Below are 48,149 nucleotides of genomic sequence, written 5' to 3'. Positions count from 1 at the left end.
CGGACACGGCGCGCCGCTGCCGACGCTCGTGCACGGTGGGCCCGGCCGGGCCGGCGGCGGGGAGGAGCTCGGCGGCATCCGCGGCGTGCTCCGCCACCTGCAGCGCACCGCCCTGGAGGGCTCCCCCGATCTGCTCACCGCCGTCACCGGCACCTGGGCCCCGGGGGCGCGGCGGCACGAGGACGGGGTGCACCCGTTCCGCAAGAGTCTCGCCGAGCTGCGGATCGGCGACACCATCCGCTCCGCCGCGCGGAGGGTGACCCGGGCCGACATCGACCACTTCGCGGAGTTCACCGGGGACACCTTCTACGCCCACACCGACGAGGAGGCCGCGGCGGCCAACCCGCTCTTCGGTAGGATCGTGGCGCACGGCTACCTGGTGGTCTCGCTGGCCGCCGGTCTCTTCGTCGACCCCGACCCGGGGCCGGTGCTCGCCAACTTCGGGGTGGACAACCTGCGATTCCTGACTCCGGTCAAGGCCGAGGACGAGATCGCCGTGACCCTGACGGTCAAGCAGATCACCCCCCGCGCCAGCGCGGACTACGGCGAGGTGCGCTGGGACGCGGTGGTGACCAACGCCGCCGGCGACCCGGTGGCCACCTACGACGTACTCACCCTGGTGGCCAAGGAGTAACGAGCCACCCCGACCCAGGGCCCCGCGCGAAGCGCGCGTACGACGCCGAGTCGGCGCAAACTGCTCGCCCTACGACGTCGAGTCGGCGCTTGATGGTCCAACAAGCGCCGACTCGACGCTCTCCGGCGTACAACAAGCGCCGACTCGGCGGTCGCTCAGTTGCCGCGGAAGACCGGCTTCTGCTTGGCCAGGAAGGAGTTCACCGCGCCGGCGTGGTCGGCGGTGGTGGCCAGCCGGGTCTGCGCGTCGGCCTCGGCATGCACCATCTCGAGCACGCCGAGACCACCGGCCGCGGCAGCGAGCAGGGTCTTGGTCTCGGCGTACGCCCGGGTCGGGCCGGCCGCCAGCCGCCTGCCGAGCTCGAGGGCGGTGGCCCCTACCTGCTCCCCCGGTACGACGCGCCCGCTCATCCCCCACTCGACGGCCTGTTGCGGGGAGAACATCTCCCCGAGCAGGATCAGCTCGCTGGCCCGAGCCTGCCCGACGGCGGCCACCAGGGTCGCGGCGAGGCCGGAGTCGGTGGTCAGACCGATGCCGGTGAACGCCGTGCCCAGCCGCGCCTCGGCGGCGTAGACCCGCAGATCGCATGCCATCGCGAAGCCGAGACCCGCCCCGACGCAGGTGCCGTTGACGGCGGCGATCACCGGCTTGGGCATGGTCACGATCGCGGAGACGATCGGCGCGTAGTGCTCCTCGACGGTGTTCAGCGCGGTCGCCGCCTCGGCCGCCAGCGCGGCGGCGTGCTCGCCCAGGTCCTGGCCGACGCAGAAGGAGCGACCGGCACCGGTCAGCACCACCGCCCGCACCTCCTCATCGGCCGCGACCGCGGCCAGCACCTCGCCCAGCCGCACCTTGAGCGCGACGTCGAGCGCGTTGTGCGCCTCCGGCCGGTTGAGCGTGACCACCGCGAGCGCATCGCGGATGTCGAGCAGGACAGGTCCCGAGGTGAGGCTCGTCGTGGTGGTCATGCGGTCCTTCCTATCAGTCGCTGGTGTCGCTCAGCGTGTGGGCCGGCGGTCCACGATGCGCCGCATCTTGCCCACCGACCGCTCGATCCCGCCCGGCTCCCGCACCTCGACCCCGACGGTGACGCCGATCCTGCTCTTCACCAGCCGGCGCAGCTCGACCGCGGCGGCCTCGGCCGCGGCCGTGGCCGCGCTCTCCCGCCGTTCGACCGCGACGACCATCTCGTCGAGGGTGCCGACGCGCTCCAACACGCATTGGAAGTGCGGCGAGAGGGCCGGGGTGGACAGGATCAGCTCCTCGATCTGGGTCGGGAACAGGTTGACCCCGCGCAGGATGATCATGTCGTCGGTGCGACCGGTGATCTTCTCCATCCGGCGCATGGTGCGCGCCGTGCCGGGCAGCAGCCGGGTCAGGTCGCGGGTGCGATATCTGATGATCGGCATCGCCTGCTTGGTCAGCGAGGTGAACACCAGCTCGCCCTCCTCGCCGTCGGGCAGCACCTCGCCGGTGATCGGGTCGATGACCTCGGGATAGAAGTGGTCCTCCCAGATGTGCAGTCCGTCCTTGGTCTCCACGCACTCGTTGGCGACCCCGGGACCCATCACCTCGGAGAGGCCGTAGATGTCGACCGCGTGCATGTCGAGCCGCTCCTCCATCTCGCGGCGCATGTCGTTGGTCCACGGTTCGGCGCCGAAGATGCCGACCTTGAGCGAGGTCGAGCGTGGGTCGATGCCCTGGCGCTCCATCTCGTCGACGATGGCGAGCATGTAGGAGGGCGTCACCATGATCAGATCGGGCTCGAAGTCGGCGATCAGCTGCACCTGACGCTCGGTCATCCCGCCCGAGACCGGCACCACCGTGCAGCCCAGCCTCTCGGCGCCGTAGTGCGCCCCGAGCCCGCCGGTGAACAGTCCGTAGCCGTAGGCGTTGTGCAGGATGTCGCCGGCCCGCCCGCCGGCCGCACGGATGCTGCGCGCCATCACCGTCGCCCAGACCTCGATGTCGTCGCGGGTGTAGCCGACCACCGTCGGCTTGCCGGTGGTGCCGGAGGAGGCGTGCACCCGCACCACCTGCTGGCGCGGCACCGCGAACATGCCGAACGGATAGTTCTCCCGCAGGTCGGCCTTCGTGGTGAAGGGCAGCCTGGCGAGGTCGGCGAGCCCGGTGATGTCATCGGGATGCACCCCGGCGGCATCGAAGCTGGCGCGATAGTGGGCGACGTGGTCGTAGGCGTGTCGCACCGACCAGCGCAGGCGCTCGGCCTGGAGAGCACGCAGCTCGTCGACGGAGGCGGTCTCGATCGGTTCGAGATCGCCGGGCCGGGGGCTCAGATCCTGCATCGGGCTGCTCCGTATCGCCTGGATCGACCGACTCGACCGACCGCGTTCCTGACCGTTCGGTCAGTAACCTAGTCCTGTGGTCGCGGTCACTCAACTTCCACTACCGGGGAGTCACCCTTAACGTGGCCGCATCGCCCTGCCCCTCACCTCGACGGGCCGTCCGGACCAACGGACAGGTCCACCCCAGGAGCCATCTCTCTCATGCGCATCGAGCAGTCCGGTCCGGCCGGCTCCCGGGTCCTCGCCTTCGGCGGCTACCAGCCCGCGACGGTGCTCACCAACGACGAGCTGTCGACCCGGGTGGAGACCACCGACGAGTGGATCCGCTCCCGGGTGGGGATCGCCGAGCGCCGTATCGCCGAGCCGGAGGAGACCATCGTCGACATGGCCGTCGAGGCCGGCGGCAAGGCGCTGGCCCGCAGCGGGCTGCTTCCGGCCGACATCGACCTGGTGATCGTGGCCACCTGTTCGGCGGAGTCCCCGATGCCTGCCCATGCACCGAGCGTGGCGAGCCGGCTCGGCATCCACGCTCCCGGTGCCTTCGACCTCAACGCCGCCTGCGCCGGCTTCGCCTACGGACTCGGTACGGCGGACGGGCTGGTGCGCAGCGGCAGCGCCCGCAACGTGCTCGTCATCGGCGCCGAGAAGATGTCGCAGTGGGTCGACTGGACCGACCGCAGCACCTGTGTCATCTTCGCCGACGGCGCCGGCGCAGCGGTGGTGACCGGTGCCGACCGACCCGGCATCGGCCCGACGGTCTGGGGCAGCGCCGGCGAGCTCGCCGACAAGCTGGTCATCGACGATCGAAGCTCCTTCATCCGCCAGGACGGCCAGGCGATCTTCCGCTGGGCGACCGGCTCGATCGCCCCGGTCGCGCTGGAGGCCTGCCGACGCGCGGGCGTGGCGCCGAACGAACTGGTCGCGATCGCGCCGCACCAGGCCAACCTGCGCATCATCCGGGCCATCGCCCGCGCGATCGGTGCGCCGGGCGCGCTGGTCGCCGAGGACATCGTCTACGCCGGGAACACCTCGGCGGCCTCGATCCCGCTGGCGCTCTCCCGGCTGCTCGATGAGCAGCGGCTCCCCTCCGGGGCGCCGGCCCTGCTGGTCGGGTTCGGTGCCGGCCTGGCCTACGCGGCGCAGGTCGTCGAGCTCCCGTAGGGAGACACCGAGGTGGACCAGTTGTCCCCGGCGACCCGTCCCGGGACGGCGTGTCCCACGGTCACAGGAAGTCGAGCAGCAGGCCCGCACCGAAGGCCAGGCCGAGCGTGACGAGTCCGCCGCCGACGGTGCGCAGCACCGGCCGGCGTGGGTCGGTGCGTGAGAGCCGCGCGCTGATCCAGCCGGCGCCCGCCAGCGCGGTCGCCACCACCGCGGCGGTGGCATAGAACCGCAGCGGCGCCGACAGCAGGATCGTCAGGGCCGGGATCAGGGCGCCGACGGCGAAGGCGAGGAACGAGGCCAGCGCGGCGGCAACCGGGTTCGACGTCTCCTCCGCTCCGTCGCCGAGCGCCTGCTCGGCGTCGCGCTGCGTGCTCACCGAGACGTACTCCCCGGTCGCCATCGACGCCGAGCCGGCCACCAGCCCGGCGACCCCGGCGACGAGCAGATGGCTGCGGCTCTCGGTCACCACGGCCACCCCCATCACCAGGCCCGCGATCGAGGTGAGACCGTCACTGGCGCCCAGGACTCCGGCACGCAGCCAGTTGAGGCGGGTCCGCAGTCGTGCACCCGGGTCGTCGAGGTCGAAGGCGGAGTCGTCCGAGGAGATCAGGGAGAGGGCCACCGAGTCATCGTGTCGACGTACGACGAGCGGGGCGGCACCAGCACGGGTCGCGTCCGTAGCCGGCGGTCGAACGTTGGGTGAAGAGCGGCCCCGGTACCGGCCGGCCGACAGCGGTCGATAGCCGCGGGACAGACCGCCCACAGCGCCCAACAGGCTGGCGCTCCTAGTCTTCCCACCGGCCGACGCAGCCGGCCATCTCGACCCGAGCCGTCCCGACGGCATGCAACGGCGTGAAGGAGACAGATCTCGATGTCACGGACCACGATGTTGAACCGCCGGAGGTTCGTCGAACTCAGCGGAGCCGCGGCGGCCAGCCTCACGTTGGCGGCCTGCGGCTCAAGCGAGGGCGACGGCGGCTCGTCATCGACCTCCAGCGCGGCGAGCACCTCGCTGCCGAGCCATGTCAAGAGCGTGACCGCGATCGACCGGGTCTACGGGGACGGACTCAAGCTGGTCGCGATCGCAGTGGAGTACGACGCGACGATCTTGACCTCCGGCCTGGGCAGCTCCGCCTTCACCGTAGCCGACCGCACCATCACGAACGTCTACGCGAACACCGCAGCCGCCCTAGCCGATTCCGGGACCGACGGGACCTACGTGATCATCGAGATGTCGACCGACGACTCGGCCGCCGCACTGTGGCAGACCGACACTGTCTCCAGCGACGACCTCAGCTCGCGATCCTCAGATGGACCATCGGGCGATCGCCCCTCCGGGGCGCCGTCCGGGATGGCGTCCGGGATGGCGTCCGGGATGGCGTCGGACGCAGCGTCCGGAATGCCGTCCTCGGACGCATCGGATGGCGCCGGCGGCGGGATGGAGATCGAGCGGCTCTCCGACGCCTCCGCCTCGATCACGCAGAAGAGCGCACTGCGGACCGCCTCCGGTTCGAGCATCGCCGCCAGTGACTCGGCGTTCGGGGTGACTGCGGAGATCCGGCTGATCGTCGATGACTTCGTCCAGAAGACCTACCAGGACTCCCAGACCGGCGAATCCCTGCCCTACAACCTCTATGTGCCCACGGGCTACGACGAGACGAAGTCCTATCCACTGGTGCTCTTCATGCACGACGCCACCGTGACCGGATCGAACCCGCTGAACACCCTGTGCCAGGGGTTGGGCGCGATCTCGTGGGCGAGCCCGGAGGCGCAGGCGAAGCAGGCCGCGTTCGTGCTCGCACCGCAGTACGACAGCGCAGTGGCCGGCGACGACTTCACCACCTCCGACATGCTTCCGACGACCGTGCACCTGGTGCGGGCCCTAACCAAGAAGTACAGCATCGACACCGATCGCCTCTACTCCACCGGCCAGTCCGGTGGCGGCATGCAGGCGATCGCGATGGACATCGACTATCCGAACCTGTTCGCCTCCACCTGGATCGTCGCCGCCCAGTGGGACCCGGCCAAGGTCGCACCGCTGGCCGACAAGCCGCTGTGGATCACCGTGGCGCGTGGGGACGCGAAGGCGTACCCGTACGAGAACAAGATCACCAAGGCGCTGGAGAAGGACGGCGCGACCGTCTCGCGGGCCACCTGGAACGGTAAGTGGCCGGTCGCGCATCTCGACGCGGCAGCCAAGAAACAGGCCGGCGAGGGCGCCTCGGTGAACTACTCGATCTTCAAGAAGGGCAGTGTCATCCCCAGCGGGGTGGAGGACAACGCCACCAACGAACATCTGTGCACCTGGCAGGTCGCCTACACCATCGACTACATCCGGGACTGGATCTACCAGCAGCACAAATAGCCGCGGCTCACCCGGCCGGGAGTACGACGACCCCGTCCTCGTCGGCCACCACGAGGTCTCCCGGCCGGATCGAGATGCCACCGAGCACCACCGGCACCTCGGTGACACCGGTGCCGCGCTTGTCGCTGCGTCGCGGGCAAGATCCGAGCGCCACGATCCCCACCCCGATCCCGGCCAGCGCCGCCACGTCGCGGACCGCGGCGTCGAGCACCAGGCCGGCCCAGCCGTTGTCCGCCGCGAGCGTGGCCATCTGGTCGCCGAGCAGCGCGGTCCGCCGCGATCCACCGCCGGCGACCACCACGACCCGGCCCTCCCCCGGCGTGGCGAGGAGCTGCCGGAGCAGGACGTTGTCCTCCACACAGGACACGGTGGCCGCGCGGCCGGCGAAGTGCGACCGTCCGCCGTAGCTCGCCAGCGCGAGGTCGATCACCCGGGCGTCCGGATGCTCGTCCAGCAGATCCGCGGTCGCCGGGAGCGGTGCATCGATCATCGTCGTCTCTCCTTGTCGAGCTCGGTCGTCGCTCACAGCTGATGCCATCGCATGCCCCCATCGATCGGGATGACGGCGCCGCTGACGAAGTCGCTGTCGGGCGAGCACAGGAAGGCCGCCATCCGTGCGACGTCGACCGGGTCGCCGTACCGGCCGATCGGGATCTCCCTGATCTGGGCCGCCCGCGCGTCCTGGTCGTAGTGCCGGCGCATCGGTGGCGTCAGGACGCGTCCGGGAGCCAGCGAGTTGACGGTGATGCCGAACCGCCCGAGCTCCCGGGACAGCCCCTTGGCGAAGGCGTGCATCGCGGACTTGGCGGCGAAGGTGCCGCTCGCCACCTGGGGTTCGGACTTGCCGGTGACGAACACGATCCGACCGAACCCGGCCGCCCGCATGATCGGCACCACTCTCTGGACCAGCCGGCGTTGCGCATCGAAGTTGACGGCTCGAGCCGCCTCCCACAGCTCCTCGCCCGCGTCGAGTCCGGCGTCGACCCGGCCGCCGGCGCTGCTGGCCAGGATGTCGATCCCGCCGTGATCGGTCACCACCCGCCGGACCGTCCGGTCGAGCTCCGCCGTCGAGGTCAGGTCGGTGGGATACACCGACGGCGTCGCGAACCCCTCGGCGGCGATCTCGGCGGCCGTCTGGGTCAACCGCTGCTCGTTGCGCGCCACCAGCGCCAGGCGCGCGCCCTCACCTGCCAGGCACCGGGCGATGGCTCGACCGATCCCCGAGCTGGCCCCGGTCACCACGGCGACTCGGCCGGCGAGATCCAGGTCCATTCAGCTCTCCTCGAGGTCGCCGGCACCAGAGGGCCGCGGCTGCCAGGCCGGAAGGTCCGCTCGTCGATCGACGAGCACACCCACCCGCCCACCCCGGGTCAGGCCGCGGGGCCGCTGCCCGAGGTTGACCACGAACCGGAGCCCGCCGACGCGACAGGTGACCTCGGTGTGGTTGCCGAGGAACTCGACCAGCTCGACCTCGGCCTCGAGACCGCCCTCCTCCGCAGCAGCGATGGTCAACGACTCCGGACGCACCAGCAGGTCGATCGGATCTCCCACTCGAGCCCGACTCGCGCCGTTGCTTTCCCGGATCGGGAACGACGGCGCGCCCGCGGCCCCCTGGATCGTCGCCGCCGCGCCGGCGCCCTCGGCCACCACCACCGCCGGCAGGACGTTGATCGGGCCGAGCGCCTCGGCGACGAACCGGTTCGCCGGCGCGGAGTAGAGCTCATCGGGCGTGCCCGTCTGCTGGGCGATCCCGTCGCGCATCACCACCACTCGGTCCGAGAGCGCCAGCGCCTCGCTCCGGTCGTGGGTCACGTACAGCATCGACAGTCCGAGCTCTCGTTGGACGGTGTGGATCTCGGTGCGCATCCGCACCCGGAGCTCGGTGTCCAGATTGCTCAGCGGCTCGTCGAGCAGCAGCAGGTTCGGCCGGGTCACCAGGCCACGTGCGAGCACGACCCGCTGCTGCTGCCCACCGCTGAGGTTGGTCGCCGATCGCGGTCCGTACCCGCCGAGCCCGACGAGGTCCAGCATCTCCTCGGTCCGGCGCTGGATCTCGGCTCGCGGCAGACGCTGCGCCCGCAGCCCGTACGCCACGTTCTGGAAGACCGTCATGTGCGGCCACAACGCGTAGGACTGGAAGACCATGTTGACCGACCGACGCTCCGGCCGCACATGCGTCGTCCGGTCCCCGACGAGCTCGCCGCCGAGGCGGATCGAGCCGGCGCTGGCCCGGTGCAGGCCGCCGACGCACCGCAGGGTGGTCGTCTTGCCACAGCCGCTCGGCCCGAGGAGCGTGACGAGCTCACCGCGTCGGATCTGCAGATCGAGCCCGTCGACCACCTTGGTGGTGCCGTACGTCGCCTCGAGTGCCGTCACCTCGAGCACCAGCTCGGATCCGGTGCCGCCGCCGGTGCTCGCCGGCACCTCCGGCCGGCGGTGTCGCAGCATGCTGGTCATGACTCTCCTCGCTTGAGTCGGAAGACGGCGCGCAGGATCGGGACCGAGACCAGCATGATCACCAGCTGCAGCAGTCCGACCGCACACGCCCGGTTGAGCGCGCTCGTCGAGTAGTTCCAGGCGACCACGGAGAGCACCTGGGTGTTGGGGGAATAGAGCACCACCGCGACGGTGAGCTCGCGCAGGGTCAGCACGAAGATCAGCACGAAGGCGCTGAACAGCGACGGCCTGATCAGGGGCATCACGATCTTGCGGACCGTGGCCAGGCCCGAGACGCCGCACATCCGGGAGGCCTCCTCCAGGGACGGGTCGATCTGCTTGAGTCCGTTGGACACGAGCCGGATCGCATGGGTCACGCAGATCGCCACCATGCCGACCCCGATGATCGCCAGCGTGCCGTAGAACGGCGTACGGATGAGGAACAGCAGCAGGCCGGTGCCCATCACCAGGCCGGGGACCGCCAACGGGGCCGTCGCCAGATAGGAGAGCGCGGCGGCTCCCCTGATCTTCACCCGATCGGAGAGATAGACCACGACCAGGGCGATCGCGATGCAGACGATCGGGACGACGACCGCGAGCTCGAGAGTGTTCAGGGTCGCTTGGCGCACCCCCGGCGTGTTCAGCGCGTCCCACAGGTAGGAGAAGGACAGGCTGATGTCGGACAGCGACGGCGGCAGGTAGGCCGAGAGAGCCATCAGGACCATCGCCGCGAGTGGCACCAGGAAGGCGACCATGCCGTAGACCACCGTCACCGCCCACACCAGCGACGCGGTACGGCGCGTCGGGCGGCTGACGCTGTGCTGGAGCCCGCGGCCGGTCACCGACACGAAGCGCTCGCCGTTCCGCACCGTGCGGGAGTAGAGGTACAACCCGATCAGGCTGACCAGCATCAACTCGACCGCGACGGCTGCCGCGTAGGCGTAGTCCTGGAACTCGCCGTACAGGGCGCGATAGATGGTCACCGACAGCGGCCGGAACGCACCCTGCTGGCCCAGGATCTGCGGGACCGAGAACTCCCCGATCGACAGGATCGCGATGAAGAGCATCGAGGACAGGATCGAGGCCCGCAGCAGCGGCATCGAGACCCGCAGGGTGGTGTAGAGACTCCCGCGCCCGCACATCAAGGATGCCTCCTCCATGCGCGAGTCGATCCGTCGCATCGAGGCGGAGATGAACAGATACGCGTACGGCACGTGGTGGGTCACCAGGATGAAGATCATCCCCCAGATGCTCAACACGTTGACGTGCAGCCACCCCGGTACGCCGAGGGAGCCGAGGGTCTTGTTGATCAGACCGGTCTCGGGCGTGCCCAGCCAGACCCAGGCCACCGCGGTGACGAAGGAGGGCACGAAGAGCGCGCCGAGAATGAGCACCTCGCGGATCCGGGTGCCGCGCATCGAGAGCCGCACCGTCGTCCAGGCGAAGCCGGCGGCCACCACGGTGGAGAGCACCCCGATGACCAACGAGAAGGCCATCGACTTGGCCAGCAGCCACCACTGGCTGGCGCGCCCGAAGGCCTCCTGGAGCGCCCGCGCGGTGAACCCGGCGGCCGGCTCGATCGGGTCGACGGAGATCGACGCCACCACGACGTAGACCAGCGGAGCCCCGATCAGGCCGAGCATGACGAGCCAGCACAGCACGAGGAGTGCGCGATCCTGGGCGGATCTGGCCGGCGCCGCAGACGCCCGGTCGGGCGCGGCGGCCACCGGCAGCGCGGCCGAGGGGGTCGGCGGGGTGGCCAGGGTCATCGGCTCTGGCCGAACGTGTCGTCCCACTTCTGCACGAAGGTGTCCAGGGCGTCACCGGTGAAGTCGGGATCGGTCTGCCAACCGGTCCACACCGTCGTGGGCGGGGTGTACCAGCTCAGCTTCTTGATGAAGTCCCGGTCGTCCTTCCAGCCGTTCATCACCGAGATGCCGCCGGTCGCGGAGCTCACCGCGTCCTGTGCCTTCATGGTCATCATGTATTCCTGATACAGCCGCGCGGCCGCCGGGTGCGGCGCGTCGGTGACCACCGACTGGTAGAACTGCGACCCGGAGCTGGTCGGCAGGCCCGCGAACTTGAGCGGCGCGCCGCTGGCGGCGAGCTCACCCCATTGCGACTCGGTGGCGAAGATGGTGGCGCTGTAGGTTCCGGCGGTGATCTGTTGGGACATCGCCATGATGCTGGTCTGCACCGAGGGATCCTGGGCGGCCAGCTTCTTCAGGTAGTCCCACCCGTACGTGTCACCGTAGTTCTCGATCAAGTTGGCGTAGATCGCCATGCCCGAGCCACCGGCGGCCGGGTCGATCACGATGACCTTGCCCTTCAGCGTGGGGTCGAGCAGGCCCTCGTAGGGATCGGCCTCGAGCTCCTTCTGGACGTCCGCGGGGACGGTCTCGGTGTTCCAGCCGACCACCGCGGTGGCCTGATAGAGCGGGTAGGCGTAGCCCGCGACCACGTCGTCGCTGGGGAACTTGCCGGCCGTGGCGGGCGTGTACTTGGCGAGCGCACCGTCGTCGACGAAGGACTGGACGTCGTCGAGGTTGCCGGTCGAGAACACGTCGGCCTGCACCTTGTGGGTGGTCACCTGGGTCTTGAACGTCGTCCCGATCTCCGAGCTCGACTGCCGGAAGACCTTGACCTTGATCCCGTACTTGTCGGTGAAGCCCTTCGACCAGTCCGCCACCTCCTCCTGGTCGGTGGAGGTGAAGACGGTGAGGGTGCCTTCCTTCTTGGCCTCGGCCACCAGGTCACTCATCGAGTTCGCGGCCGAGTCGACCTTCGCCCACTTGCTGTCCGAGGCGCTACCCGACCCGGACCCGCAACCCGCGACAGCGGTCAGGAGGAGTGCGGCCAGACACGCTGCCGGTAGGTGGAGCTTACTCATGTTGGATCACCTTTCTGGGGCTGAGCGTCAGCGAGGTCGGTGCGGCCGACCAGCTGCACGACCTCGCACCGGGGAGCGGCCGAACTCAACGGGGCACGATCGGATGCCGCGGAGCCCGTGATCGGCTACCCGGACCTCGGGCGACGCGACCTCGATCAAACGGGTGGTGGCATGCGCGGTCATGGCTGCTCACCTCTCGTTGGACAACCGCGCGCGCCGAAGATGGGCCTCGGCTCACCGACGATGGCGCGCCCCTCGGTGCTCGACGGGCTCGTGTTCAGACCATGTCACCGTTGTGTTACGTATTGCGTCAATAAATTTCTTATGACGTAATACACTCCGACACCCCATCGACCCAGGAGCGTCCGATGAAGAAGCGAAGCCAGCAAGACACCGCCGTCGCCGGCCGCCAGGAGGGACGACACGAGTACTTCATCCAGTCCCTGGCGCGCGGACTCGCCGTGCTCGATGCCTTCTCCGCACATCGGCCGGAGCTGGCGATCAAGGACATCGCCGACGTCGCCGGAGTCAGTCACCCCAGCGCGTTGCGCATCGGCTACACCCTGGTGGAGATGGGATACCTGGTGCGCAATCCAATCTCGAAGGGCTACCGGCTCGGCCCGAAGATCGTCTCCGTGGGTATGGCCACACTGAACTCGCTGACCCTCCCCGAGTTGGCCGAGCCCTATCTGATCGACCTGCGCAATCGCACCCAGGAGACCGTCAAGCTCGCCATTCATGCAGGCCCGACGGTCGTGTTCGTCTCACGGCTCCCGTCGCTGCTGCACCCGCCGTCCGGGCACTACCTCGGCTCGTCCCTTCCGATCCACGCCTCGTCCCTGGGGCGCGCCATCTTGGCGTGGCTTCCCGTGGAGACGGCGGACGAACTCATCGCGCAGGCGGCTGACGTCCGGCTGACGCCCCATACGCCGACCAAGGACGAGGTGCGGAAGCGGCTCACCAGGATTCGACGCCGCGGTTACGAGACCAACGACCGTGGCACCACCCTGGAGAATCGTGCCGTCAGCGCGCCGCTGCTCGATGCCACTCACACGGCCGTCGGTGCCATCAACATCTCCATCTCGGCGCAGCGGATCACGGTAGCCGAGCTGACCAAGCGTATCGCGCCGGAGGTGGTCGCCACCGCACGAGCGATCAGCTCGAGCCTGCCACTCAATCTCCAGGGATCCGGATGGACCTCACATCTGGTCTCCTAGACCGACACGAGTCCTAGATCGAATCCCCCTGCTAGCAGCGCCGGGGAGCAGTCGGTTGTGGACAGCAGATGCGGAGCGGAGGGCCGTGGGAATGTCCTCACCACAGGTCGCGCGAGCGATAGAAGCGCTCGAAGAAGGAGACCTTCGCGCGATCCGCGGCCGCCATGGCGCCGAAGCCGTCACCGAGCTTCATCACCCGCGCGGAGCCAGAGGTGGTGCGCCTCCAGCGAGGCAGTCCGCGACCGTTCGGATCGCCATGCGCGGCGAAGTTGACGACGTAGGAGGAGAGCGTGTCGGCGATCTCGCGATCCGTGTCGGTCCAGTCCACGTCGCTGGCGTAGAGATTGTCGAAGACGTACGGAATCTCCGATCCGTGCCCAGCCCCGGTCGAACCGGGCTGGGCGTGGTTCCAGAAGTAGTTGAACACAGGGCTCTTCGCGTGCGCTGCCCATTCACTCGTCCACAGCCAGGTCGAGACACGGGCACTGTCTCGGGCGGACTCGATGAACGCTGTCGTCGCCTCGTCATCGGTGGTCGCCGGATACCGTGCCAGGAACTCCCCAGCCATCGCGCCGTACTGGGTCTCGACGGCCGCCCGGTAGTCCGCGAGCGTCGTGGTGGTCCCCACGGCCGCGCCGTTCTCGTCCTTGTTGTTGCCGGTCAGGACCGGTACGTCGTTGAGGTGACCCTTCGCCAGTGTCTGGGCGATCGTGCGCGGCACGACCCACCCATCGAGCACGGGCCGCCACAGCGGAGCGCCCCAGAAGTCATACATCGGAACGGTGATGTTGGGATCTGAAGCACTGTTGTAGGTAAGGAGGTCGGCGACGCTGAGCGCACGCATCTCGGCCAGTGTGGACGCGCCGAGCTTCGCGGCGTAGTCCGTGCCGACACTCTCCGCGTAGGCAGCGGTCCGATAGGAGGTCGGCAGGCAAGCGATCTCAGGGTCGCCGGGATTGCGTACGCCGCTCTCCGCGATCGCGCGCTGGAAGAGCCCCTCGGCCAAGGGCGAATACAGCAGGAACGCGACCGAGCCGGCCCCGGCAGACTGTCCGGCCACCGTCACCCGGCGCGGATCGCCTCCGAAGGCCGCGATGTTGCGTTGAACCCACCTCAGCGCCGCGATCTGGTCGAGCAGGCCATAGTTGCCTGAGGCATCGTGCCCCGACTCCGCACTCAGCGCAGGCGAGGCCATGAACCCGAACATCCCGGTCCGATAGTTGAAGGTGACAACGACCAGACCCTTCTTGGCCAGTCCCGCCCCGTCGAACTGTGCGGCCGACCCTGCTCCCCCAGTGAATCCGCCTCCATAGATCCAGACCAGGACCGGGCGGCGCTCGCGTGAGCTCTCCGCGGCGGTCCAGATGTTGAGGTTCAGGCAATCCTCGCTCATCGTCGAGGTGTCACCGCTGCGCAGCGACTGTGGGCAGACATCGCCGAAGGTGTCGGCAACGCGGACACCCGACCAGGAGGGCGCCGGCTGCGGCACTCGCCACCGGTTCGGCCCGGCGGTGCTGGCCGCGAACGGAATCCCCTTGTACACCGTGACCCCCGTCAACGCCGCGTCGACGCCGCGTATCAGTCCGCTCTCGGTGCGTACGCCGGCCGATGTGGAGTCTCGGGCCGAAGAGCGGCGGGGGATGGCCTCGGCCGGATCCAGCCCGAGGGCGGTGCCGACGCCGACGCCGGCTGCCCCCACGACCAGCGCTCGCCTCCCGAGTCGGTTTCGGCCCCGCGAGTCTGTGCCATATCTGTGATCGCTAATCACGTCCGTACCTCCGGTCGCATTGACTTCGGCCATCCATATCGAGCCGGATTTTGACGCTAGGAGCGCAACGAATATCTCGTCAAGAAGTTTCTCAGACCGAAATTCTGTGAGTCGATCAGAATTGACCCGCTCCACTTTTTACCCGAGACAGTCCGAATAACGACACAAGGTCGGCGGAGTCAGGAGCGACCGGCACCCTGCACCTGCGGCGGCAGGATGGCGCTGATCGCGGCCGCGGTCTCCAACAGGAGAGGAGCCATGGTGCGTTTCAACTCACCGAGGGTGATGCGTTGGGCCGACATCGATAGGTTGATCGCTCCCGCCGGTCTCCCCTCGGCGTCGAGCAACGGCGCCGCCACGGCACGGTTCTCGACTGTGATGCCCTGGTCGTTCGTGGCGTAGCCACGCTGTCGAATACCCGCCAGCCCCTTGACGACGGTGTCCTTGCTGGGAGTGCGCGGGGTCAACTGACGGTCCTCGGAGGCCTCGATGAGCGCCCGTGCCTCCTCCTCCGGGAGATGCGCAAGGATTGCACGACCCATCGCCGACAGGTGGATCGGCAGGGACGAACCCACATAAGTGTTCCCAGGGGGATGGCGAAGCGACGGGATCCTGGAGATGAAGACCACCCGCGGGCCGTCATGGATGGCGAGTTTGATCGTCTCTTGAGTGCGATTGCGTAGATCCACCAGATAAGGATCCGCGAGTTCCGGTAACGTGAGTGAGTTGAGCGTCGCCATCCCGACGGAGATCGCCTTCGGCCCCAACCGATATCCTTTGGTTATTGGATTTCGGACCATGAATCCCGCCTGGGTGAGCGTGTAGCCGATCCGCAGCGCGCTCGGCTGGGTGACCCCTGCGATCTCGGCGATGCTGCGCAGACTCAGTTCGGGACGCTCCGGCGAGAACGCGTCCAGAACGGCGAGCGCCCGGCCGATGGCAGCGATGAAGTAGCTCGATCGCTCACCCATCGGCGCCGCGCCACCTTGCACGGTCGACTCAGACATCAGATCTCGTTTCCTGTCGCGAATACAAGGTACCGATAGCGTAACTCCTACCATCGCGTTCAGCTTAGGTTTCGTACGTCGTAATCTACTGCCGCGCTGCGTACTATGCCACGGCGACCGCCGCATGCTGAGGAGTACGGATGAGAAGCCCTATGTCAAGCCGCCCCGGTCTGGCTGGCGAGGAAGCGTTGCAGGGCGCGGTGTCGGGCGGGGTCGTAGGCGAGGTCGTCTTGCCAGCAGTGCCAGATGATGTGGAGCCAGGCGCGGGCCAGGATGCGCACGGCGTGGGCGTGGTCGTGCCCGCGCGTTCTGGCTCGGTCGTAGTAGTCGGCGGCCCAGGGGTTGGCCAGCCTGGTGTCGGCGGCGAAGTCGATGACGGCGTCGCGCAGTTGTTTGTCGCAGGCCCAGCGGAAGCCGACGGCGCGGAGTTTGCCGGATTGGCGGGTCGAGGGGGCGGCGCCGGCCAGGCAGGTCAGCGATTCGGGGGTGGGGAACCGGGCTCGGCAGTCGCCGATCTCGGCCAGGAGTCGGGCGGCTCGGACGCGTCCGGATCGGGGCAGGCTGGTGAAGATGTGGGCGTCGGCGTGGGCGTCGAGTTGCCGGTCGATCTGCTTCTCGAGGGTCCTGGTCTGTTGGACCAGGGTGTGCAGCAGCGCGACGTAGCTGGCGGTGATGACGGCCTGAACGGTGCCGTGGACGCCGGTGGCCCCGCGGGGCGCGGACAGGATCCGCTGGTGCAGCACGGCTGGGTCGACCTTGCCGGAGTAGCCCTGCTTGCTCAGCCACTCGCCGAGTCGTTTCGGGCTGAGCCAGTCGACCTTGTCCTGGGTGTCGAACCGGGCCAGGAAGGCCAGGCTGATCGCGGAGTCGAGGTCCTTGAACAGCCCCACGGCTGCGGGGAGCACGTTGCGCAGGTGTGCACGGAGCTGGTTCGCTGCGGCGACGCGGTGTTTGACGAGATCTTTGCGGGCGCGGCAGGCCCGTCGCAACGCGACCGTGTCGTCGCGGTCGGGGACCAGTGGACGCAGCCGGGCACGGTCGGTGCGCAGGGTGTCGGCCAAGACGTAGGCGTCGAACCGGTCGTCCTTGTTGCCCGCCGAGCCGTAGCGGCCACGCAGGTTCTTGACCTGGTTCGGCGAGACCACCACGACGACCAGGCCGGCGGCCAGCAGGGTGTCGATGACGGGACCGTCGGGTCGTTCGATGGCGACCTCGCTGACTCCGTGCCGGCCCAGGAAGGTGAGCAGTTCGCGCAGGCCGGCACTAGTGTGCTCGACCGTCGTGGTGGCGATCTTGCGGCCACGGCCGTCGACGATGCATGCGGCGTGGTCGTCACGAGCCCAGTCGATGCCCGCGGTCAGATCATTGGGCGGGAACTCGGGCAGTGCGTTATTCGTGGTGTTGCTGGCAGACTTCACGTCAGCCTCCTCGCTGCTAAGCCCAGTGGGGAGGCACCCTCATCTTCAGTTGATGGTTCGGGTGGCCATGGTGCCGGGACGTGTCTGCCGGTTCGCTCACTGATCGGCGCTCGCAACCATGTCTGGTATTGGCGCACAGCCCTATCGACGGTCCACACGTCCCGGACGACCACCAGGTCCTGCAGATCTCATCCTGGACATCGCTCCAGGTCTGGAACGGGTCAAGCGAGCAGGGCAGTGACCTGGTGGCACCCGGGGTGCATCGGCGCTCTGTCTGAGAACGCCGACAAGAGGATGGTGGACCAGTGAGCTCGGTGATGATCGACGTACGCTCACTGGGCGTCTCGTTCGGATCGACGCGCGTGCTGCACGACCTCTCCCTGCGGCTCGAGGCCGGCCGCACCGTCGGGGTCGTCGGCGAGTCGGGGTCGGGCAAGTCCACGCTCGCCAAGGTGCTCGTCGGCGTCGTCGAGCCGAACACGGGCGAGGTCGTCGTCGCCGACACGGACGTACGCCGACTCGGCCGCCGTAGCCGGCGCGAGATCCAGGCCTATCGCCGGCGGGTACAGATGATCCCGCAGGACCCGTTCTCCTCGCTCTCCCCGCGACGCACGATCGGGCAGACCCTCGCCGAGGCCCTCGACCCGGTGCGGGCCAACGTGCGCCGTGTCGAGGATCGCATCGTCGAATGGCTGGAGCGTGTCGGCCTCCCCGCGGATGCCATGGGTCGCTATCCGCACGAGTTCTCCGGCGGACAGAGACAACGCGTCGCGATCGCGCGCAGCCTCATCGTGGAGCCCTCGGTGGTGATCGCGGACGAGATCACCTCGGCCCTCGACGTCTCGGTGCAGGCCCAGATCCTCGATCTGATCGCCGAGATCAAGCAGGGACTCGGCCTGACGATGGTGTTCATCTCGCACAATCTGGCGGTGGTGCAGCGGGTCAGTGACATGGTCGCCGTCATGTACCACGGGGAGATCGTCGAGGTGGGCGCGGTGGAGCAGATCTACGCCGATCCCCGGCACTGGTACACGAAGCGACTCCTCGACGCGGACCCGGGCGCACCCGGATTCGACCTCGCATGGTGACCGAGCTCGACGCGGTGGGCGGTCGTCCGCAGCCGACCGGAGCGCGTCTGCCGGGCACGCCCATCGCAGCCGAGCCGGTGCGACTGGTCGGCGCGACCGTGATCGACGGAGCCCGGCACGATCCGCTGCCGGACGCGGAGGTCGAGATCGTCGAGGGTCGCATCGTCTACGTCGGCCCGAGACGATCCCGCGACCGCGCGGCGGCGCGGGTCGTCGACCTGCGTGGGGGCTGGCTCATGCCCGGGTTCGTCGACACCCACGTACACCTGGACATGAGCCCGGCGCCGGTCGAGCGTCGGCGTGAGTGGTTCCCGGAGGAGGCCGTGATCGCGACGCTGGGCAACCTGCGCGCCACGATCGACGCCGGCGTGACGACCGCACGCGACCTCAGTGGCCTGACGCCGGGCTACCGGTCGAGCATCGCGGCGGGCGACGTGGTGGGTCCGCGCCTGCACCTGGCCATCGCCTTGCTCTCGCCGACGGGTGGGCACGCCGACCCGGTGCTCGCGAACGGCTCGGTGCCACTGTGGGCCGAGCGCGCCACGACGCCGAGCTGGGCGGTCGTCGACACCGCCGACGAGGTGGTGCGCACGGTGCGCGCCCTGGTGCGCACCGGTGCCGACGTGATCAAGGTGTGCACCTCCGGGGGCGTGACCTCCCCGCACGACAGCCCCGCGGACGTCGGCATCCCACGCGAGCACGTCGAGCTCATCGTGCGAGAGCTGGCGAACAGGCAGGGACAGCCGGTCGCGGCGCATGCTCAGAACGACGTGAGCGTCCGCGCCGCGGTCCTCGGCGGAGCGGCGAGCGTGGAGCACGGCTACGAGATGACCGACGCCACCATCGAGCTGCTGGTGGAGCGCGGCACCACGCTGGTGCCCACCCTCAGCACACTGCTGCGGCCGCCACCGGCCGGCTCCGGAGCCGAGGCCGTCGAGGCTCGCCGCGTGCGTCAGGAGCACGGGCGCTCGTCGGTGCGGCGGGCGGTGGCGGCCGGCGTCCGGGTCGCCCTCGGCACGGACGCCGGCATCCATCCACAGGGCCGCAACCTGGCCGAGCTCGGCCATCTGGTCAGGGCGGGGCTCACTCCGCTCGAGGCGGTGCACGCCGGCACGCTCGCCGGGGCCCGGCTGCTGCGCCTCGACGACCGGCTCGGCTCGATCCGTGCCGGCGCGCTCGCGGACCTGGTGATCACCGGGATCGACCCGCTCGACCGGATCGACGACCTCGCCGAGCCGAGTGCCGTGCGTGCCGTGCTGCAGGGTGGACGGTTCGTCAAGGACCTCGATGGGCTCGGCCGACGCTGAGCGTGGATCCGGGTCGAGCCGGTGCGGGGCCTCACCGCGCGAGCGTCGCGAGCGCGTCCTCGATGACCGCCACGACCGCGTCCGGCGCCGCGTGCGGTACGGCGTGGCTGGTGGCAGCCTCGCTCACCCGTGCACCGGCGCGCTCGGCCATGTCGCGCTGCGCCTCGACCCGGAGGTGCTTGTCGCGGGTCGCGAGCAGGTACCAGCTCGGCCGGCTGGCCCACGCCGGGGACCCGGTCGTCTCGGTGAAGATCGCGTCGGCGCAGACCCGGTCGTCGCCGTGCCGTTCCCAGATCTCGTCGGGGACGTCCCAGGCGAGTGCGGCGCGCGCCTCGGGGCTGCGGTCGTAGATCCATTCGCCGCCGGGCCCGCGGGTCATGGAGGCCGACACCTCGGCCGGCGGGTAGGAGTTCACGATCTGCTGCACCGACTCACCCTGGTCCGGCGCGAACGCGGCCACGTAGACGAGACCGCGCACGCGGTCGTGCCGGCCGGCATCGGTGATGACCGCGCCGCCGTAGGAGTGACCGACCAGCAGCACGTCGTCGTCGGCCTCGCCGATGATCGCGCGCACGCGCTCGACATCGGCGTACAGGGACTGCGAGGGGTTGTCGGCCGCGGTGGCGGCGATGCCGCGTTCCGCGAGCCGGGGGAGGACGGAGGACCACGAGCGGTCCGAACCGCCGGATCCGTGGACGAGCACGACATGCATCGGGATCTCCTCGGGTCACCGGGCCGGCGTGTCCGCAGCGCACTCCAGGCTCAGCCACAGTTCGAAGCAGTTGCTGCGGGTGAGGCTCACCGCGCCGATGCTCGCGCGCCCCACGGACCCGACGTCGGGGCCGAACACATCCAGGTACAGCTCGGTCGCCGCGTTGGAGACCTCGTTGAGGCGGTCGAAGCCGGGGGCGCACAGCACGAAGCACAAGGCGCGGGAGAGGGCCACGACGCGGTCGAGCGAGCCGATCGCGTAGCGGATCATGCCGAGGCTGTGGACCGCGGTGAGCCGGGCGGCCGCTCGGGCCTGGTCGAGGCTCACGTCGGCTCCGACCACCCCGGGATGCAGCTGCTCGCCGGCGCGGCTCTCCGGGGTGAGGCCGCTGAGCTCGACGAGCGCGCCGATGCGGTGGAACGCCTTGAGCCCACCGCCGTAGCGGCCGCCGTACGGCGGGTTCGCGTAGTCCGGGATCTCCAGGCCGAGCTCGCGGACCCGGTCCTCGGGGCTGGTCACCGTGCGCTCACCGGGCCGGCAGCAGGATCGTCGGTGCCGGCGCCGCCTCGCGGCCCACGAACGGGATCGGCTGGCACACCATGTGGTGGTCACCCGGCTCGGCGAGCGCGAGGTCCGCGTTCTCGAGGATCACGACGTTCGCGCCGAGCAGGATGACGTGGGACGGCCAGAGGTCGGTGTGGTCGGGCGCCTCCATCGTCAGGTAGTCGATTCCGGCGAACACGACGCCGTGCTCGACGAGCCACTCGGCGCCGGACGGACCCAGACCCACCCAGGTCTCGCTCTTCTCGTTCCGGGTGAGGGCATCGGTGGAGTTCCGGGTCTTGAAGAGCACCCGGGTGGCGCCGTCGGCGCCGGCCGCCCGGAGGTCCTCCGCGGTGATCTCGCGCTCGACGTGCCGCAGGTCGAGCACCCGGGTGAGGCCGATCGTGCACTCGGCCGGGATCGCGTCGACGGTCATGGCGCCCTTGACGAAATGGCTGGGGGCGTCGACGTGCGTGCCGGTGTGAGCGCCGATGAGCCAGCGCGAGACCTCGCTCGGACTCGTCTCGGTGATCTCCTCGACCATCTCGAAGGTGGGCCGGCGACCCCAGTGCAGCATCTCCGGGTGCACCGGGATGGTGAGGTTGATGATCTCGTGGTCCATGGCCCCAGTATGCCAGATCTGGATACGTTCGATATAGGATTGGATCCATAAGGTCGAAGGAGGCGGATCGAGTGCTCGCACCGGCAGAGCTGGCAGAGGATGTGCGCGGCGATGGGGAGCGCCTCGTCGTGATCTCGGCGGTGTCTCCGTGAGCCGGAGGACCGCCGCGGGGCAGCTGGTCCGCGGCCAGGCGGATGCCCCACCGCTCGCCGTCGCGGGGAGGCCGCGGCGCGTCGTGCCGATGGTGCTCGGTTACGAGCCCATCCCGGAGGCCATCTCGCTCGAAGGCGGCAGTGGGTTCCGCTACCTCCTCGAGCCGGTCACCGCCGCCGCGATCGTCTTCGACGAGGGCTGGATCCTCGTCGACGGCGGTTTCGCACCCGCCCTGCGCGCGCTCACTCGCGGGGGTGGGCCGTTCGAGTACGAGAACTACCTGCCCATCGTGCCGACGGTCGACCCGCTGCGTGAGCAGATCGCGGTGGCGGGACTCGCACTCGACGGACTCGCCGCGCTGCTGCTGACTCACGCGCACTTCGACCACACCGGCGGGGCGCGGCTCCTCGAGAGGCATCAGCCGTTGCTCCTGCAGCGTCGCGAGTGGGAGTACGTGCTCGGCGTCGAGGACGAGCGCGCCGCGTTCGTGTTCGCCGACGACCTCGTGCGGCCCGGGCTCGGCATCGTGCTGCTCGACGGGGACGCCGTGGTCGCACCGGGCCTGCGTGTGATCGACACCGCCGGTCACACCCCCGGCCACCAGTCCATCGTGGTCGAGCTCGCCGAAGGGACGATCGTCCTCGCCGGCGACGCGGCCGATCTCCGGACGAACATCGATCGCCGCGTCGCGACGGGCGCGACCGCCGGCGAGGACGGACCGAGTGCCGCGCGTCGTGCGATCGCACTCCTGGCCGATCTCGACGAGCGGCCCGGCACGACGGTCTGGCCCGCGCACGACCCGGACTGGTCGCCGTGGCGCGCGGCCGTCGACGCGCAGCCTGTCGACCGGCCCGGACGGTGAGGTCGTCGCGCGGGGCCGCGTCTCGAGGCCTGGGTGCGCTCGGCGCCCCTCCGGTGAACGCCGGGCATCTCGGGCCCACCCGGGCCGGCGACAGCGACTCGCGGGCGGCGCCTGCCCGCCTGCCCGTGAGTCGTTACGGCGAATTAACACGCAACGGCGACGGCGGGAAACAGCCGCTCACGACGCTATTACCTGTCAACTGACAGATATGTCCGTCCTTCCGGGAGCCCGCCATGAGCACGTTCTTCCATGACCCCAGAGAGCTGGGTGACCGCAGCGACCCGGCGCCGGGCTACGCCCAGGAGCTGCGCCGCGGCGTCGGGACCTTCTCCTCCTTCGCCGCCGGCTTCTCCTTCGTCTCGATCCTCACCACCGTCTTCCAGCTCTTCGGCCTCGGCTTCAGCCTCGGCGGCGCGTCGTTCTTCTGGACCTGGCCGATCGTGTTCGGCGGCCAGATGCTGGTCGCGCTCTGCTTCTCCGAGCTCGCCGGCCGGTGGCCGATCTCCGGTGCCGTCTACCAATGGTCCTCGCGTCTCGCCGGTACGACGATCGGCTGGTTCGTCGGCTGGATCATGATCATCGGCCAGACCCTCACCGTCGCCGCCGCGGCGATCGCGCTGCAGGCGGTGCTGCCGAGCATCTGGTCGGGCTTCCAACTCGTCGGCGGCCACGACGCCGATCCGACGCTGACCTCGTCCACCGGGGCGCAGAACGCGATCCTGCTCGGCTGCCTGCTGCTGGTCGTCACGACGACGGTCAACGTGCTCGGCATCCGCCAGGTCGCGTTGTCCTCGAGCGTCGGCGTCTGTGTGGAGATCGTGGGCGTGGTGGCCCTGATCGTCATCCTCTTCTGCCTTCCCGAACGCGGACCGGGAGTGGTCGCCCACGCCACGGGATGGCACGGCACCGGCTACCTCGGCGCCTTCCTCGCCTCGTCGCTGATGGCGGCGTACGTCATGGTCGGCTTCGACTCCGCCGGCGAGCTCTCCGAAGAGACGCACGCACCTCGGCGTACGACGCCGCGCACCATCATCAGCGCCTTGCTGACCTCCGGAATCGGCGGCGGACTGCTCATCCTGGCCGCGTTGATGTCGGCCCGCAGCCTGACCGACGGCAACCTCTCCCTCGGCGGCCTGGCATGGGTCCTGACCGACCGACTGGGCGATGTCGTCGGCCGGCTGCTGTTGTGCTGCGTCGCCGTCGCGGTCTTCGCCTGCACGCTCGCGGTGCAGACCTCCGGCGCCCGCATGGTGTTCTCGATGGCCCGCGAGCAGGCGCTTCCCTTCCACCGGGTGCTCGGTCGGGTCTCGTCACGCACCGGCACCCCGATCGCGGCGTCCCTCGTCGTCGGTGGCGGTGCCGCGATCGCTCTGCTGGTCAACGTCCACCAGTACGCCATCTTCCTCGCCCTCTCCAGCCTCTGCATCGCGATGCTCTACCTGGCCTACCTCGGCGTCACCGTCCCGCTGCTTGTCCGGCGGATCCGGGGCGAGGTCCCGGCCGGCGTCGACGAGGCGGGCCGGCCGCTCTTCTCGCTGGGCGTGTGGAGCGTCCCGGTCAACGTGCTCGCGGTGCTCTACCAGGTCGCCATGGCGGTCAACCTGCTCTGGCCGCGGGCGGCTGTCTACGACCTCACCGGCCACACCTGGTGGCTGCGGTGGAGCGCGCTGCTGTTCATCGGCCTCAGCCTGGCGATCGGGGCGGCGTACTTCCTCGGCCAGCGCCTGCACCTGCGCATCCGGCTGCGACCCCTCTCGCACACCCACGTCGCCGACCCCGCCCCGGAGCTCTGATGACCCCCGCCGACCAGCACCAGACCGACACCGTCCTGGCCGCCCGCGACGACGCCCGTGCCCGGGCCGGCCAGACCAGTGCCTGGATGCCCTACCTGCCCGCGTCGAGCAGCCCGCACTGTCCTGTCGACGTCGACCCGGCGACCCTGACCTGGGCCGAGACCGTTGCCCCCGGGGGCTACACCCACAAGATCGTGGCCCGGGGCACCCGGATCCGGCTGGAGGACCCGACCGGCGAGGCGTGTGCCCACGTCGTGGTCTACAACGCGCTGGAGACGGTGGAGCGGCTCAACGTGGCCGACACCCAGAAGATCCCCTGGCAGGCCTACCTCGGCGCCGGTCACCCGCTGCTCTCAGGAGACGGGCGGGTGCTGGCCACGCTGGCGAGCGACACCTCGGGCCACCACGATGCCTTCTGCGGCACGAGCACCGAGGCCTGGAACCGGCACAAGTACGGCGCCGCGATGCCCGAGGGTCCCACGCCGGCCGGGAGCTCGCTGCTGCTCAAGGCCGCCGTCAAGCACGGCCTGTCCGCGCGCGACCTGCCGCCCAGCGTCTCTTTCTTCCAGGGGGTGCGGGTGGATCCGGACGGCGACTTCTCCTGGACCGGCTCGGCCGGGGCCGGCACCTCGGTCGAGCTGCTCGCCGAGCTGCCGCTGTTGGTGCTGGTCGCGAACGTGCCCCACCCGCTCGACCCGCGCCCGGTGTACGTCGTCGGGCCGTTGCGGGTGCACGCCTGGCGCTCGACGCCCACCGGTCCCGGCGACGAGCGCTTCGACGCCACTCCCGAGTTGCATCGGGCCTACCTCAACACCCTCGACTACGCGGAGGCGCGCGGACTGTGATCGAGACCCAGACCTTCCAGACTCCCGCCGGCGCGGTGACCAGCACCGTGCCCGTCGGGGCGTCGTATGCCGCGGACACCGTCCTGGACTGGTCGGAGCCGTTGGCGCCCGGCACGCCGGTGCTCGATGAGCGAGTCTCCTCCAACGCCTCGTGGTCGGCGGTGGTGCGGGCCGGCCAGGTGCTCACCATCGTCGACGTCGGGGGCAACCAGTCCGGTGACTGCCTGATCTACAACGCCGCCGACCCCGAGGAGCGCTACAGCGTGCCGGACACGCTGGCCTGGCAGGGCAACGCCTACGTGCGCACGGGGACCGTGCTGCGCAGCAACCGGGGCAATCCGCTGATGACCGTGGTCGGCAACGAGGTCGCGCGGCAGGACACCATCGGCGGTGCCTGCTCGAAGGAGTCCAACACGCTGCGCTACGGCCACCACGTGGGGTATCACCACGGCTGCCGGGAGAATTTCCTCTCCGAGGCCGCCAAGCACGGCCTCGGCCTGCGCGACCTCGTCTCCAACCTCAACTGGTTCATGAACGTGCCGGTCGAGGCCGATGGCGCGCTCGGCATCGTCGACGGCATGTCGGCGCCCGGCAAGCGGGTCGCGGTCCGGGCGGAGATGGATGTGCTCGTCCTGGTCTCCAACTGTCCGCAGGTCAACAACCCGTGCAACGACTTCAACCCGACGCCGATGCGGATGATCGTGGTGCAGCCGTGACGCTCTCGCCGAACCGGCTGCTGGTCGCCAACCGAGGCGAGATCGCCCGCCGGGTCATCCGCAGCGCCCGGGCGCTGCGGATGGAGACGGTCGCGGTCTACTCCGACGCCGACCGGGCGGCGCCGCACGTGCGCGAGGCCGATCGCGCCGTACGACTCGGCCCGGCGCCGGCTCGCGAGTCGTACCTGCGCGCCGACGCGATCGTCGAGGCCGCCCGCGCCACGGGGGCCGGACTCGTCCATCCGGGCTACGGCTTCCTCGCCGAGAGCGCCGACTTCGCCCGGGCCGTCGAGGCGGCCGGACTCGTCTTCGTCGGTCCCACTCCTGCGCAGATCGCGGACTTCGGTCAGAAGCACACCGCACGCGAGCTGGCCAGGCGGGCCGGCGTGCCGATGCTCCCCGGGACCGGGTTGCTGGGAAGTGCCGAGGAGGCGGTCTCCGAGGCGGAGCGGATCGGGCTGCCCGTGATGGTCAAGGCCACCGGCGGTGGTGGCGGCATCGGGATGCAGGCCTGTACGACGCTGGCGGAGGTGCGGGAGGCGTACGAGCGGGTGGCGCTGCTCGCCCGGGCCAACTTCGGTGCGTCCGGGATCTTCCTGGAGCGGTTGGTCCGGCCGGCCCGGCACGTCGAGGTGCAGCTCTTCGGCGACGGCGCCGGCCGAGTCGCGATCATCGGCGACCGCGACTGCTCGCTCCAGCGCCGCAACCAGAAGGTGATCGAGGAGGCACCCGCGCCGGCACTCCCCGACCACGTCCGTGAGCTGCTGCACCGCTCGGCCCACGAGCTGGCCGTGTCGGTCGGCTACCGCAGTGCCGGCACGGTGGAGTTCGTCTATGACCCGGTCCGCGAGGAGGCGTCCTTCCTCGAGGTCAACACCCGGCTCCAGGTCGAGCACCCGGTCACCGAGATGGCGTACGGCGTCGACCTGGTCGAGCTGATGCTCCGGCTCGCCCGCGACGGCGCCGGCGGGCTCGACGAGCAGGTCTTCACCCGGCGCTGGGCGCCGGCCGGCTGTGCCGTCGAGGCGCGCGTCTATGCCGAGGACCCGGCCAAGGACTCTCTCCCCTCGGCGGGGTTGGTCACCCGGGCGCTCCTCCCCGGTCACGGCGGCCCCGGCATCGCGGGTGTCCGGGTCGACAGCTGGATCGAGACCGGCCTGGAGGTCTCGCCGTTCTACGACCCCATGCTCGCCAAGGTGATCGCCGCCGGGTCCAGCCGGCTCGGTGCGCTCGATCTGCTCGCCGAAGCGCTCGCGAGCTGTCGGATCGACGGCATCGTCACCAACCTCGGTCTGCTGCGGGCGCTCGCCGGCCACGACGACCTGCGAGCCACCGTCCACTCGACCTCGACGCTGGACGTCGTCGACGATCCCGCTCCGCGGATCGACGTCCTCGTGCCGGGCACCTTGACCACCGTGCAGGACCTGCCCGGCCGGACCGGCTACTGGAACGTCGGCGTCCCGCCCAGTGGGCCCTTCGACCCGGTCTCGTTCACCGAGGCGAACCTCGCGGTCGGCAATCCCGCCGGTGCGCCGGGCCTGGAGATCACCGCTGCCGGGCCGGTGCTGCGCTTCTCGACGCCGTCCGTGGTGTGCGTGACCGGTGCTCCGGTCGAGGTCACCGTCGACGGTGATCCGGTGCCGCAGTGGGAGCCCCTCGACGTGCCGGCCGGCGGCACCCTGGCGGTGGGCGCCGCCTCCGGACCGGGCCTGCGCACCTATCTCGCCCTCCGCGGCGGCCTCGACGTCCCCGACTATCTGGGCAGCGCCGCCACCTTCTCGCTCGGGGGCTTCGGCGGCCACGCCGGGCGGGCGCTGGTCGCCGGCGACGTGCTGCGCCCCGGCTCGTCGGCGGCCGGGGCCGATCCGCTGCCGGCTCGGGTCCAGGGTCCCACGCCGGCCTCGCGTCGACCGGCGATGGTGAGCCACTGGCGGATCGGGGTCACCGAAGGCCCGCACGGCGCTCCCGAGTTCTTCACCCGGCGCGATCTCGACACCCTCTACGCCACCGACTACGAGGTGCATCACAACTCCGCCCGTACCGGCATCCGGTTGATCGGGCCGAAGCCCCGGTGGGCGCGCCCCGATGGCGGTGAGGCCGGTCTGCACCCCTCCAACATCCACGACACGCCGTACGCCGTCGGCGCGATCGACTTCACCGGCGACACCCCGATCATCCTCGGACCCGACGGTCCCTCGCTGGGCGGCTTCGTCTGTCCGGCGGTGGTCGCCAGCGGAGACCTGTGGAAGCTCGGCCAGCTGCGGCCCGGCGACACGGTGCGGTTCGTGCCCGTCCGAGAGGCGGAGGCGGCGTCGCTGTCCGAGCGACGCGCGGCCCCCGACCTCGTCACCGGCGGTGGCGACGGCGACGACGGTGTGCTGGCCCGGCTCGAGGCGACCGATCAGCGCCCCGGTGTCACCTACCGCCGCGACGGTGACGACAACGTGCTCGTGGAATACGGCCCGATGACGTTGGACCTGGCGCTGCGGATGCGGGTGCACGCCCTCCAGGAGACGCTTGCCGCCCATGCACCGGCCGGCATCATCGACGTCACCCCCGGCATCCGGTCGCTGCAGGTGCACACCGACGCGAGCCTGCTCAAGGCCGGCGACGTGGCTCGCCTGCTGGTCGAGCTGGAGGACGAGGTGCCGGCCACCCAGGAGCTGGCCGTCCCCTCCCGTACGGTCCGGCTGCCACTGAGCTGGGACGACCCCGCCACCCGGTTGGCGATCGAGCGCTACATGGCCGGCGTCCGTGCGGATGCGCCGTGGACGCCGTGGAACATCGAGTTCATCCGCCGGATCAACGGGCTCGACCGTGTCGAGGACGTCTACCGCACCGTCTTCGACGCCAGCTATCTGGTGCTCGGTCTGGGTGATGTCTACCTCGGCGCGCCGGTGGCGACCCCGCTCGACCCGCGCCACCGGCTCGTCACCACGAAGTACAACCCGGCCCGGACCTGGACGGCGGAGAACTCGGTCGGCATCGGTGGCGCCTACCTGTGCATCTACGGGATGGAGGGGCCCGGCGGCTACCAGTTCGTCGGCCGCACCGTGCAGGTCTGGAACCGGTTCCGGTACGGACCCGGTCGGGGTGGGCTGTTCGGCGAGCACCCCTGGGCGCTCCGCTTCTTCGACCGGATCGAGTGGTATCCCGTCTCCGCCGAGGAGCTGCTCGAGCTGCGTGCCGAGACCGACGCCGGCCGGGCCGAGTTCGAGACCGTGGAGGGCACGTTCTCCATCGCCGAGCACACCCGGTTCCTCGCGGAGAACGCCGCGTCCATCGAGGGTTTCCGGCGTCGCCAGGCGGCGGCGTTCGAGGCGGAGAAGGAGCGCTGGCGGTCCACCGGGGAGTTCGACCGGCGCGATGAGCCCGAGCCGGGACCGGTCCCGGAGGTGAGCGTGCCGGAGGGCGCGGTCGCCGTGACCGCCTCCTTCACGGCGACGGTCTGGCAGGTGTCGGCCCAGCCCGGCGCCACGGTGGCCGAAGGGGACCCGATCCTCTCGGTCGAGGCGATGAAGATGGAGGCGAAGGTGACCGCGCCGCTGCCCGGCCGGCTGGTCCGGCTCTACGTCCGCCCCGGCGAGCAGGTCGCTCCCGGCCAGGTCCTTGCGGCGGTGGCGCCATGATCTCGCCCGCCGACGCCCCGGTCGGGCCCGTCGCCCGCGTGGAGGCGGCGTACGACCGGATCGCGACGGTGGACCGGCCCGAGATCTGGGTGACGCTCCGGCCCCGCGAGGAGGCACGTGCCGAGGCGGCCGAGCTGGTCGACCGACTGGCTGCCGGTGAGACGCTGCCGTTGGCCGGCACGGTGATCGCGGTCAAGGACAACATCGATGTCGGTGGGCTGCCCACGACCGCCGGCGCGGCGTCGTACCACTACCACCCCGAGGTCGATGCCACCGCCGTGGCGCGGCTGCGGGCCGCCGGCGCCATCGTGCTCGGCAAGACGAACCTCGACCAGTTCGCCACCGGCCTGGTGGGCACCCGCAGCCCGTACGGCGCGGTGCGCAACGCCTGGGACCCGAGCCGGATCTCCGGTGGCTCCTCCTCGGGCTCGGCGGTCGCGGTGGCACTCGGCATCGTCGACGCGGCGCTGGGCACCGACACCGCCGGCTCGGGCCGCGTGCCGGCCGCGCTCAACGGCGTCGTCGGGGTCAAGCCGACCAGGGGCACGGTGCCGGTGACCGGCGTCGTGCCGGCCTGCTACTCCCTCGACTGCGTCACCGTCTTCGCCCGGGAGCTGGCGCTCGCCCGGTCGGTGGCCGAGCTGATGAGCGGTCCGGACCGCGCCGACCCGCTCTCCCGGAGCATCGGCGTGCCGGTCCGGCTGCCGACCCGGCCGCGGCTCGCGGTGCCGACGGCCGAGCACCTCGCCGGGATGGCGGAGGGGTGGGCGGAGGGCTTCGCCGCGGCGGTGCGCCGGTTCGCGTCGGCCGGGGTCGAGATCGTCGAGGTGGACATCGCGCCTCTGCTGGAGGCGGCGACGATGCTGTACGGCGGCGCGTTCGTCGCGGAGCGGTACGCCGCCGTCGGTGCTCACATCGAGGCTCACCGTCACCTGATCGGCACCGACCTCGACCCGACCGTCGCCGAGATCGTGCTCGCCGGTGCCATCCCGACCGCTGCCCAGTGGGCGAGTGACTGGGCCCGGCTCCAGCGGCTCGGTGCCGCCGGCCGCGAGCTGCTCGCCGGGTGTGACGCGCTGCTGACTCCCACCACCACCTGGCACCCGACCCTCGCGGAGGTGGCCGCCGACCCGGTCGGTGCCAACAGCCGCATGGGGCGGTTCACGAACTTCGCCAACCTGCTCGACATGGCCTCCCTGGCCATCCCGGCCGGCTTCGTCGGCGGACTGCCCTTCGGTGTGATGCTCACCGGTCCCGCCTTCTCCGACCAAGCCCTGGTCGCCCTCGCCGGGCTCTACCAGGCGCCGGGGCTCGACCTCTTCGTGGTGGGTGCGCACCTGTCGGGACAGCCACTGAACCCGCACCTGGTGCAGGCCGGCGGCGGCCTGGTCTCGGCGGCGAGCACCGCGCCGGCGTACCGGCTGCACGCGCTGGCGACCACTCCGGCCAAGCCCGGCCTGGTGCGGGTCGGACCGGCGGAGGCCGGCGCTTCGATCGAGGGGGAGATCTGGCGGCTGCCGGCCGCCGGCTTCGGCACCTTCGTGGCCGCCGTGCCACCGCCCATGGCGATCGGCACCGTGGAGCTCGCCGACGGCCGACAGGTCCCCGGCTTCCTGGTCGAGCCGTACGCCGTGGACCAGACGCCGGACATCAGCGGCTTCGGCGGCTGGCGCGCCTATCTCGGGGAGGTCCTCTGAGAGGATGACGGGATGACCACCCGACCTCGCCCCGGCAGGCCGCGGCACGGGTCTGACGGGGACGGTGGCGGCTCGCCGCGGGAGGAGATCCTGCAGGCCGCCGCCGGCCTCTTCGTCGAGCACGGCTTCGCCGGCACCTCGACCCGGTCGATCGCGGAGAGGGTGGGCATCCGGCAGGCCTCTCTCTACTACCATTTCGCCGGCAAGGACGAGATCCTCGTCGAGCTGCTGCGCACCTCGGTGCGGCCGACCCTGGACATCGTTCGCGCCATCGAGAGCGCGGACCCACCGATCCCGCCGGCAGCGGCGCTCTACGCGGTGGCGTTGGCCGACGTGGGCACGCTGCTGGCCTCGCCGCACAACGTCGGCACGCTCTATCGGCTGCCCGAGGTGCGGCAGGAGCGGTACGACGCCTTTCACCGGGACCACGCCGAGTTGCAAGCGGCCTATGCGCGCCTGGGTGCCCGGGTGGCCGGCGATGACCCGGGGGCCACGGCCGGCGTGTGTCGCGGAGAGCTGCTCATCCATCTCGTCGAGGTGGTCATCGAGCAGCGCCGCACTCGCGTGCTGACCTCGGAGGACGCCCACACCATCGCGGAGGCCTGCCTGCTCGTCTGCCGTGCGACGCCGGCGACGGTCGCCGCGGCCCGGAGCTGGCAGGAGAGGTCGGCAGCGGCGGTCTCCGGCCGCGGGGAGCCGGCACTCACCCGACCGCCCCAGCCACCGGCGGTCGTCATCGAATCGTCGGATGACAGCCATCCGGCTCTGTGAGTTCCGCCACATCGCCCCACCGCGGTCTACTGCCGTCGACGCCCGGCTCGGACGAGCCGGGCACGACCCGAGGAGACCTTCATGCCCCCTGCCCCCGCACGGGCGCCACGCCGGCGCCGATCCCGCCGCCGCGCGTCGCTCATCGTCGCGCTGACCGCGCTGAGCGTGCCGTTGGCCCAGGCGCCGTCGGCCTTCGCCGACGATACCTCGGCCGACACCGTCAGCTGTGACGGCGGCGACTCCCTCTCGGACGGCACGTTGACGGTCGCCTCCGGCGAGACCTGTGCGGTGAGCGCCACGACGAGTATGCAGACCCTGGTGATCACCGACGACACCTCGGCGATCACGGTTCCCGACGGCGACGTGCTGAGCATCGTCGTCGACGGCGTGGACGAGGGTCAGCAGTACGACGGCACCTCCGCCGTCTCCCCGAATCTGATCCCCGGCACCTACTCCAGCGACTCCGAGGACGGGGTGCAGCTGGTGGTCACCACCGCGTACGACTACACCCTGTTCGGCACCACCTTCCCGCTGCGCCAGGCGCTGATGGTCGACGCAGACGGCGTGAACGCCGATGAGTCGGTCAGCCAGGCGATCACTGCCGGGACCTACGACAGCACCGGCGCCGACGGCGTCGCCATCGCCTCCGACAACAGCGACGGCATGGCCGGCATCGACGTCGAGGACGGCGACTACGACATCACCGACCCGACGATCTCCCTGGACGGCAACAGCCGGCTCGACTTCGCCGGCATCGGCGCCGGGATCCGGGCCGCCAACTCCGGCACCAGCGTCCGGGTCGACGGGGCGAACATCGACAACACCGGCGCCGTACGCTCCGGCATCGTGTTCACCGACGGCGCCACCGGCGTGGTGAAGAACTCCACCATCTCCACCGCCGACGGCACCCTGCCGGACGACTACACCCTGTCCCCGCCGCCGAACATGCGGGCGGTGCCGTGGGCGCTGGGCCTGACCGGCAACGTCCGGGCCACCAACATGGTGGGCGACGGCACCAAGGCCACCTACCTCAACGACGATGTCACCTCGCAGAACTGGGGCGTGCTGTCGACCGACTCGACCTCCAACAGCTACCTGACCGCGATCGGCACCAAGGCGACGACGGTGGACGGCGGCTACGGCTCGTACGCCGACGGCACCAGCGTGACCGACACCTTCCTGGGCACCACCTTCGACGTGGACGACTACGGCGTGATCAGCACCGGCGGCACGATCAACATCGGCGACGCCAGCCAGGAGGCGGTCACCGCGCTCAACACCGCCAACAGCCTCGGCCTGACCGACGACGACATCGCGGACGTCACCGACCAGGCCACCACCATCGACTCCGGCCGGTTCGGCATCATGTGGCACGGAGGAGGCAGCAGCGACATCGCCGGCGGCACCGTCAACATCAGCGGCGCCACCCAGATCAACACCGGCGAGACCGCGTTCCAGGACAAGGCCGACGGCATGACGCTGAACCTGGACGGCTCCGACGGCGCCACCGTGAACAGCGGCACCGGCGTCATCTTCCAGGAGATGGAGAGCGACGACCCGGGCGGGCTGAGCACCACCTCGGAATACACCGACCCGGTCTACGCCGGTGACACGCCGGTGAAGGACACCGACTGGGATCTGACCTCGACCACCGACGACAAGCCGGCGATCGTGAACCTGACCGACATCGACACCACCGGCGACTACTACAACGCCGCCTTCGACACGGTGCCGAAGAACCTGGTGCTGAACCTGGACGGCTCCTCGATCACCGGAGTGGTCTCCTCGAGCACCTCGGTGCACGACGTGGCGACCATCTCCTACGACGACGGTGAGGGCTACAAGAACATCGGCGAGGTGACCAACACGGTCTCCAGCCCGGTCAACAACGGCGTCATCGTCGACCTCGCCGACGGCTCCACCTGGACGCCGACCGGGACGTCGTACCTGACCAGCCTGACCGTGGACGACACCTCGAGCATCGCCGCGGCCAAGGGCCAGGACGTCACCATCACCATCGACGGGGTCGACTACACCCCCGACGAGCTGGTGGCCGGACAGACCTACACCGGAGACTCCGACAGCCCGATCATCGTCACGACCTCGTCGACCTCGGCGGCGGCGACCACCACCAAGGTGTCGGTCTCGCCCGCCAAGGTCGCCTACGGCAAGGCCAGCACGGCGAAGGTCGCGGTCACCAGCACCGACGGCACCCCGACCGGTTCGGCGGTGGTGAAGGTCGACGGCAAGAAGGTCGGCAAGGCCACCCTGTCCGGCGGCACCGCCAAGGTGAAGCTGCCCAAGACGCTCAGTGTCGGAAAGCACACCGTCACCGCGACCTATGCCGGCGACGACTCCTACGCCTCGTCCTCCGGCTCGGCCACCGTCAGGGTGACCAAGGCCGCGTCGAAGAGCAAGCTGCGGCTGGCCACGCACCGGATCGCCAAGGGCGAGCGGGTCAAGGCGACCATCGCGGTGAGGGCCGGCGTGACCCCGACCGGCGTGGTGAAGGTCCTGTCCGGCTCGAAGGTGATCGCGAAGTACGCCCTGAGAGGCAAGGCGAAGGGCACGCTCGTGCGCAAGCTGCCCAGGTTCACCAAGGTCGGCACCTCGCACCTGCGGGTGGTCTACGCGGGGACGAAGAACATCGCCTCCTCGCGCAGCTCGGCGGTGACCCTGAAGGTGACCAGGGAGTGACCAGGAAGTGACCAGAAGGTCAGCTGAGCTGAGCACCTCAGCACCGGAGCCCCGTCGTCGCGTACGGCGGGGCTCCGGCGCGTCCGGGTGCCACCGGCGTCGCGGGATGTGTCACAGACCAGCCCCGGCCGGTGTCTGGATGTCGAGAGCACATCCCTACGGCAGGAGGAACCATGAGCACGCGGATCGAACCCCAGGAGATCACCGGCCTCTACGGCGTGGTGGTGAAGACGTTTGCGAGAAGGCTCTTCGGCAGGGTGCCGGAGTCGCTCGGGGTGATGTGGCACCACGTCCCGGCGCTGAGGGCGGGCATGGCCTTCGGCCAGAAGCTGCAGAAGTGGGACGAGTGCGACGAGACGCTGAAGTCGCTCGCCCACATGGCGGTCGCCTCCCTGGTCGGCTGCTCGTGGTGCCTGGACTTCAACTACTTCATGGCCAAGAACAAGGGGCTCGACATCGAGAAGGCCCGTGAGGTCCCGCGCTGGCGGGAGTCGGAGGCGTTCACGCCGCTGGAGCGGGAGGTGCTGGAGTACGCCGAGGCGATGACCCAGCTGCCGTCGACGGTGAGTGACGCGATGGTCGCCGGACTCTGCGAACGGCTCGGCGCGGCGGGCCTGATCGAGCTCACCACGGTGATCGGCTACGCCAACATGACCACACGCTCCAACGTCGCGCTGGGCATCGAGTCCGACGGGTTCTCGGCCGCCTGTGGGCTGCCGCCGATCAGCGAGCGCCCGGCCGCTCACCCGACCCGGCCGGGCCGCGTAGTCTCGCAGGCATGAGCGACGATCCGTTCGTCACCCATCGCAGCCTGCTCTTCACCGTCGCCTACGAGATGCTCGGCTCGGCCGCCGACGCCGAGGACGTGGTGCAGGAGACCTGGCTGCGCTGGGCCGAGGTGAGTCGGGACACGGTCCGCGACCCGCGGGCCTATCTGGTCCAGATCGTCACCCGCCAGGCGCTCAATCGGCTGCGGACGCTGGCCCGCAGACGTGAGGACTACGTCGGCGAGTGGCTCCCCGAGCCGCTGCTCACCTCGCCGGACGTGGCGGAGGACGTGGAGCTCGCCGAGAGCGTGTCGATGGCGATGCTGACGGTGCTGGAGACGCTCGGCCCGACCGAGCGGGCCGTCTTCGTGCTGCGCGAGGTCTTCGAGACGCCGTACGACGAGATCGCCGGCGCGGTCGGCCGGAGTGAGTCGGCGGTGCGGCAGATCGCCCACCGCGCTCGGGGGCACGTGGCGGCCCGCCGTCCCCGCACCCGGGTCGGCCGTGCCGAGCAGCAGCAGGTGGTGGACCGATTCCTCGCCGCTCTTCAGACCGGCGATCTGCAGGGCCTGCTCGACGTGCTGGCTCCCGACGCCGTCATGATCGCCGACGGCGGTGGCGTGGTCTCCGCCGTGCGGGTACCGCTCTCCGGGGCCGCGGTGATCGCCAAGGTGCTGGCCAAGTTCGCCGAGCGTGCGCCCGAGGGTGCGACCGTGACGCCGAGCTGGTTCAACGGGGCCGTCGCGGCCAGCGTCGAGATCGACGGAGCGCTCGACACCGCGATCAGCTTCGAGATCGACGGCCGTCGGATCCACCGCATCCTCGCGGTCCGCAATCCGGCCAAGTTGACCCGGCTCGACCGGGAGGCGGCGTTGGCGCGTCGACCCGAGGCGCGCTGAAGGTCCGCTGAGGCCCGCTGAGATTGGCTGAGGTCGGCTGGGTCGTGCCACCGGGAGGACCGTCTCGGCTACGGTGATGGGGTGAGTGTCTCGCCTCCCTTCCGGGCCGACATCGTCGGCAGCTTCCTGCGGCCCGACAGCGTCCATTCCGCCCGCGCCGAGCACGAGGCGGGTCGGCTCGACGATGCCGGCCTGCGTGCGGTCGAGGACGCGGCCATCCGCGATCTGGTGGCCGAGGAGGCCGCCAGCGGTCTCCGGCTGGCCACCGACGGAGAGTTCCGGCGCGCCTGGTGGCACTACGACTTCTTCTCCCATCTCGACGGTGTCGATCTGGTCGAGTCCGACCACGGCATCCAGTTCACCGGCGTCGCGACCAAGAACCAGGTGCTGCGGGTCACCGAGTCGATCGGGTTCCCCGCCGATCACCCGATGCTCGGGCACTTCGCGTTCCTGCGCGAGACGGTGCCGGCCGGCGTACTCCCCAAGATCTCGATCCCCTCGCCCACCGTGCTGCACTTCAGGCTCGACGCCGACGCCGTCGTCACCAGCCGGTACGGCGAGGACCACGAGGCCATCTTCGACGACGTCGCCGCCGCCTACCGCGCCGCGGTGCGCGCGTTCTACGACGCGGGCTGTCGGTACCTGCAGTTCGACGACACCGCGTGGGCCTACCTGTGCTCGCCGGTGGAACTGCAGAAGGCGGCCGAGCGCGGCATCCACACCGACGGCCTGGCGCAGCGGTACGCCGAGCTGATCAACGCCGCCCTGGACGGCAGGCCGGACGACATGGTGATCACCACCCACGTGTGCCGGGGCAACTTCCGCTCCACCTGGATCTCCTCGGGCGGCTACGAGCCGGTGGCGGAGCCGCTGCTGGCCGGCACCGGCTACGACGGCTACTTCCTCGAGTACGACACCGAGCGTGCCGGCGGCTTCGAGCCGCTGCGCCACCTGCCGCACGGCGAGAAGACGGTGGTGCTGGGCCTGCTGACCTCCAAGGACGGCGAGCTCGAGGAGACCGGGGCCGTCGAGCGTCGGATCGAGGAGGCCGCCGCGTTCGCGCCGCTCGACCAGCTCGCGCTCAGCACCCAGTGCGGCTTCGCCTCCACCGAGGAGGGCAACGTGCTCAGCGAGGAGCAGCAGTGGGCGAAGGTGCGCCGGGTGGTGGAGATCGCCGATCGGGTGTGGGGCTGAGTGGCCCTGCCAACGCACGACCCCGAGCGTGACGCCGAGCACGACCCCGGGGTGGGGTCCAACTGGCCGGGCCTGACCGACCCCGCGCACTCGCGGTGGTACATCGAGCGCTTCGCGGAGATGGCCTCCCGTGGGGAGGACCTGCAGGGTGAGGCTCGCCTGGTCGACGTACTCTCCCCGCGGCGGGCGCGCCTCCTCGACGCGGGTTGCGGACCGGGCAGGCACGGCGGCCAGCTGGCTCGGCTCGGGCACCAGGTGGTCGGGGTCGACGTCGACCCGCGCCTGATCGAGGCCGCCCGTGTGGCCCACCCGGACGTGACCTGGCTGGTCGCGGACCTGTCCCGGCTCGACCTGGCCTCCCACGGCGAGGCCGAGCCGTTCGACGGTGCCTTCCTGGTCGGCAACGTGCTGGCCTTCGTGACGCCGGAGCACCGCGCATCGGTCGTCCGGCGGGTGGCGGCCCACCTGCGCCCGGACGGGTTCCTGCTGGTCGGCTGCCGCACCGACCAGGGCGTCACCGCCGACGTCCTGGACGCGGCCCTCGCCGACACGGACCTGAGACTGGAGCAGCGGTTCGCCACCTACGACCTGCGCCGATGGCACGCCGACGCGGGGTTCTGCGTCAGCGTCGCCCGCCGGGAGCCCCTCGCCGGGTGATCCGCGGCGTTCCGGGGTACTGCCAGTACCTCCCAGCTCCCGGCAGCGCGGTCTAGCGTCGAGGGAGTGGAACGCATCGATTCAAGACCAACCCCCGTCGGCCCTGCCGAACTCGTCCCCGTACCCGAGGAGACCGGCGAATGAGCATCCCCACCCTCACCCTCAACAACGGCGTCACCCTGCCGGCCCTCGGCCTCGGCGTCTTCCAGAGCCCGCCGGAGGAGACGGCCGCCGCCGTCGACACCGCGCTGCGGGTCGGCTACCGACACATCGACACCGCCGCCATGTACCGCAACGAGCGCGAGGTCGGCGAGGGACTGCGCCGCTCCGGCGTCCCGCGCGAGGAGGTGTTCGTGGAGACCAAGGTGTGGGTCAGCGACTACGGGTACGACGAGACCCGGCATGCCTTCGAGAAGGCGGTCGCCAAACTCGGCATCGACCGGCTCGACCTGCTGATCCTGCACCAGCCGGCGCCCGACCGGTTCGAGAGGACGATCGCCGCCTACCGCGGCCTGGAGAGCCTGCTCGCCGAGGGGAGAGTCCGCGCGATCGGCGTCAGCAACTTCATGCCGCCTCATCTGCACGAGCTGATGGCTCGCACCGAGGTGGTGCCCGCGGTCAACCAGATCGAGTTGCACCCGTACTTCACCCAGCCCGAGGTGCAGCGCGCCGATGCCGAGCACGGCATCCTCGACCAGGCCTGGTCACCCATCGGCGGGATCACCTTCTATCCCGGGTGGGGCGAGGAGCGCCGCAGCGTGATGGACGACCCGACGCTGCGGGAGATGGCCGCGCAGCACCGTCGGAGCGCGGCTCAGGTGATGCTGCGCTGGCACCTGCAACGCGGTCGATCGGCGATCCCGAAGTCGACCGATCCCGGTCGGATCGCAGAGAACTTCGACGTCGCCGACTTCGAGCTGACCGCCGACGAGCTGGACCGCATCGATGCGCTCGACACCGGTGTGCGCAACGGGCCGGACCCCGATGTCGCCCGCCCCGAGCGGTTCGACATCGCGATCCCGGAGGCCTGACCCGAACGGCTGGCTGACAGGCTGACCGGTTGACCGGTTGACCGACCCGCCGGAGCGCGGGGCGAGAGAAGAGGAGCGAACAGTGCAGTACCGACCGTTGGGGCGCACGGGCGTCCAGGTGAGTCCGCTGTGCCTGGGCACGATGATGTTCGGTCCCTGGGGCAACGAGGACGAGGCCGACTCGATCCGGATCATCCACCGAGCGCTGGACGCCGGCATCAACGTCGTCGACACCGCCGACGTCTACTCCGCCGGCGAGTCCGAGCGGATCGTGGGCAAGGCGCTCAGGGGTCGTCGCGACGACGTCGTGCTGGCCACGAAGTTCTTCATGCCGATCGGCGAGGAGCCCAACCACCGCGGTGGCTCGCGGCGCTGGATCATCCGAGAGGTCGAGGAGTCGCTGCGTCGCCTGGAGACCGACTACATCGACCTCTACCAGGTGCACCGGCCGAGCCCGGACACCGACGTCGAGGAGACGCTCGGCGCGCTCACCGACCTGGTGCGTGACGGCAAGGTCCGCTACCTCGGCTCGTCGTCGTACCCGGCGAGCCAGATCGTGGAGGCGCAGTGGGCCGCCCGCGACCGGCGTCTCGAGCGGTTCGTCACCGAGCAGCCGCCGTACTCGATCCTCGTCCGCGGCATCGAGGCGGACGTCCTGCCCACCGCGCGTCGGCACGGGATGGGCATCCTCAGCTACAGCCCCCTGGCAGGCGGGTGGCTCTCCGGCCGCTGGCGCCGGGGCGCGGCGAGTACGCCGACCTCGGCGGCGCGCCCGGGCGCCGGCTTCGACATGTCGAGCCCCGCCAACCAGCGGAAGCTGGAGATCGTCGAGGAGCTCGCACTGCTCGCCGAGGAGGCCGGGGTGAGCCTGATCGAGCTCGCCATCGCGTTCGTGATCAACCATCCCGCGGTCACCTCGGCGATCATCGGGCCACGCACCATGGCGCAGTTGGAGTCCCAGCTCGGCGCGCCGGAGCTCACCCTGGACGCCGAGCTGTTGGACAGCATCGACGCGCTGGTGGCGCCCGGGGTGACGGTCAACCCCGACGACAACAGCTACGGCGCCGCCGAGCTCACCCGGTCGGCTCGACGGCGCTGAGTGCGTTCGCCTCTCGGGTGGCGGCCCAGGTGGCGAGCAGTCGCAGGCCGTCGGCGGTCGGTGAGCCCGCCGGCGTGGTGTAGACGTTGAGTCGCAGGCCGGGTTCCGAGGGCAGCTCCATCGACTCGAAGTCGAGGTCGAGCTGGCCGGTCACCGGGTGTCGCAACCGCTTCTGGCCGCTGCGATGGAACGTCACGTCGTGCGATGCCCACCGTCGACGGAAGAGCTCGCTCTGTGTGGAGAGCTCGCCGACCAGCTCGATCAGATCCCGGTCGTGCGGATTGCGGCCGGCCTCCAGCCGGAGCATCGCGGCCGCGTCGTCGGCGATCCGGTCGTAGTCGACGAAGAACTCACCGGCCGCCGGATCGAGGTAGATGAAGCGGGTCGTGTTGGCCCGCCGGCGTGCGGTCGCCCCGGCCACCGGCGAGTCCAGCACCGGGGAGTAGAGGGTCCGGGCGAGCCGGTTCATGGCGAGGATGTCGTGCCGGCCGTTGCGGACCCACGCCGGCGCGTCTCCGATCGCCGCCAGGACCTGCCGTACCGCGGGGCGCACCGCGGCGGGCGTCGTACGCCGTCGGCGGGTGCGACCAGGTCCGGCCGTCCGGGCCAGCGCGAACAGATGCTCGCGCTCGGCCTCGTCGAGCTGGAGCGCCCGTGCGAGCGCGTTCAGGACACTCTCGGAGGCACCGCCGAGATCGCCGCGCTCCATCCGGACGTAGTAGTCGACCGACACCCCGGCCAGCATCGCCACCTCCTCGCGGCGCAGTCCCTCGACCCGGCGATTGCCGCCGTACGCCGGCAGGCCCGCCTGCTGAGGAGTGATCCGGGCGCGCCGGGTGGTGAGGAACTCACGCACTTCCGCACGATGGTCGAAGGCCTCCATGTCTTCCACGGTAGGCCGCCGGGGTGTGACGAAGGGAGGCAGCACCCGGGACGACCGTGACACGTGTCGGGCACGTGCCGGACTCGCCACGACTGACACCGGGGCGGCTGGGCTGCGGCGCCGGCTCCGCCGGCCGCCCGGGTCGGTCCGCTAGCGTGTGAGGTGTGCACAGAGAAGTCGTCACGCTGGTCAGCGACCTCTCCGGCGGTGAGCCGGCCGAGACCGTCTCGTTCAGCCTGGACGGGACCGGCTACGAGATCGACCTGACCAATGCCGAGGCCCGCACCCTGCGGCTGGCGATGGAGGAGTTCGCGCTGGTCGCGAAGCGGACCGGCGGCCCGAAGCGCTATCCGCTGCGCTCCACGGTGGCGCCGGCGCCGAGCACCAAGCAGGAACGCGACGCGATCCGCTCCTGGGCGCATGCCCACGGCTATGAGTTCAGCGATCGCTCCAAGATCCCGGCCGAGGTGATCGAGGCCTACCACGCGGCTCGCTGAGCCGGTTCGCCGGCGTCACTGTGGTTGGGTGAACAGCCCGTCCGGGTCGTACGCCGACCGGACCTGCTGCAGCCGAGTCCAGTTGTCCCCGAAGTAGGCTTCTCCCGGGTCGCCCAGGCTGGCGTCGGCGTAGTTCACGTAGGCGTGGTGGCCGAAGACCGGGTTCATCCTCGAGCGGAACCCCTCGACGAAGTCGACGGCCGGCTCCGCCGAATCGCCCTGGTAGGTGGCCGTGTACTGCACGGTCGCACGTGCTCGTCGGTGGACGAAGGCGGTCGTCTCCGGTGCCATCTCGGCGACCCGGCCGCCGAGCCCGTCGATAGAGATCCCGGCCTCGATCAGGGAGTCGGGGACCGCGTCGACCCGAGCCAGGACGATCTCGGCCTCGGCCGCGGTCAGCGGCCGGTAGGCGATGTGGGAGGTGGCGGCGAACGCCTCGGGCGCTCCGGAGCCGGCGAAGGCCCGCATCGCGGCCAAGAAGCCACGGACGTGGTCGACGCGTCCGGTCGGCGCCACCGCGGAGACGAGCGGCGCGATCGCGGACTCGAAGCCGGAGCTCGGGCCGGTCCAGGTGACGGTCGCGGCCAGCGAGACCCCGGTCGGGTGGCTCGAGCCGCCCAGGACCTTCAGCGTCGACCACAGTCGCGGGTCGGCGCCGTCCAGCCAGTCGAACCAGGCCGGGATCACCTCGCCGATCGACGAGGGCGTCCAGGTGAGGTAGGTGGTGGTCAGGGTGGGTGCCGGCACCGTCGCCATCGTCATCGAGGTGACCACCCCGAGGTGGCCCCCTCCGCCGCCCCGCAGCGCCCAGAACAGGTCGGGCTCGCTGCTCGCCGACGCGGTCACCACCCGCCCGTCGGCGAGCACCACCTCCGCCGAGGTCAGGTGGTCACAGGTGAGTCCGTAGGCGCGCGTCATCACGCCGACCCCGCCGCCCATGGTCAGTCCACCGAGCCCGACCGTCGGGCACGATCCCCCCGGGATCGCCCGCCCCTTCGCGGCCACCCGCCGGTAGACGTCGGAGAGGACGGTGCCCGGCCCGAACCGCGCCTGGGTTCCCCGCCAGCGGAGCCGGTCGAGCCTGCGGGTGTCGATGACCAGCGCCCGCGGGGACCCGCCCGAGGACCAGCCGGGGTAGGAGTGGCCCCCGGCACGCAGGGCGAGTGGGATGCCGGCGTCCGCGGCGAACGCCAGTCCGGCGGCGACGTCGGCCGAGTTCGCCGCCTCCAGCAGCGCCAGCGGCCGGGCGTCGTCGTACCGAGGGTTCGGCGTGACCCGGAGCGAGTCGTACGCCGAGTCGCCGGGCCGCACCAGCTCGCCGGTGAGCCGTCGGGCGAGCCGTCCCCAGCCGGGGTGGCCGGCAGCGGTGGTGGACGCGCCGGTGGTGCCGACCCCGGTCGAGGTGGTGCCGGCGGTGGTCCCCGGTGTCCCCGATGTCCGGGCGGAGCCGGTGCCTGTCCCGGTGCCTGTCCCGGTGCCGGTGCCATCGCCACAGCCGGTGAGGGCCAGGGAGGCGCCGGCGAGCAGGACCGATCGACGCGTCCAGATGCTGGTCATGGGTGTCAGTGTGCCCAGTCGGTCCGATGACATGCCCGATCCGGCGGGTCGCGGGGTGGCGTGCCTCACGGCGCCGACTCGTTCCGCCGCGTCGACCAGATCGTTAGAGTGGCTAACGACATGACTCAGGCGCTCACCCGTTCCTCGGTCGGTCTGCGCAGTGAGCGTGGCCCGGTCCTGCTCTCCGCGATGCTCGCCACCGGCCTGGTCGCGATCGACTCCACCATCTTGGCCACCGCCGTACCGAGTGTCATCGACGACCTGGGTGGCTTCACCGTCTTTCCCTGGCTGTTCTCGATCTACCTGCTGGTGCAGGCGGTCACGGTGCCGATCTATGCCAAGATCTCCGATCTGGTCGGCCGCAAGCCGGTGATGCTGCTGGGCATCGCGCTGTTCGTCATCGGGTCGGCGCTGTGCGGCTTCGCCTGGAGCATGACCGGGCTGATCATCTTCCGCGCGGTCCAGGGGATCGGCGCCGGCGCCGTCCAGCCGATGGCGGTCACGATCGTCGGGGACATCTACACCATGGCCGAGCGAGCCAAGGTGCAGGGCTACACCGCCTCGGTGTGGGCGCTCTCGGCGCTGGTCGGACCGACCCTGGGCGGACTGTTCTCGCAGTACGTCTCCTGGCGGTGGATCTTCTTCGTCAACCTGCCGCTCGGCGTCCTCGCCTTCTGGATGCTGCAGCGTTCCTTCCACGAGAAGGTGGTGCGCCGTCGCACCAGACCGGACGTCACCGGCGCGGCACTGCTCAGTCTCGGCGGGGTGGTGTTGCTGCTGGCGTTGCTCGAGGGTGGGCAGAAGTGGGCCTGGGGCTCCGGAACCTCGATCGGGTTGTTCGCGCTGGCCGCGGTGGCGCTGGCGGCCTTCGCCGTGGTCGAGTCGCGCGTGCCCGAGCCGGTGCTGCCGCTGTGGGTCTTCCGCTACCGGGTGCTCAACGCCGGCAACCTGGACAGCCTGGTGGTCGGCTGCGTGATGCTCGGCCTCTCCTCCTATGTGCCGATGTACGCCGAACAGGTGCTCGGCCACGGTGCGCTGGTCGCCGGGCTGGCGCTGGCCGCGATGACGCTGGGCTGGCCGGCGGCTGCCTGGCAGGCGGGCCGGATCTACCTGAGCCGGGGCTTCCGGTTCACCGTCGGGCTCGGCGCGCTCCTCGCCCTCCTGGGCGGGCTGCTGCTGCTCGGCGTCGGCGCGCACAGCTCCATCTGGCTGCTCGCGTCGAGCTGTTTCGTGATCGGGCTCGGCTTCGGGTTCGTCGCCAGCCCGGGACTGGTGGCGGCGCAGTCGAGCGTCTCCTGGGCCAACCGCGGGGTGGCGACCGGCGCCACCATGTTCGCCCGCTCGATCGGCTCGGCGATGGGCACGGCGATCTTCGGCGCGGTCGCCAACACGGCCGTCGCCGCCCGCGTCTCCGGGGCGGTACCCGAGCTCGAGGACTTGGACCCGAGCATCCTCGCGCCCGCGCTGCACGTGGTCTTCCTGGTGGCCACGGCGCTGCTCGTCGTACTCCTGGTCGGTGCCGCGCTGATGCCTCGCCGGGTGCACGAGCCGGAGGCGGCCCGGCACCGCTGAGTCGGCGACGGCTCATGGGACGGCCCCGAGGGTGGTGAGCCTGTCCTGGCTTGCTCGGCCGCCGCCGGGGCGAGCACGATGGCGCCATGAGCACGCCGGCCGCCACCGCGCCGGCCGGCGGGCACGAGGGCGAGCCACACGAGGACGGGCTGAACAACCGGCTCAGCTGGCTGCGGGCCGGCGTCCTCGGCGCCAACGACGGCATCGTCTCGGTGGCGGGGCTCGTGATGGGCCTGGCCGGGGCGACCGATGACCGTGGCACCATCCTGGTCGGTGGTGTCGCCGGCCTGGTGGCGGGCGCGCTCAGCATGGCGGCGGGTGAGTACGTCAGCGTCAGCACCCAGCGCGACGCCGAGCTGGCCCTGCTGGACAAGGAGCGCACCGAGCTGCGGGAGATGCCGGTCGAGGAGCTCGCCGAGCTCCGGGGCCTGCTCGAGGACCGGGGGCTGACGCCCGAGGTCGCCGCGGAGGTGGCGGCGCAGTTGACCGCTCGCGACGCGCTCGGCGCCCACGCCGAGCTCGAGCTGGGCATCGACCCGGACGACATCACCAACCCGTGGAACGCCGCGCTGGCCTCCATGCTCGCGTTCACCGTCGGGGCGCTGCTGCCGCTGCTCACCATCCTGCTGCCCGGGCTGTGGCGCATCCCGGTGACGGCGGTGGCGGTGCTCGCCGCGCTGGCCGTCACCGGCGTCACCAGCGCCAGGATCGGGTACGCCGATCCACGCCGGGCGTTGCTGCGCAACGTCGCCGGTGGCTTCTTCGCGATGGCGGTGACCTACCTGGTCGGGATGATTCTGGGGTCGCACGTTGCTTGAGACCGGTGATGAGAGCCTTCGTCGCCATCGTGCCGCCAGCAGAAGTGATCGACGACCTGGACGAGTTCTGGGAGGTGCGCCGCCATGCCGGCGGGTTCCGCTGGACCAGGCCCGAGCAGTTCCACGTGACGCTCGCCTTCGCCCCCGCCGTACCCGACCGCGCGGTCGAGGACTGGCTCGAGCGACTCGGCGCGGCCGCCGGTCGTCGTACGCCGTTCGAGATGAGGGTCGCCGGTGGCGGAGCCTTCCCCCAGGTGGCCGAGGGCCGGGTGCTGTACGCCGGCCTGCGAGACGAACCTGAGCTGGCCCGGCTCGCGACCGGCGTGCGGAACGCCACCGCCACCGCCGGGATCGAGGTCGACGGCGGCCGCTTCCGGCCGCATCTCACCCTTGCCCGCCTCCGCCGGCCCACCGAGCTCACCCGGTGGGTACGGCTGGCCGACAGCTACACCGGGCCGGCCTGGCGGGTGGACTCGGCCAGCGTGGTCGAGTCCCATCTCGGCGAGGGCCCCGGCCGCCGGCCCCGTCACGAGATGCTCGCCGAGATCCCGCTCGGCTGAGCCGGGCGGGTGCGGTGCGGTCCTCAGGTGCGGTCACCGGTCCCGGCGACCGCACCCGAGGACCGGCGCGACACTAGCCCGCGACGCCGTACAGCCGGTCCCCGGCATCGCCGAGGCCGGGGACGATGTAGCCCTTCTCGTTGAGCCGCTCGTCGATGGCGGCGGTGACGATGTTGATCGGTACCTGGAGGTGGGAGACCTTCTCCTCCAGTGCGGCGATCCCCTCCGGTGCGGCGAGCAGGCAGATCGCGGTGATGTGGTCGGCGCCGCGCCGCACCAGGAAGTCGATCGCGGCCGCGAGGGTGCCGCCGGTGGCGAGCATCGGGTCGAGCAGATAGCACTGCCGTCCGGACAGGTCGGCCGGCAGCCGTTCGGCGTACGTCGTGGCCTGCAGCGTCTCCTCGTTGCGCACCATGCCGAGGAAGCCGACCTCGGCGGTGGGCAGCAGCCGCATCAGCCCGTCCAGCATGCCCAGGCCGGCGCGCAGGATCGGCACCACCAACGGCTTCGGTGCGGCGAGTCGTACGCCGGTCGTCGGCGCCACCGGGGTGCGGATGTCGCAGGACTCGATGCGGACCTCGCGGGTGGCCTCGTAGGCGAGCAGGGTCACCAGCTCGTCGGCCAGCCGCCGGAAGGTCGGCGAGTCGGTCTGCTCCTCGCGCAGGACGGTCAGCTTGTGGGCCACCAGTGGATGATCGACGGCGAGAGTCTGCATGGAGGCACCCTATGAGATCGAGAGGGTGAACGCTTTGTGACGAGGCAGGCAAAAGGCTTGGCCACGGGACCGCTCGCGTGTCACGCTGGTGAGGTGTCCGATCAGTCCGATCAACTCGCCGGCGTGGACTTCGCCGTCGCGGCCTTCCACGACGGTGAGGACTGGACCGTCGAGGAGCTCGCCGACGACGTGCTGAGCGACGTCGGCGCGCTCGCCCACGCGCTGCGCCGCTTCCCCGGCGAAGGCGGGGCGTTCGCGATGGTGGGCGTCGACGAGGACTTCTTCCTGATCGTGCGCACCGAGGGCACCAGCACCCACGTGCTGCTCTCCGACATCACCGCCGCGAGCGAGTGGGAGCTGGCCGCCTCCGCGCTGGAGCACCTGGCGCTGCCGATGCCCGAGGACGAGGACGACCAGGAGCCGGCCGGAGACCTGGCGATCCTCGCCGACCTCGGGGTGAGCGCGGTCGACCTCGGCATCCTGCTCGACGACTTCGACCTCTATCCCGACGAGCTGCTCAGCGAGGTCGCTCGCAAGGCCGGCTTCGGGATGCTCTTCGACGACGCCGTCGGACTCACCACCGCATGAGGCCGCTGGACCGCTGGGGTCCGGCGATGCAGGCGGCGCTGGCCGAGGCCCGCGCGGCGCTGGCCACGCACGACGTACCCATCGGTGCCGTGGTGCTCGACGCCGGTGGCGAGGTCGTCGGGGCCGGGCGCAACGTCCGGGAGGCGTACGCCGACCCGACCGGCCACGCCGAGATGGTGGCGCTGCGCGCGGCCGCCCGCGCCCGCGGCGAGTGGCGGCTGGACGGGCACACCCTGGTGGTCACCCTGGAGCCGTGCACCATGTGCGCCGGCGCGGCGGTGCTCGCCAGGCTCGAGCGGATCGTCTTCGGAGCCTTCGACGACAAGGCCGGCGCGGTCGGGTCGCTGTGGGACGTCGTCCGCGACCGCCGGCTCAACCATCGCCCCGAGGTCGTCTCGGGGGTGTACGCCGAGGAGCAGACCGCGCTGCTCACGGAGTTCTTCGCGGCCCAGCGGAGCTGAGGTCGCCGCGGAGTGGGCCGGTCGCCGGGCTGGGTGCGGAGCGGGGTCCGGACCGTGCGTGCGGCCGGACCGTCCGGCCGGGGCGGCTCACTGGTCCACCATCCTCTTGTCGGCGTTCTCAGACAGAGCGCCGATGCACCCCGGGTGCCACCAGGTCACTGCCCTGCTCGCTTGACCCGTTCCAGACCTGGAGCGATGTCCAGGATGAGAT

General features: G+C 70.7%; 43 protein-coding genes. 26 read left to right on the top strand and 17 right to left on the bottom strand.

What is annotated here, in order from left to right; all coding sequences use genetic code 11:
- On the top strand, positions 1-634 hold a 634-nt coding region (locus QM638_RS14940; RefSeq protein ID WP_415143037.1), incomplete at its 5' end, for a MaoC/PaaZ C-terminal domain-containing protein.
- 155 nt (positions 635-789) lie between these two features.
- Here QM638_RS14940 and QM638_RS14935 read toward each other — a convergent pair.
- Positions 790-1,602 (bottom strand): enoyl-CoA hydratase/isomerase family protein, encoded by an 813-nt coding sequence (locus QM638_RS14935; RefSeq protein WP_415143035.1) that lies wholly within the window; start codon positions 1,600-1,602, stop codon positions 790-792.
- A gap of 30 nt (positions 1,603-1,632) precedes the next feature.
- On the bottom strand, positions 1,633-2,940 hold the full coding sequence (gene paaK, locus QM638_RS14930) for a phenylacetate--CoA ligase PaaK (RefSeq protein ID WP_415143033.1): 1,308 nt from the start codon (positions 2,938-2,940) through the stop codon (positions 1,633-1,635).
- A gap of 201 nt (positions 2,941-3,141) precedes the next feature.
- Between paaK and QM638_RS14925 the strand changes: the two genes are divergently transcribed.
- Positions 3,142-4,101: a beta-ketoacyl-ACP synthase III gene (locus QM638_RS14925; RefSeq protein WP_415143031.1), complete on the top strand. Its 960-nt coding sequence runs from the start codon at positions 3,142-3,144 to the stop codon at positions 4,099-4,101.
- A gap of 61 nt (positions 4,102-4,162) precedes the next feature.
- Here the strand turns inward: QM638_RS14925 and QM638_RS14920 are convergent, their stop codons facing one another.
- Positions 4,163-4,726 carry a VIT1/CCC1 transporter family protein gene (locus QM638_RS14920; protein ID WP_415143029.1) on the bottom strand — a complete coding sequence of 188 codons (564 nt, stop codon included), beginning with the start codon at positions 4,724-4,726 and terminating at the stop codon, positions 4,163-4,165.
- 249 nt (positions 4,727-4,975) lie between these two features.
- Here QM638_RS14920 and QM638_RS14915 point away from each other — a divergent pair, with 249 nt between their 5' ends.
- Positions 4,976-6,469 carry a hypothetical protein gene (locus tag QM638_RS14915; protein ID WP_415143028.1) on the top strand — a complete coding sequence of 498 codons (1,494 nt, stop codon included), beginning with the start codon at positions 4,976-4,978 and terminating at the stop codon, positions 6,467-6,469.
- A 7-nt stretch (positions 6,470-6,476) separates the two neighbouring features.
- Here the strand turns inward: QM638_RS14915 and rraA are convergent, their stop codons facing one another.
- The 5 genes from rraA to QM638_RS14890 are packed head-to-tail and all read right to left on the bottom strand — an operon-like array spanning position 6,477 to position 11,795.
- Complete coding sequence (rraA, locus tag QM638_RS14910; protein ID WP_415143026.1) at positions 6,477-6,959, bottom strand: ribonuclease E activity regulator RraA; 483 nt, start codon at positions 6,957-6,959, stop codon at positions 6,477-6,479.
- A 32-nt stretch (positions 6,960-6,991) separates the two neighbouring features.
- Entirely contained in the window at positions 6,992-7,741 is a 750-nt protein-coding gene (locus QM638_RS14905; RefSeq protein WP_415143024.1) for an SDR family NAD(P)-dependent oxidoreductase, read from the bottom strand.
- Positions 7,742-8,926 (bottom strand): ABC transporter ATP-binding protein, encoded by a 1,185-nt coding sequence (locus tag QM638_RS14900; protein ID WP_415143022.1) that lies wholly within the window; start codon positions 8,924-8,926, stop codon positions 7,742-7,744.
- A complete protein-coding gene (locus tag QM638_RS14895; RefSeq protein ID WP_415143020.1) occupies positions 8,923-10,674 on the bottom strand; it encodes an ABC transporter permease in 1,752 nt (583 codons plus the stop codon). Before QM638_RS14895 ends, QM638_RS14900 begins: the two co-directional genes overlap by 4 nt.
- Positions 10,671-11,795 (bottom strand): ABC transporter substrate-binding protein, encoded by a 1,125-nt coding sequence (locus QM638_RS14890; RefSeq protein ID WP_415143018.1) that lies wholly within the window; start codon positions 11,793-11,795, stop codon positions 10,671-10,673. Before QM638_RS14890 ends, QM638_RS14895 begins: the two co-directional genes overlap by 4 nt.
- 368 nt (positions 11,796-12,163) lie before the next feature.
- On the opposite strand from QM638_RS14890, the gene QM638_RS14885 reads away from it, so the two are divergent.
- A complete protein-coding gene (locus tag QM638_RS14885) occupies positions 12,164-13,012 on the top strand; it encodes an IclR family transcriptional regulator (protein ID WP_415143016.1) in 849 nt (282 codons plus the stop codon).
- Between the two features lie 97 nt (positions 13,013-13,109).
- On the opposite strand, the gene QM638_RS14880 is transcribed toward QM638_RS14885, so the two are convergent.
- The 3 genes from QM638_RS14880 to QM638_RS14870 form a co-directional block, all read right to left on the bottom strand.
- Complete coding sequence (locus QM638_RS14880) at positions 13,110-14,915, bottom strand: carboxylesterase/lipase family protein (protein ID WP_415143014.1); 1,806 nt, start codon at positions 14,913-14,915, stop codon at positions 13,110-13,112.
- A gap of 44 nt (positions 14,916-14,959) precedes the next feature.
- Entirely contained in the window at positions 14,960-15,787 is an 828-nt protein-coding gene (locus QM638_RS14875; protein WP_415143012.1) for an IclR family transcriptional regulator, read from the bottom strand.
- Positions 15,788-15,942: 155 nt separating this feature from the next.
- Entirely contained in the window at positions 15,943-17,205 is a 1,263-nt protein-coding gene (locus QM638_RS14870) for an IS110 family transposase (RefSeq protein WP_415143010.1), read from the bottom strand.
- A 305-nt stretch (positions 17,206-17,510) separates the two neighbouring features.
- Between QM638_RS14870 and QM638_RS14865 the strand changes: the two genes are divergently transcribed.
- Positions 17,511-18,293: an ABC transporter ATP-binding protein gene (locus QM638_RS14865; protein WP_415143008.1), complete on the top strand. Its 783-nt coding sequence runs from the start codon at positions 17,511-17,513 to the stop codon at positions 18,291-18,293.
- Complete coding sequence (locus tag QM638_RS14860) at positions 18,287-19,600, top strand: amidohydrolase family protein (RefSeq protein WP_415143006.1); 1,314 nt, start codon at positions 18,287-18,289, stop codon at positions 19,598-19,600. Before QM638_RS14865 ends, QM638_RS14860 begins: the two co-directional genes overlap by 7 nt.
- Positions 19,601-19,631: 31 nt before the next feature.
- Here the strand turns inward: QM638_RS14860 and QM638_RS14855 are convergent, their stop codons facing one another.
- Genes QM638_RS14855 through QM638_RS14845 form a run of 3 tightly spaced genes read right to left on the bottom strand, consistent with a single transcriptional unit; the run spans position 19,632 to position 21,477 of the window.
- Positions 19,632-20,312, bottom strand: coding sequence for an alpha/beta fold hydrolase (locus QM638_RS14855; RefSeq protein ID WP_415143004.1), 681 nt, complete (start codon positions 20,310-20,312; stop codon positions 19,632-19,634).
- Positions 20,313-20,327: 15 nt separating this feature from the next.
- Positions 20,328-20,831 carry a RidA family protein gene (locus QM638_RS14850; protein ID WP_415143002.1) on the bottom strand — a complete coding sequence of 168 codons (504 nt, stop codon included), beginning with the start codon at positions 20,829-20,831 and terminating at the stop codon, positions 20,328-20,330.
- A 7-nt stretch (positions 20,832-20,838) separates the two neighbouring features.
- Complete coding sequence (locus tag QM638_RS14845) at positions 20,839-21,477, bottom strand: cyclase family protein (RefSeq protein ID WP_415143000.1); 639 nt, start codon at positions 21,475-21,477, stop codon at positions 20,839-20,841.
- Between the two features lie 148 nt (positions 21,478-21,625).
- Here QM638_RS14845 and QM638_RS14840 point away from each other — a divergent pair, with 148 nt between their 5' ends.
- The 14 genes from QM638_RS14840 (at position 21,626) to QM638_RS14775 (ending at position 40,287) form a co-directional block, all read left to right on the top strand.
- The gene (locus tag QM638_RS14840) at positions 21,626-22,492 is read left to right on the top strand and encodes an MBL fold metallo-hydrolase (RefSeq protein ID WP_415142998.1); all 867 of its coding nucleotides are present in this window, start codon (positions 21,626-21,628) and stop codon (positions 22,490-22,492) included.
- Between the two features lie 233 nt (positions 22,493-22,725).
- A complete protein-coding gene (locus tag QM638_RS14835; RefSeq protein WP_415142996.1) occupies positions 22,726-24,285 on the top strand; it encodes an amino acid permease in 1,560 nt (519 codons plus the stop codon).
- Complete coding sequence (locus QM638_RS14830; protein WP_415142994.1) at positions 24,285-25,130, top strand: urea amidolyase associated protein UAAP1; 846 nt, start codon at positions 24,285-24,287, stop codon at positions 25,128-25,130. Before QM638_RS14835 ends, QM638_RS14830 begins: the two co-directional genes overlap by 1 nt.
- Positions 25,127-25,846 carry an urea amidolyase associated protein UAAP2 gene (locus QM638_RS14825; RefSeq protein ID WP_415142992.1) on the top strand — a complete coding sequence of 240 codons (720 nt, stop codon included), beginning with the start codon at positions 25,127-25,129 and terminating at the stop codon, positions 25,844-25,846. The genes QM638_RS14830 and QM638_RS14825 overlap by 4 nt, the downstream gene beginning before the upstream one ends.
- Entirely contained in the window at positions 25,843-29,475 is a 3,633-nt protein-coding gene (gene uca / locus QM638_RS14820) for an urea carboxylase (RefSeq protein WP_415142990.1), read from the top strand. Before QM638_RS14825 ends, uca begins: the two co-directional genes overlap by 4 nt.
- Positions 29,472-31,172 (top strand): allophanate hydrolase, encoded by a 1,701-nt coding sequence (atzF, locus tag QM638_RS14815; protein WP_415142989.1) that lies wholly within the window; start codon positions 29,472-29,474, stop codon positions 31,170-31,172. Before uca ends, atzF begins: the two co-directional genes overlap by 4 nt.
- Before the next feature lie 12 nt (positions 31,173-31,184).
- Complete coding sequence (locus QM638_RS14810; RefSeq protein ID WP_415142987.1) at positions 31,185-31,943, top strand: TetR/AcrR family transcriptional regulator; 759 nt, start codon at positions 31,185-31,187, stop codon at positions 31,941-31,943.
- Positions 31,944-32,024: 81 nt separating this feature from the next.
- Positions 32,025-34,640, top strand: coding sequence for a beta strand repeat-containing protein (locus tag QM638_RS14805; RefSeq protein WP_415142985.1), 2,616 nt, complete (start codon positions 32,025-32,027; stop codon positions 34,638-34,640).
- A gap of 173 nt (positions 34,641-34,813) precedes the next feature.
- A complete protein-coding gene (locus tag QM638_RS14800) occupies positions 34,814-35,422 on the top strand; it encodes a carboxymuconolactone decarboxylase family protein (protein ID WP_415142983.1) in 609 nt (202 codons plus the stop codon).
- Positions 35,419-36,306, top strand: a complete 888-nt coding sequence (locus QM638_RS14795; RefSeq protein WP_415142981.1) for an RNA polymerase sigma-70 factor — start codon at positions 35,419-35,421, stop codon at positions 36,304-36,306. The genes QM638_RS14800 and QM638_RS14795 overlap by 4 nt, the downstream gene beginning before the upstream one ends.
- Positions 36,307-36,387: 81 nt before the next feature.
- A complete protein-coding gene (locus QM638_RS14790; RefSeq protein ID WP_415142979.1) occupies positions 36,388-37,500 on the top strand; it encodes a 5-methyltetrahydropteroyltriglutamate--homocysteine S-methyltransferase in 1,113 nt (370 codons plus the stop codon).
- Positions 37,501-38,157 (top strand): class I SAM-dependent methyltransferase, encoded by a 657-nt coding sequence (locus QM638_RS14785; RefSeq protein ID WP_415142978.1) that lies wholly within the window; start codon positions 37,501-37,503, stop codon positions 38,155-38,157.
- Positions 38,158-38,297: 140 nt separating this feature from the next.
- A complete protein-coding gene (locus QM638_RS14780; RefSeq protein WP_415142976.1) occupies positions 38,298-39,188 on the top strand; it encodes an aldo/keto reductase in 891 nt (296 codons plus the stop codon).
- 82 nt (positions 39,189-39,270) lie between these two features.
- Positions 39,271-40,287, top strand: a complete 1,017-nt coding sequence (locus tag QM638_RS14775) for an aldo/keto reductase (RefSeq protein ID WP_415142974.1) — start codon at positions 39,271-39,273, stop codon at positions 40,285-40,287.
- On the opposite strand, the gene QM638_RS14770 is transcribed toward QM638_RS14775, so the two are convergent.
- Positions 40,262-41,170, bottom strand: a complete 909-nt coding sequence (locus tag QM638_RS14770) for a helix-turn-helix transcriptional regulator (RefSeq protein ID WP_415142973.1) — start codon at positions 41,168-41,170, stop codon at positions 40,262-40,264. The two genes, QM638_RS14775 and QM638_RS14770, sit on opposite strands and share 26 nt — an antisense overlap.
- Positions 41,171-41,334: 164 nt before the next feature.
- On the opposite strand from QM638_RS14770, the gene QM638_RS14765 reads away from it, so the two are divergent.
- Positions 41,335-41,667 carry a histone-like nucleoid-structuring protein Lsr2 gene (locus QM638_RS14765; RefSeq protein WP_415142971.1) on the top strand — a complete coding sequence of 111 codons (333 nt, stop codon included), beginning with the start codon at positions 41,335-41,337 and terminating at the stop codon, positions 41,665-41,667.
- A gap of 15 nt (positions 41,668-41,682) precedes the next feature.
- On the opposite strand, the gene QM638_RS14760 is transcribed toward QM638_RS14765, so the two are convergent.
- A complete protein-coding gene (locus QM638_RS14760; RefSeq protein ID WP_415142969.1) occupies positions 41,683-43,224 on the bottom strand; it encodes an FAD-binding oxidoreductase in 1,542 nt (513 codons plus the stop codon).
- Positions 43,225-43,344: 120 nt separating this feature from the next.
- On the opposite strand from QM638_RS14760, the gene QM638_RS14755 reads away from it, so the two are divergent.
- The 3 genes from QM638_RS14755 (at position 43,345) to thpR (ending at position 46,174) form a co-directional block, all read left to right on the top strand.
- Complete coding sequence (locus tag QM638_RS14755; protein ID WP_415142967.1) at positions 43,345-44,796, top strand: MFS transporter; 1,452 nt, start codon at positions 43,345-43,347, stop codon at positions 44,794-44,796.
- A gap of 86 nt (positions 44,797-44,882) precedes the next feature.
- Complete coding sequence (locus QM638_RS14750; protein WP_415142965.1) at positions 44,883-45,614, top strand: VIT family protein; 732 nt, start codon at positions 44,883-44,885, stop codon at positions 45,612-45,614.
- A gap of 8 nt (positions 45,615-45,622) precedes the next feature.
- Positions 45,623-46,174, top strand: coding sequence for an RNA 2',3'-cyclic phosphodiesterase (gene thpR / locus QM638_RS14745; protein ID WP_415142963.1), 552 nt, complete (start codon positions 45,623-45,625; stop codon positions 46,172-46,174).
- Between the two features lie 73 nt (positions 46,175-46,247).
- Here thpR and upp read toward each other — a convergent pair whose 3' ends face one another.
- Positions 46,248-46,889 carry a uracil phosphoribosyltransferase gene (gene upp, locus QM638_RS14740; protein ID WP_415142961.1) on the bottom strand — a complete coding sequence of 214 codons (642 nt, stop codon included), beginning with the start codon at positions 46,887-46,889 and terminating at the stop codon, positions 46,248-46,250.
- 93 nt (positions 46,890-46,982) lie between these two features.
- Between upp and QM638_RS14735 the strand changes: the two genes are divergently transcribed.
- Positions 46,983-47,477 carry a tRNA adenosine deaminase-associated protein gene (locus QM638_RS14735; protein WP_415142959.1) on the top strand — a complete coding sequence of 165 codons (495 nt, stop codon included), beginning with the start codon at positions 46,983-46,985 and terminating at the stop codon, positions 47,475-47,477.
- Entirely contained in the window at positions 47,474-47,938 is a 465-nt protein-coding gene (locus tag QM638_RS14730) for a nucleoside deaminase (protein ID WP_415142957.1), read from the top strand. Before QM638_RS14735 ends, QM638_RS14730 begins: the two co-directional genes overlap by 4 nt.
- Positions 47,939-48,149: the final 211 nt, after the last annotated feature.

The sequence above is a fragment of the Nocardioides sp. genome (assembly GCF_047606145.1).
Lineage (GTDB): Bacteria > Actinomycetota > Actinomycetes > Propionibacteriales > Nocardioidaceae > Nocardioides.
This window is presented reverse-complemented; position numbering and strand designations above follow the sequence as displayed.

What these genes read in the sequence shown, in the direction of transcription:
- QM638_RS14935 (WP_415143035.1), bottom strand. Translation starts at nt 1,602, where the DNA reads ATGACCACCACGACGAGCCTCACCTCGGGACCTGTCCTGCTCGACATC.
- paaK (WP_415143033.1), bottom strand. Translation starts at nt 2,940, where the DNA reads ATGCAGGATCTGAGCCCCCGGCCCGGCGATCTCGAACCGATCGAGACC.
- QM638_RS14925 (WP_415143031.1), top strand. Translation starts at nt 3,142, where the DNA reads ATGCGCATCGAGCAGTCCGGTCCGGCCGGCTCCCGGGTCCTCGCCTTC.
- QM638_RS14915 (WP_415143028.1), top strand. Translation starts at nt 4,976, where the DNA reads ATGTCACGGACCACGATGTTGAACCGCCGGAGGTTCGTCGAACTCAGC.
- rraA (WP_415143026.1), bottom strand. Translation starts at nt 6,959, where the DNA reads ATGATCGATGCACCGCTCCCGGCGACCGCGGATCTGCTGGACGAGCAT.
- QM638_RS14905 (WP_415143024.1), bottom strand. Translation starts at nt 7,741, where the DNA reads ATGGACCTGGATCTCGCCGGCCGAGTCGCCGTGGTGACCGGGGCCAGC.
- QM638_RS14900 (WP_415143022.1), bottom strand. Translation starts at nt 8,926, where the DNA reads ATGACCAGCATGCTGCGACACCGCCGGCCGGAGGTGCCGGCGAGCACC.
- QM638_RS14895 (WP_415143020.1), bottom strand. Translation starts at nt 10,674, where the DNA reads ATGACCCTGGCCACCCCGCCGACCCCCTCGGCCGCGCTGCCGGTGGCC.
- QM638_RS14890 (WP_415143018.1), bottom strand. Translation starts at nt 11,795, where the DNA reads ATGAGTAAGCTCCACCTACCGGCAGCGTGTCTGGCCGCACTCCTCCTG.
- QM638_RS14885 (WP_415143016.1), top strand. Translation starts at nt 12,164, where the DNA reads ATGAAGAAGCGAAGCCAGCAAGACACCGCCGTCGCCGGCCGCCAGGAG.
- QM638_RS14875 (WP_415143012.1), bottom strand. Translation starts at nt 15,787, where the DNA reads ATGTCTGAGTCGACCGTGCAAGGTGGCGCGGCGCCGATGGGTGAGCGA.
- QM638_RS14860 (WP_415143006.1), top strand. Translation starts at nt 18,287, where the DNA reads ATGGTGACCGAGCTCGACGCGGTGGGCGGTCGTCCGCAGCCGACCGGA.
- QM638_RS14855 (WP_415143004.1), bottom strand. Translation starts at nt 20,312, where the DNA reads ATGCATGTCGTGCTCGTCCACGGATCCGGCGGTTCGGACCGCTCGTGG.
- QM638_RS14845 (WP_415143000.1), bottom strand. Translation starts at nt 21,477, where the DNA reads ATGGACCACGAGATCATCAACCTCACCATCCCGGTGCACCCGGAGATG.
- QM638_RS14835 (WP_415142996.1), top strand. Translation starts at nt 22,726, where the DNA reads ATGAGCACGTTCTTCCATGACCCCAGAGAGCTGGGTGACCGCAGCGAC.
- QM638_RS14830 (WP_415142994.1), top strand. Translation starts at nt 24,285, where the DNA reads ATGACCCCCGCCGACCAGCACCAGACCGACACCGTCCTGGCCGCCCGC.
- atzF (WP_415142989.1), top strand. Translation starts at nt 29,472, where the DNA reads ATGATCTCGCCCGCCGACGCCCCGGTCGGGCCCGTCGCCCGCGTGGAG.
- QM638_RS14810 (WP_415142987.1), top strand. Translation starts at nt 31,185, where the DNA reads ATGACCACCCGACCTCGCCCCGGCAGGCCGCGGCACGGGTCTGACGGG.
- QM638_RS14805 (WP_415142985.1), top strand. Translation starts at nt 32,025, where the DNA reads ATGCCCCCTGCCCCCGCACGGGCGCCACGCCGGCGCCGATCCCGCCGC.
- QM638_RS14800 (WP_415142983.1), top strand. Translation starts at nt 34,814, where the DNA reads ATGAGCACGCGGATCGAACCCCAGGAGATCACCGGCCTCTACGGCGTG.
- QM638_RS14795 (WP_415142981.1), top strand. Translation starts at nt 35,419, where the DNA reads ATGAGCGACGATCCGTTCGTCACCCATCGCAGCCTGCTCTTCACCGTC.
- QM638_RS14780 (WP_415142976.1), top strand. Translation starts at nt 38,298, where the DNA reads ATGAGCATCCCCACCCTCACCCTCAACAACGGCGTCACCCTGCCGGCC.
- QM638_RS14770 (WP_415142973.1), bottom strand. Translation starts at nt 41,170, where the DNA reads ATGGAGGCCTTCGACCATCGTGCGGAAGTGCGTGAGTTCCTCACCACC.
- QM638_RS14760 (WP_415142969.1), bottom strand. Translation starts at nt 43,224, where the DNA reads ATGACCAGCATCTGGACGCGTCGATCGGTCCTGCTCGCCGGCGCCTCC.
- QM638_RS14755 (WP_415142967.1), top strand. Translation starts at nt 43,345, where the DNA reads ATGACTCAGGCGCTCACCCGTTCCTCGGTCGGTCTGCGCAGTGAGCGT.
- QM638_RS14750 (WP_415142965.1), top strand. Translation starts at nt 44,883, where the DNA reads ATGAGCACGCCGGCCGCCACCGCGCCGGCCGGCGGGCACGAGGGCGAG.
- thpR (WP_415142963.1), top strand. Translation starts at nt 45,623, where the DNA reads ATGAGAGCCTTCGTCGCCATCGTGCCGCCAGCAGAAGTGATCGACGAC.
- upp (WP_415142961.1), bottom strand. Translation starts at nt 46,889, where the DNA reads ATGCAGACTCTCGCCGTCGATCATCCACTGGTGGCCCACAAGCTGACC.
- QM638_RS14730 (WP_415142957.1), top strand. Translation starts at nt 47,474, where the DNA reads ATGAGGCCGCTGGACCGCTGGGGTCCGGCGATGCAGGCGGCGCTGGCC.